The sequence below is a fragment of the Bacillus sp. OV166 genome, from assembly GCF_900177675.1.
Classification (GTDB): domain Bacteria; phylum Bacillota; class Bacilli; order Bacillales; family Cytobacillaceae; genus Neobacillus.
This window is the reverse complement of the sequence record NZ_FXWM01000001.1, coordinates 2350488-2408158: the sequence shown is the minus strand read 5'-3', so window position 1 is coordinate 2408158 and position 57671 is coordinate 2350488. Positions and strand designations below refer to the sequence as shown.

General features: G+C 38.7%; 46 protein-coding genes and 1 pseudogene (2 of these 47 cut by a window edge). 7 read left to right on the top strand and 40 right to left on the bottom strand.

From position 1 onward, the window contains the following. Window positions 1-880: the 3' portion of an MFS transporter gene (locus CCK98_RS11470; RefSeq protein ID WP_088086702.1), read on the top strand. Its footprint begins 410 nt before the window's first position; only the last 880 of its 1290 coding nucleotides appear in the window; its start codon lies beyond the left edge, outside the window; its stop codon occupies window positions 878-880. Window positions 881-1031: 151 nt separating this feature from the next. Here the strand turns inward: CCK98_RS11470 and CCK98_RS11465 are convergent, their stop codons facing one another. The 5 genes from CCK98_RS11465 to CCK98_RS11450 form a co-directional block, all read right to left on the bottom strand. Beyond that, entirely contained in the window at window positions 1032-2279 is a 1248-nt protein-coding gene (locus CCK98_RS11465; protein ID WP_088086701.1) for an NADP-dependent malic enzyme, read from the bottom strand. Window positions 2280-2404: 125 nt separating this feature from the next. Next, the gene (locus tag CCK98_RS35255; protein ID WP_179195767.1) at window positions 2405-2563 is read right to left on the bottom strand and encodes a hypothetical protein; all 159 of its coding nucleotides are present in this window, start codon (window positions 2561-2563) and stop codon (window positions 2405-2407) included. Window positions 2564-2605: 42 nt separating this feature from the next. Next, window positions 2606-3886, bottom strand: a complete 1281-nt coding sequence (locus CCK98_RS11460) for an MFS transporter (RefSeq protein WP_088086700.1) — start codon at window positions 3884-3886, stop codon at window positions 2606-2608. Window positions 3887-4348: 462 nt separating this feature from the next. Then, window positions 4349-5752: a threonine synthase gene (gene thrC / locus CCK98_RS11455; RefSeq protein ID WP_088086699.1), complete on the bottom strand. Its 1404-nt coding sequence runs from the start codon at window positions 5750-5752 to the stop codon at window positions 4349-4351. Between the two features lie 302 nt (window positions 5753-6054). Then, window positions 6055-6342: a putative quinol monooxygenase gene (locus CCK98_RS11450; RefSeq protein WP_088086698.1), complete on the bottom strand. Its 288-nt coding sequence runs from the start codon at window positions 6340-6342 to the stop codon at window positions 6055-6057. Between the two features lie 297 nt (window positions 6343-6639). Between CCK98_RS11450 and CCK98_RS11445 the strand changes: the two genes are divergently transcribed. Then, a complete protein-coding gene (locus CCK98_RS11445; RefSeq protein WP_088086697.1) occupies window positions 6640-7746 on the top strand; it encodes a GntR family transcriptional regulator in 1107 nt (368 codons plus the stop codon). Between the two features lie 190 nt (window positions 7747-7936). On the opposite strand, the gene ftsZ is transcribed toward CCK98_RS11445, so the two are convergent. Next, window positions 7937-9088: a cell division protein FtsZ gene (gene ftsZ / locus CCK98_RS11440; protein ID WP_088086696.1), complete on the bottom strand. Its 1152-nt coding sequence runs from the start codon at window positions 9086-9088 to the stop codon at window positions 7937-7939. 369 nt (window positions 9089-9457) lie between these two features. Next, window positions 9458-9628, bottom strand: coding sequence for a hypothetical protein (locus CCK98_RS35250; protein WP_179195766.1), 171 nt, complete (start codon window positions 9626-9628; stop codon window positions 9458-9460). 496 nt (window positions 9629-10124) lie between these two features. Between CCK98_RS35250 and CCK98_RS11435 the strand changes: the two genes are divergently transcribed. Further along, window positions 10125-10823 (top strand): hypothetical protein, encoded by a 699-nt coding sequence (locus CCK98_RS11435; RefSeq protein WP_088086695.1) that lies wholly within the window; start codon window positions 10125-10127, stop codon window positions 10821-10823. A 239-nt stretch (window positions 10824-11062) separates the two neighbouring features. Here the strand turns inward: CCK98_RS11435 and CCK98_RS11430 are convergent, their stop codons facing one another. Next, a complete protein-coding gene (locus CCK98_RS11430; protein ID WP_088086694.1) occupies window positions 11063-14146 on the bottom strand; it encodes an MMPL family transporter in 3084 nt (1027 codons plus the stop codon). A gap of 240 nt (window positions 14147-14386) precedes the next feature. Here CCK98_RS11430 and CCK98_RS11425 point away from each other — a divergent pair, with 240 nt between their 5' ends. Beyond that, the gene (locus tag CCK98_RS11425) at window positions 14387-14932 is read left to right on the top strand and encodes a TetR/AcrR family transcriptional regulator (RefSeq protein ID WP_088086693.1); all 546 of its coding nucleotides are present in this window, start codon (window positions 14387-14389) and stop codon (window positions 14930-14932) included. 272 nt (window positions 14933-15204) lie between these two features. Here CCK98_RS11425 and CCK98_RS11420 read toward each other — a convergent pair whose 3' ends face one another. The 9 genes from CCK98_RS11420 to CCK98_RS11380 form a co-directional block, all read right to left on the bottom strand. Continuing rightward, the gene (locus CCK98_RS11420) at window positions 15205-15855 is read right to left on the bottom strand and encodes a 3-oxoacid CoA-transferase subunit B (protein WP_088086692.1); all 651 of its coding nucleotides are present in this window, start codon (window positions 15853-15855) and stop codon (window positions 15205-15207) included. A 29-nt stretch (window positions 15856-15884) separates the two neighbouring features. Continuing rightward, window positions 15885-16571 carry a CoA transferase subunit A gene (locus CCK98_RS11415; protein WP_373408530.1) on the bottom strand — a complete coding sequence of 229 codons (687 nt, stop codon included), beginning with the start codon at window positions 16569-16571 and terminating at the stop codon, window positions 15885-15887. A gap of 72 nt (window positions 16572-16643) precedes the next feature. Further along, a complete protein-coding gene (locus CCK98_RS11410) occupies window positions 16644-18176 on the bottom strand; it encodes an acyl-CoA carboxylase subunit beta (RefSeq protein ID WP_179196014.1) in 1533 nt (510 codons plus the stop codon). Between the two features lie 40 nt (window positions 18177-18216). Next, complete coding sequence (locus CCK98_RS11405) at window positions 18217-18999, bottom strand: enoyl-CoA hydratase (RefSeq protein WP_088090369.1); 783 nt, start codon at window positions 18997-18999, stop codon at window positions 18217-18219. Window positions 19000-19012: 13 nt separating this feature from the next. Further along, window positions 19013-19939, bottom strand: a complete 927-nt coding sequence (locus tag CCK98_RS11400; protein ID WP_088086690.1) for a hydroxymethylglutaryl-CoA lyase — start codon at window positions 19937-19939, stop codon at window positions 19013-19015. 32 nt (window positions 19940-19971) lie between these two features. Then, on the bottom strand, window positions 19972-20184 hold the full coding sequence (locus tag CCK98_RS11395) for an acetyl-CoA carboxylase biotin carboxyl carrier protein subunit (protein WP_088086689.1): 213 nt from the start codon (window positions 20182-20184) through the stop codon (window positions 19972-19974). Between the two features lie 11 nt (window positions 20185-20195). Further along, the gene (gene accC / locus CCK98_RS11390; RefSeq protein WP_088086688.1) at window positions 20196-21557 is read right to left on the bottom strand and encodes an acetyl-CoA carboxylase biotin carboxylase subunit; all 1362 of its coding nucleotides are present in this window, start codon (window positions 21555-21557) and stop codon (window positions 20196-20198) included. Window positions 21558-21767: 210 nt separating this feature from the next. After that, window positions 21768-23735: an acetate--CoA ligase gene (locus CCK98_RS11385; protein WP_088086687.1), complete on the bottom strand. Its 1968-nt coding sequence runs from the start codon at window positions 23733-23735 to the stop codon at window positions 21768-21770. 232 nt (window positions 23736-23967) lie between these two features. Then, on the bottom strand, window positions 23968-25107 hold the full coding sequence (locus CCK98_RS11380) for an acyl-CoA dehydrogenase (RefSeq protein WP_088086686.1): 1140 nt from the start codon (window positions 25105-25107) through the stop codon (window positions 23968-23970). Between the two features lie 244 nt (window positions 25108-25351). Between CCK98_RS11380 and CCK98_RS11375 the strand changes: the two genes are divergently transcribed. Continuing rightward, window positions 25352-27172 carry a helix-turn-helix domain-containing protein gene (locus tag CCK98_RS11375; protein WP_088086685.1) on the top strand — a complete coding sequence of 607 codons (1821 nt, stop codon included), beginning with the start codon at window positions 25352-25354 and terminating at the stop codon, window positions 27170-27172. Between the two features lie 182 nt (window positions 27173-27354). Here the strand turns inward: CCK98_RS11375 and CCK98_RS11370 are convergent, their stop codons facing one another. The 3 genes from CCK98_RS11370 to CCK98_RS11360 form a co-directional block, all read right to left on the bottom strand. Next, window positions 27355-27537 (bottom strand): 4-oxalocrotonate tautomerase, encoded by a 183-nt coding sequence (locus CCK98_RS11370; RefSeq protein ID WP_088086684.1) that lies wholly within the window; start codon window positions 27535-27537, stop codon window positions 27355-27357. Window positions 27538-27730: 193 nt separating this feature from the next. Then, window positions 27731-28000, bottom strand: coding sequence for a hypothetical protein (locus tag CCK98_RS11365; protein WP_088086683.1), 270 nt, complete (start codon window positions 27998-28000; stop codon window positions 27731-27733). Between the two features lie 254 nt (window positions 28001-28254). Further along, on the bottom strand, window positions 28255-29685 hold the full coding sequence (locus CCK98_RS11360) for a PLP-dependent aminotransferase family protein (protein ID WP_088086682.1): 1431 nt from the start codon (window positions 29683-29685) through the stop codon (window positions 28255-28257). 292 nt (window positions 29686-29977) lie between these two features. Between CCK98_RS11360 and CCK98_RS11355 the strand changes: the two genes are divergently transcribed. Beyond that, on the top strand, window positions 29978-30316 hold the full coding sequence (locus CCK98_RS11355) for a replicative helicase loader/inhibitor (RefSeq protein ID WP_179195765.1): 339 nt from the start codon (window positions 29978-29980) through the stop codon (window positions 30314-30316). A gap of 9 nt (window positions 30317-30325) precedes the next feature. After that, window positions 30326-30523: a DnaB-like helicase N-terminal domain-containing protein gene (locus CCK98_RS11350; protein ID WP_088086680.1), complete on the top strand. Its 198-nt coding sequence runs from the start codon at window positions 30326-30328 to the stop codon at window positions 30521-30523. On the opposite strand, the gene CCK98_RS11345 is transcribed toward CCK98_RS11350, so the two are convergent. From CCK98_RS11345 to CCK98_RS11250, 20 genes and pseudogenes are all read right to left on the bottom strand, one after another. After that, window positions 30517-34980 carry a hypothetical protein gene (locus tag CCK98_RS11345; protein ID WP_088086679.1) on the bottom strand — a complete coding sequence of 1488 codons (4464 nt, stop codon included), beginning with the start codon at window positions 34978-34980 and terminating at the stop codon, window positions 30517-30519. The two genes, CCK98_RS11350 and CCK98_RS11345, sit on opposite strands and share 7 nt — an antisense overlap. Then, window positions 34958-35704: a DUF6063 family protein gene (locus CCK98_RS11340; RefSeq protein ID WP_088086678.1), complete on the bottom strand. Its 747-nt coding sequence runs from the start codon at window positions 35702-35704 to the stop codon at window positions 34958-34960. Before CCK98_RS11340 ends, CCK98_RS11345 begins: the two co-directional genes overlap by 23 nt. Then, a complete protein-coding gene (locus CCK98_RS11335; protein ID WP_256942320.1) occupies window positions 35701-37212 on the bottom strand; it encodes a hypothetical protein in 1512 nt (503 codons plus the stop codon). Before CCK98_RS11335 ends, CCK98_RS11340 begins: the two co-directional genes overlap by 4 nt. Further along, window positions 37203-38273, bottom strand: a complete 1071-nt coding sequence (locus tag CCK98_RS11330) for a Wadjet anti-phage system protein JetD domain-containing protein (RefSeq protein WP_088086676.1) — start codon at window positions 38271-38273, stop codon at window positions 37203-37205. The genes CCK98_RS11335 and CCK98_RS11330 overlap by 10 nt, the downstream gene beginning before the upstream one ends. 521 nt (window positions 38274-38794) lie before the next feature. Beyond that, window positions 38795-39637 (bottom strand): sugar phosphate isomerase/epimerase, encoded by an 843-nt coding sequence (locus CCK98_RS11325; RefSeq protein ID WP_218780182.1) that lies wholly within the window; start codon window positions 39635-39637, stop codon window positions 38795-38797. 81 nt (window positions 39638-39718) lie between these two features. Then, window positions 39719-40501 carry a 2-dehydro-3-deoxy-D-gluconate 5-dehydrogenase KduD gene (gene kduD / locus CCK98_RS11320; RefSeq protein WP_088086674.1) on the bottom strand — a complete coding sequence of 261 codons (783 nt, stop codon included), beginning with the start codon at window positions 40499-40501 and terminating at the stop codon, window positions 39719-39721. 57 nt (window positions 40502-40558) lie between these two features. Continuing rightward, a complete protein-coding gene (gene kduI, locus CCK98_RS11315) occupies window positions 40559-41389 on the bottom strand; it encodes a 5-dehydro-4-deoxy-D-glucuronate isomerase (protein ID WP_088086673.1) in 831 nt (276 codons plus the stop codon). A gap of 38 nt (window positions 41390-41427) precedes the next feature. Further along, a complete protein-coding gene (locus tag CCK98_RS11310) occupies window positions 41428-42444 on the bottom strand; it encodes a sugar kinase (RefSeq protein WP_306298933.1) in 1017 nt (338 codons plus the stop codon). Further along, window positions 42441-43091, bottom strand: a complete 651-nt coding sequence (locus CCK98_RS11305; protein WP_088086671.1) for a bifunctional 4-hydroxy-2-oxoglutarate aldolase/2-dehydro-3-deoxy-phosphogluconate aldolase — start codon at window positions 43089-43091, stop codon at window positions 42441-42443. Before CCK98_RS11305 ends, CCK98_RS11310 begins: the two co-directional genes overlap by 4 nt. Window positions 43092-43171: 80 nt before the next feature. Further along, window positions 43172-44665, bottom strand: coding sequence for a UxaA family hydrolase (locus CCK98_RS11300; RefSeq protein ID WP_088086670.1), 1494 nt, complete (start codon window positions 44663-44665; stop codon window positions 43172-43174). 15 nt (window positions 44666-44680) lie between these two features. After that, window positions 44681-46150: a tagaturonate reductase gene (locus CCK98_RS11295; RefSeq protein ID WP_088086669.1), complete on the bottom strand. Its 1470-nt coding sequence runs from the start codon at window positions 46148-46150 to the stop codon at window positions 44681-44683. 87 nt (window positions 46151-46237) lie between these two features. Then, complete coding sequence (locus tag CCK98_RS11290) at window positions 46238-47236, bottom strand: LacI family DNA-binding transcriptional regulator (protein ID WP_088086668.1); 999 nt, start codon at window positions 47234-47236, stop codon at window positions 46238-46240. A gap of 50 nt (window positions 47237-47286) precedes the next feature. Next, window positions 47287-48717: a glucuronate isomerase gene (gene uxaC, locus CCK98_RS11285; protein WP_088086667.1), complete on the bottom strand. Its 1431-nt coding sequence runs from the start codon at window positions 48715-48717 to the stop codon at window positions 47287-47289. Between the two features lie 120 nt (window positions 48718-48837). Beyond that, window positions 48838-50154: a multi antimicrobial extrusion protein MatE gene (locus CCK98_RS11280; RefSeq protein WP_088086666.1), complete on the bottom strand. Its 1317-nt coding sequence runs from the start codon at window positions 50152-50154 to the stop codon at window positions 48838-48840. 83 nt (window positions 50155-50237) lie between these two features. Further along, window positions 50238-51818 carry a response regulator gene (locus CCK98_RS11275; RefSeq protein WP_088086665.1) on the bottom strand — a complete coding sequence of 527 codons (1581 nt, stop codon included), beginning with the start codon at window positions 51816-51818 and terminating at the stop codon, window positions 50238-50240. Further along, entirely contained in the window at window positions 51818-53635 is a 1818-nt protein-coding gene (locus tag CCK98_RS11270; protein ID WP_088086664.1) for a sensor histidine kinase, read from the bottom strand. The genes CCK98_RS11275 and CCK98_RS11270 overlap by 1 nt, the downstream gene beginning before the upstream one ends. Before the next feature lie 153 nt (window positions 53636-53788). Next, a pseudogene (locus tag CCK98_RS11265) lies at window positions 53789-55098 on the bottom strand (polysaccharide lyase family 1 protein). Between the two features lie 21 nt (window positions 55099-55119). Further along, the gene (locus CCK98_RS11260; protein ID WP_088086663.1) at window positions 55120-56235 is read right to left on the bottom strand and encodes a glycoside hydrolase family 105 protein; all 1116 of its coding nucleotides are present in this window, start codon (window positions 56233-56235) and stop codon (window positions 55120-55122) included. Between the two features lie 24 nt (window positions 56236-56259). Then, entirely contained in the window at window positions 56260-56427 is a 168-nt protein-coding gene (locus CCK98_RS37035) for a cupin domain-containing protein (protein ID WP_373408529.1), read from the bottom strand. A gap of 70 nt (window positions 56428-56497) precedes the next feature. Further along, a protein-coding gene (locus tag CCK98_RS11250) for a sugar ABC transporter substrate-binding protein (RefSeq protein WP_088086661.1) crosses the window boundary here: on the bottom strand, window positions 56498-57671 show its 3' portion. It continues 170 nt past the right edge of the window; only the last 1174 of its 1344 coding nucleotides appear in the window; its start codon lies off the right edge, out of view; it ends in the stop codon at window positions 56498-56500.

Here is a 57671-nt window from a genome sequence, read left to right as displayed (position 1 = left end):
AATAGGACGTGCTCAGGCATCTGGGCTTACTGGAAACTATTTAGGACCGGCGATCGGAGCCGTTGTTTTGACTCTCATTATTTCATCACTCCACTGGCAGTCAGCTTTCTTTATTCTAGCGGCGCTTAACTTATTTATTAATATCCCAATGTTTATCTTCCTGACAAGAAATAAACCAGAAGAGCACCCGCATGTTAGTAAAGAAGAACTGGCTTTTATCCGTCATTTGGATGATGATGAAAAAGAGGGAATCACGTCTGAGAATAAGAGTTTTGCTCAGGATTACCGTTTCTGGATTGTCTGGTTTGGTATGCTCGTATGTTCTTTCCTTTTCTTCGGAATCAGTATTTGGCTCCCAACATATCTTTTGGAAGCAAAAGGCTTCGAACAAAAAGGGATGTCAAGCATCACTTCCCTCTCCTGGTTATTTGCGCTTGGATTTGTCCTGTCATGCGGTTTTCTTGCCGATAAGACAAGACGGCCAGGTTTAATGGCATCGATTTTATTTTTAATGACAACCATCTTTTTGACAGTGGCAGTTTTTATCCCAACTCCAATTATAGCGGGGATTTGTATGGGTCTTGCAATGGGATGCCAGGGCGGTGTGTTCCATCTGAGTAATATGCTTATGGTAAAATACTCAACACCAGAAACAGCCGGTCGGGCAGCAGGCTTGATGGGATTCACAAATATTATGGGCGGCTTTTCAAGCTATATTATGGGCTGGCTTCGTGACATATCAAACGGGGACTTCAGTACATCCATTGCTATGTTAATTTTTGCATCTATTTTAGGTTTGAGCGCTTATGTATTTACGGTTAAAAAAGAGGCAGCTGAACTTCATTCAGCTCCTCTCCCTACGCAAAATAGGCACGCCTAATAGAATGCGTTTTTCGAAAATATGTATTGAATCAAAAATAAAAAAAACGTAAAATTACAAATTGATAAATCCCCTGCCATTAGACCGACCAAAGTTAAATCTTTGAAGTCTTCTGGCAGGGGATTTTTAGATAGACATAGTTGCCCTGGATTTATACAAAAGCAGGTAGTTTTTCTTCTTCAAGTGTTAATAGACGCTCTTTGATCTCTTCTACATTTACAATTTTTCGTGAAACACCTGTTTCCATCGCAACTTTAGCCACTGCCGATGCTACATGGGCAGCAACCCGGCGGTCAAATGGATTGGGGATCACATAGTCAGTATGGAGGTCTTCCTCTGAAATCAATCCAGCAATGGCATAAACAGCTGCCAGTTTCATTTCTTCATTGATTTCTTTTGCGTGAACGTCTAAAGCACCGCGGAAGATGCCTGGGAATGCAAGTACATTATTCACCTGATTCGGGTAATCAGAGCGGCCCGTCCCAACTACGAGTGCTCCCGCTTCTTTTGCATCCTCCGGCATAATTTCCGGTACCGGATTGGCCATCGCAAAAATGATTGGATTTTGATTCATGGAACGAACCATCTCTTTCGTGACAGCACCTGCTGCTGATACTCCGACAAACACATCTGCTCCCTCCAGTGCATCCGCTAATGACCCTTGTTGTTGTTCTTTATTAGTCATACGGGCCATTTCTTCTTTAAATGAATTCATTCCCTCAGGACGGCCTTTATAGATGATTCCATTTGTATCACATAAAATAACATCTTTTACACCCATATGAAGCAACAGCTTAATAATCGCCACTCCTGCGGCACCCGCACCGTTTGCGACTACGCGAATATCTTCAATTTTCTTGTCAGCCAATTTAAGAGCGTTGATTAATCCGGCAGCTGTTACGATTGCAGTACCGTGTTGATCATCATGGAAAATGGGAATATTGCAGACTTTTCGTAAGCGATCTTCAATTTCAAAACATTGAGGTGCAGAAATGTCTTCTAAGTTAATCCCGCCAAATGTAGGCTCAAGCAATTTGACAACCTCGATAATTTTGTCACAATCAGTTGTATCTAAGCAAAGAGGGAATGCATCTACATCGGCAAATGATTTGAATAACAATGCTTTTCCCTCCATAACCGGCATGGCAGCTTTTGGGCCAATATTTCCAAGTCCGAGTACAGCTGTACCGTTTGAAACAACGGCAACTAGGTTACCCTTCATGGTATAGTCATATACCTTGCTCTCATTCTCATGAATGTCTAGGCAGGGTTCTGCAACGCCTGGTGAATAAGCAAGACTTAAATCGTTTGCATTGCGTACTGCGACTTTTGAGTAAACACCAAGCTTTCCTCGATTTTCTTTGTGCATCTTTAATGCTTCTTCACGTAAAGTTGACATACAATGTCTCTCCCTTTGTTTAATATGTTATGGTTATAGGAAAATCTAGAGAAAAGGGCTATGTGAAAAGGATACAAAACTTTGGGCTTCAGCCCATTTTATTCTTAGTTATCATGGTAAAGATATTAAACAGCAACTAAATCAACACCATAATCATTATAATAAGCAATCTCGGAAAGAATCTTACAGCCTTCAATGTTTTCGAAAGCTTCTTTTGCTTCTTCCGCTGTGTCATACTCAAACATTTTTATATTTGAATTTGAATAGAGCGTGATGACCCACATTAACATTTCCCCCAATTAAATTTGACTTCATTTCAATTCCATTTATACAATTACTTTATTTCCTGATGTATTGCTTAGATGATTTCCAGCAGCCTCTTTTTTAATCATAAACAGGTACGCCACAAATCCAATAATAGCTGCCACAATCAACATGATAATGGATGGACCAAAATCTCCGCCGGACGAATCGCGTGCCCACCCCATAATATAGCTCGAAAAACCACCCATAATATTCGTGAACCCCATTAAACCGGCTGCGCGGCCCGCTGTTTTAGGTGTTGAAAATTTGATGATGAATAAATTGGTTAGATGAAACATTCCTCCCTGAGATCCCATTGCGAGTCCCATTGAAACGCCTGCCACGATAGGATTTGGTGCAATAACTGCAATTGTCAAAAAGGAAGCTGTAAGTATGAAAAGAATCGCCGCCTGTATACTCGGGCGTTTCGTTTTGTCTGCTAGGAATCCACCAACCAGTACAAATCCAAGTGCGAATAGCCACGATAATGAAGTAATCCCCGTCATTGCTTCTCTTTCAAAGCCTTTGGCTTCAACGAGATATGTAGGCAGCCAAATACTGATTCCAAAGAAAAGAAAGGACGACATCAAATTGCCAAACCAGACAATCCAATAACGAAAATCCTTAGCGAAGAATTGCTTCGTCTCTGCATCAACTGCTTCGTCTTTTTGGCGAATATAGGAGACCTCTTCTTTACTGAGACGTGGATGTTCTTCTGGCGTATTACGTGTCAGAAAAAGGAACATTGGAATATTAATAAATAAGTTAAAGCCGGCGAGAACAAAGAATGCGGCCTGCCAATGAAAAGTGGAAATAACTAATATGAGGATAACCGCACCCACTGCTGGACCAAGATAGTTGCCAATAATCCAGGATGATTGTGCACGGCCAAGTTCTCGTTTATTAAACCAATTCGAAATAAATTTACCCGATATTGGAATCATCATACCTTCCCCGATTCCAAGGATGATTCTACTAATTAGAAACATTTCATATGAAGTAGACAGCCCTCCAATTACCATGGTCGCTGTCCATACCAGTAGACCCAAAACAGCTGTTTTCCTTGCCCCTAACTTGTCGATAATAATTCCCCAAAAAACGTTGGAACACGAGTATGAAATCATGAATATAAAGGAGATTAAGCCAATTTTGGCATTTTTATCTGGACCAGTTAAACCAAGATCACTTAAAAATCCCGGATCTGTTTGGATAACCGAAATGCCTACTTTATCAATCTGACCGAAAAACCAAAAGAAAAAAATTGGAACGGCAATATACAACCATCTTTTTTGACCTTGTAACATGTTAGTATCCCCCTTCAATATAGTCCTACACGAATACGCTTTCATAATTTGCGATAAAAATAATATCACTCACACTATTAAACACCATCAACTCCCCTTTAATAATTAATAGAGTAAACCATTTGTTTTATATATAAAACAATGTTACTATTAATTATAATATTATATTGTATTTTAATAATAGTCAATAATATTCAGACAATTTGTTTCGATAAAGTAAAATAGTTTTATATACAAAACAAAAAAAGTATTGTTTCATTGAAGTTAACAATGAAACAATACTTTTTTCTTTTTCATCAATACTTTTCCCTGTATATCCCATAAAACCGGATAAAGAATCTGAAATTTCACGTGCCTTCATTCAGCCTGATTAAAAATCCCTTTTCTGCATTTTTTTCATCTTTGTGGACTAATAATCTAAACTATAGTTCTAGATTCTATACCATGAACCTATTTTATGATTTACTTAGCAGAAAAACTAAAAAGCTTTTCTAATTTCCGTACAATTTCATCTTTATCCGCCTCAACAACTTCTAGATGCTGCGGTTTATTAAACAGTTGACTTATTTGTTCAGGGAATGTCTGCTTAATATCACAACGTTCAATGGATTCATTAAATTTTGCTGGGTGAGCTGTTGCAAGTGTGACACAAACCTCACTAGGCTTATTACAACTTTCGTATGCAGCGACCCCACAAGCCGTGTGTGGATCTAATAAATAACTAGTTTCAGCATGGTACTTCGTAATTGTTTGTAAGCATTCTTCCCCTTCAACTCCATGTGCTGCAAAATCCTCTTTTACCTTTCGGAGCAGTTCCTCGTTCACAACAATTTTTCCTTCTGACTTGAATTTCTCCATTAAGGCAGATACTTCGTTTGGATTTTCACCAAGCAAGTAGTACAAATAACGCTCAAAATTGCTAGCTACTTGAATATCCATAGAAGGGCTATACGTACTGCGGAACTCACCAGGCATGTACACCCCATCAGAGATAAAATCTTCTAAAATGTTATTCTCGTTGGTCGCAACGATGAGTTTACCAACCGGCAGTCCCATTTTCTTTGCAAGATAACCAGCAAAAATATCTCCAAAATTTCCAGTCGGCACACTGAAGTTAACGCTCTGTGAACCTTTCTCTTTTGTTACTTGGAAATACGCATAGAAATAATAAACTGTTTGAGCCATTATACGAACAAAGTTAATGGAATTGATCGCACGCATATGGTATTTGTTTTTAAAATCCACATCTGCGAACAATTCTTTGATGATTCTTTGACCATCATCAAACGTCCCTTTGATGGCTAAATTCAAAACACTTTTATCATCAACAGTTGTCATTTGTAATTCTTGTACCTTACTTACTTTGCCATGTGGGTGCAAAATGCAAATGCGAATACCTTCTTTTCCTCTGACACCCTCAATCGCTGAGGCACCCGTATCCCCTGAAGTAGCGCCGAGAATATGAATTGATTCACCTGTTTTCTTTGATACATAGGAATATAAATTCCCTAAGAATTGCAGAGCAATATCTTTAAAAGCAAAGGTCGGACCATGGAACAGTTCTAGCACATACATGTTTTCCTTCAGCTTTTGAACAGGTGTTACTTCTGGGTGGCGAAAGGTTGCATAGCTTTTCTCGATTAAAGCCTTTAGCTCATTGTCTGGAATTTCACCATCAACATAATAGGAAAAGATTTCGTATGCTAGTTCCTGATAAGTTAACTGGGACATTGCTTCTAACTTATCTGCAGGAATTTGTGGGATTTTCTCAGGGACTAAAAGTCCCCCATCATTAGCTAATCCCATTAAGACTGTATCAATAAAACCAATTTTATTTACATTTCCGCGTGTACTAACAAAGTTCATAGCATCCTCCAAGGTTATATTAAAAGTTTTTACTATCCGATAAAATTTGCTAACGAGGGTTTCCTATATTATTTTCGTTTAGCTATAATATATAAAATTCATTTTAATACATAATTTAGCGAATAGTCTATAAATTGTCGTTTAAGAAAGCATATTTTTTCTCAATTTCTAAATCAGGCACCATCCTCATGGGAGGAAGATGCCCGGGACAAGAAGAATATGTAAGTACTTTCCTTTTTAACCTCTCCTAAGTGGAGATTCAGGATTCCTCTCCATAAACTTGATTCAATTTCCATCGGGGGTTATTTTACTTCTCTATAAAGGTTGATTTCTGTACTTTCTCGAAGTTTTCTAAGCTCTGGAACAATTTTCATAACATGTTCACTTTTATTATGTTGATTTAAAGCCTCTTCATCCACCCATTCTTCGAGCATAGTAAGGATGGTCGGATCATTGATATCTTGATGAAGTGTGTACGTTATACAGCCTTTTTCTTTTCTGGTTTCTGACACAACTTCTCTTGCCAAAATAAAATATTCTTCTACCTTTACACCTGGTTTTAGTTTTGCTTTACATACAACTTTAATCATTTTATTAACTCCTTCTCTTTTTTATTATTGCCTTATTACGGAACATAGCTCAACTTTATAATAACATGATTTTCGATATAGCTTTACACTGTGCACTCTATGATTACATATTCAAAAGCTTGATCTATACAAATTCCAAAAGCATCACAAATAATAGGTCAGCCGCAACTTATACGTATAATGCTAGTAAATTATCTCATGGTCAATCTCTTGTTTTTTTGTTAATATTATTTTATTAAACATGTTGTACGCACAAGTAAATAAACTTGCTTCCAAGTTGAAAGTGGTGTAATCCAATTGGCTCAACAAACTAAATATAATATGGTAAAAGAAAAGATAACAGAATGGATAACTAGCGGTCAGGTAAAACCTGGGGATAAGATTTATTCTGAAAATGAACTTGTCAAAATGTTTGGTGTAAGCAGACATACGATTCGTCAAGCTATCGGGGATTTGGTTCATGAGGGATGGCTATACAGAGAACAAGGTGCTGGTACCTTTTGTTCCAATAAGTTATGGAATGAAAAGCCTCAAATCCAGCATCAATCGAGTAATGGAAAAAATATCGGAGTTATAACCACCTACATTTCTGACTATATTTTCCCTTCCATTATCAAAGGAATTGAATCATATTTAACAGCTGAGGGATATTCTTTAACCTTTGCATGTACGGATAATGATGTTGAGAAAGAAAAACAATGTTTACAAACGATGTTAAGCAGGAACATTGACGGTCTTATTGTTGAGCCTACTAAAAGCAGCAATTACAATCCTAACATTCATTACTATCTGGAATTAGAACAGAACCATATCCCATACTTAATGATTAACCAATTCTATCCCCAGCTTATGCCTCCTCATATCGTTGTGAATGATGAACACGGCGGATTTGCGGCTACTGAACATTTAATTAAATTAGGACATGAAAAGATAGTTGGACTTTTTAAAACGGATGACCTCCAAGGGGTAAATCGTATGCAGGGCTTTATCCGCGCTTTCAGAGAGCATGGCATCACATTTTTCCCGGAGATGGTGATTACCTTTACCACCGAAGAAAAAGATAGCAGATTATTAGAACGATTAGAAAAATTTTTCAATGCAGATTCAATCCCTTCAGCAATTGTTTGTTACAATGACCAACTGGCCTTACAAATATTAAATATGTTAAGAGAACTTGGATTAAGTATTCCTGATGATGTTTCAATTGTTGGCTATGATGACTCCTTTTTAGCAGAGGCATCAGATGTAAAACTAACATCAGTAACCCACCCAAAAATGCAAATGGGGATTGATGCTGCAAAATGGATTGTTGCTGCGGTCGAAAAAAAGGACAACATTCCTCCATCCATCGTATACGAGCCTGAGCTTGTAATTAGAAGTTCAACCACTGTATTGAAAAAATAACAAGTGAAGAAATTATTTTAAAGTTAACTCGAAGACGCTTTCGTAATGTATTTTTCAACACATTACGAAAGCGTCCTTTATTTAATTTAAAGAGATATATTAATTCCAGAATCTTTCATGAGGACATGTTCTATTAGATTCTACAAGTTTTGTCAGCATGACCCTTACATATGAAATTCAGATGTTATATTTATAAAAATCGTTTTTTTCGATTGCGCAAGAACGCTGGTATATTCAGAGATTCTTCTGACTGTTCTGAGTGTCTTTCATAATCTTGAACTGGTTCGCCTCGGTTTATTGGTTCACGCTGTTTACGTTGTTCCCTTTGATATGGATTAGACATTTCTTCCATTAATGGCTGGGAAAGCGGTTGTGCTAATATCTCCTCTTGCTCAGTGAATCCAGTGGCAATAACAGTTACGATAATTTCTTCTTCTAAGTTTTCGTTAATGACCGAACCAAAAATCATATTTAATTCCTCATGAGAAGCAGAAGCAACTATATCGGCTGCCTCCTGTACTTCAAAAAGACTTAAATTATTTCCACCAGTTATGTTCATGATCACACCATGAGCTCCATTGATGGAAGTTTCAAGTAAGGGACTATTTAAGGCTTTCTGCGCAGCCTCAACAGCACGATCTTTACCTTTTGCAATACCAATTCCCATTAAGGCAGTTCCCTTATGGGACATGACCGTTTTCACGTCAGCAAAATCAAGGTTGATTAGCCCTGGCACAGCAATTAAATCGGAAATCCCTTGAACACCCTGGCGTAGTACATTATCCGCTTCACGGAAAGCTTCAATCATGGGTGTTTTTTTATCTACAATCTCTAATAATCGATCGTTGGGAATAATAATTAAGGTATCTACTGCTGCCCTCATTTCGTTAATTCCACTTTCTGCGTTAGATGCACGCTTTTTGCCTTCAAACTTAAACGGACGTGTTACAACACCAATAGTCAGTGCACCAAGATTGCGGGCAATTTCTGCTATGGCAGGCGCTGCCCCTGTGCCTGTACCACCGCCCATACCGGCTGTAACGAAAACCATGTCTGCGCCTGCTAACACTTCTTTTATTTGCTGTTTGCTTTCTTCCACAGCTCTTCTACCTATTTCCGGGTTTGCCCCTGCTCCCAAACCTCTTGTCAATGCAGTACCGATTTGCATCGTGACCGCTGCTTTTGATTGATTAAGAGCTTGTGCATCTGTATTAACGGCAATAAATTCTACACCCTCAACTCCTTCGTCGATCATTCGATTCACGGCGTTGTTTCCCCCGCCCCCAACACCGATAACTTTTATCTTGGCGAGTTGGTCCATATTTGTATCAAATTCTAACATTTTCATTCCTCCGCTATAGTAGATTAGGTGACAGGAAATTTTACTATTGCTTTCTAATTATTTCAGAGCAAAACCTTAATCCTTATAAAATCCTGAAGGAAAAAGATATTGGACAGGTTAGGTTCTTCCCCTCTAATTAAAGTTGCTTGTATGACCTCTTATGATAATAAAGGTATTTATTATGAACTAGTTTTTAGTCTACTTAACCTAAATTTTCTTGTCCAGTTAAGATTAACCTATTTATAAGTTTAATAAATGGGAAAAAACCACCCTTAAATAAGAAAAGGATGAGGAATTTTTCTTATTTATTTTTGCTTTTAATCAAAAAAAAGGAAACCAGTGCGTATTCACATTGGTTTCCACTTTGATTCATGCCTTTAATCGATTATTAAAATGAACAAGCCGGTCTAAATCTGCAACCATTCTAAGACAATTAATATAATCCTTTTTACGGCGTTTTTCGACTCTCATTCTCACTGTATGATGTCTTCTGTAATCTTCATAACCTACACCATGTGCACTATACATCGCTTTTTCCATTTCGCTCGTATAACTTAATTGTAAATGATTGATAACAAATCATTCCTTTCAGTTCTTTTCCCCTGGGCGAATTGTTCTTTTACGTAGGTTTCATCTTATCATTGAATTCTAAGTCACACAAAGTCAAAAAACCGGTGTATTTTGCTGTATATAGGATTGTCATTCAAACTCGAGAATATATCACTGACATCCTTACTTTTTTAGCCATATCCTTCCATATAGTGCACAACCTAAAAAAAATTCCAGAAAAAAGAATCTAACAGGATTTATAAAATATACTCAATAATAGGCTGTAATTTGTCGTTTTAGAAAGCAGAATTTTATCATTTACATGTTTCGATAGTAGATTTACTCATAATTTAGGAGGATCCATCGCATTTCATAGGAAAGTGACGATGAAAACTCTTTCTAATCATACAGGAATGTGAAGAACGATATTGAATTATACACCTACAAGGAAAATAATCTTGTAACAAATCGGAAAGGTTGTGAGTTTATGAGACTCTCGAATGTGCAGCCTAAGAAAAACTTCAGTTACATCTTCGTTCAATTTCCAGGGATGAAAATGAATGTCCCTATGCTTTCTGACGAAGAAGGAACGGTGATGAAAGAAGATGTTGCTTTATGTGTTCAATTAAACAGTAAAGAGAAGGTAAATCAATTATTCTTTGTACGCACCCAGAGTATAAAACCTTTTGATTTTACAGATGAAGGAATTGGAGCAAAAGCATATTATCGAGTCATTAAGCAAAAAGAAAACTCTCAAGACTCACACACGAAAGAACCCGAAGAATTCGTCACGTTTATCACAGATGAAGTAAACATTTTACAAAAGAAAACTGAAACAGGATATAACTTCATCTTGGTTGTAAACAAACATGAAATCGGAATAGTCGCTTCGATTGAAGAAGAAGTTTTCCAAACCGAGAAAGGACTATTAGTACTTAGTGAGAAAGTGAAAGAGCGTGTCACTGTTAACACAGATAGCAAGAAAAATATGAATGCCATCGTAAGGAGGAAGAAAAAGAGGATAATCATGGGAGGTAATGTCTTTCAGAATCATGTAGTTCTTGAGCCGATCCGAATTGCTTTGGAGGACGTTAAAAGAAAAGTTAAAGTATTTTCTCCTGCCGCATTAGATTTCATCGGTCCAGGTGATCAGAACCCATCCAATTTAATGTCGAGGAGGTGTTGATTAGGATTGTCCTTTCGGAAAAAACTTCATACTAGTAAAATCGAAACAAAAGGATTAAATGGATAATCCTTTTCGATAAATAAACTTTAGGAAAGGAATGAATTATTGGCTTAAGCCTAATAATTACTAAGGAAAACTAACGAATCCATTTTATTATAGGGACTTAACCAACGAGTTAAGTCCTTTTTACTGTTCAGACAATTACATACTCAGAATTTTGATGCCGTGAAACATAGTAATTATAGTACTTTTTCTTCCAAACTTAAGTCATCTGCCTTTTTTCTTGAAAATAAATTGGCAAGAGCATCTGGCATGGCAATCATCGCCGGCAAAAAGACAGGAAGTAGTACAAAACAAAGCACTACGAGGCCTGTAATGACAGCGATCGCCAATTCAAACAAAAGCAGGATTCCGGAAGGCATTAGTGTAGCAAAAGTACCGCCAAGTATGATGACTGCGGATATGATTACCCCACCAGTCTGCCTGGAAGCCAACACGATTGCCTCTTTTGGCGACAATTGTGGATATTCCTTAAAGCGCATCATCAGGAATATACTATAGTCCACTCCCAAGGCAACAATGATAATGAATGAGAAAAATGGAACGAACGAAGATATACCTTCAAATCGCAATAAATCTATGAAAATATAATTTATCATGAACATGGCTGAATAGTATGCTCCAATAAGAGACCCAGTTATGAAAACCGGTATCCAGAAAGATCTTATCACAAAGAACAGCACAAGTAATACTCCAATAATTACTATAGCTGTTGTTTTATTCAGATCCCTGCTCAATATTTTATTCATATCATTTGTAGTGGCACTTGGTCCTGAGACACCAAACTTTGCCTGTGAAAGGACTGTGCCTTTAAGTCCATCAGAAACAGTTGAATTTATTTTATTAATCGTACTTAAAGCTTCTTTTGAATAAGGATCAGCTTTTAAAACAATAATCATCTTAGTAATTTTTCGATCATTGGACATAAACGCGTCTAATGATTTTTTGAAGCTCTTGTCCGTCAAGGCTTCCTTTGGAATAAAGAATGTTTTATTTGTTTTAAATTGCGTTAAGAAACCATTCGTTTGTCCTAATCCGTCAGAAATTTGCTCCAATCCGCCGTTAACATCGGACAGCTTTTGACCAAAAGTACTGAATCCATTAAGGCCGTCTACAAGTTGCTGCTGACCTGATTTCATCTGCCCCAGCCCATCGGTTACACTGTTCATATTTGTAACGATTGTGCCTATTCCTGAAGATGCTTTCCCAAGGCCGCTTTCGAGTTTTTTCAAACCATCGGCCATTTGGGAGAGACCGCTGCTTATTCTTACAAGATTTTTATTTGCTGTACCAAAACCAGAAGTTACTGCATTATAATTTTCATTTAATGCTCTAATTCCTTCTGGTGTAATTTGGTTTAAAGATGAAGATAACTGATCTATTGTTTGCTTTAATGCTTGGTAATTAGCATCATTCTCTGAATCTGAATAACTATTTCCTAGAGCAGCCACCATTAGTTGCATTTGAGAAAGTGCACCTTTTACACCAAGAAGAGCCCTTGCCGCATCTTGGTAGTGAGTTCCCATCTCTTTGTAACCAGACTGCATTTCCCCATAATTATCAGCTAATACAGCTACTCCATTACTCATCTTTGAGAGATTCGTTTCTATGGCCGCTATACCATTGCTTATCGTTTGTGAATTACTTGCCCCATCATCGATACCAGCCTGGATTTGCTTTAATCCATTGGTTAAGGCAGCCACACCATCTTGAAGCTTTGCCGTACCATCCACCATTTGGCTAACCTTTGAAAAGTCTGCTGATCCAAGTTTTTCTTGAGCCAGCTTTAATCCATCATTTATTTGATCCACACCATTTTGAGTTTTTGAAATACCATCCGTAACGGACCCCATTTGACTATCGATGTAAAAATCCTCAATTTGCTTTCCCTGAGGTTGTGTTACCGAAGAAACCTGATCCACACCATTAATACTCTTCAGTCTTTCGGTAATGTTATCAATTACGACAAGAGATTCATTAGTATCAAGGGCTTCACTATGTTCAATAGCAACAGTAGCAGGCATGGCCTGGCCTTTACCAAAATGCTCTGCAATTAAATTAAAGCCTTTAGTGGAAGGATATTTATTTCCAAGTTCTCCAATGGTATCAAAGTTAAGCTTTTCCTCATGTAAATACACCATCGGTCCGATGATTAAAAGAATTAAGACCACTGGTAGAAGAGGATGCTTTGTTGCATAGGAGGATGTTTTACCCCAGAATTTGTTTTCCTTATGTCCACCAACATTTTTGGAAGGCCAGAAAAGTTTTTGACCTAATACTTTCATGATGAAAGGTGTTAGTGTCAAAATTTCCAACAATAGAATCGTTACACCGATTACCACCACAACACCGGATTTATAAATAGGCGATTCAGCAAAAACGAGAGCAAGGAAAGCAATAAAAACAGTGAGAATACTATAAGCAATTGTTTTCCCAGCCGTTTTATAGGTATTTACGATGGATTCATCGATCGAGTGGCCTAGGGATAGCTCCTCCCTAAATCGATTAAAAAGTAGTATGTTGTAATCTGTACCTATCCCAAAGAGAATCAGTACTAGGAGCATTTGCGTAAGACTTGTAATCGGAAATCCTGCTTTATCAATTAATTGAGCTGCAATTCCCATGGAACAAAGATAGGAAAAGGCTACAGCCACTAAGGATATCAAAGGAGTAACTACTGATCTAAACGCAATGACAAGTACGACTAAAATAAAGATAACTGTCAATGCAGCACTTTTCTCTACACCACCTTGAGATGCCTTCAGATAATCATTATTGATAAAGTCTTCACCACTTAGGTAATATTCCACAGGTACTTGATTGAGTTTGCTATCCAGTTCTTTTTTTATATCATCTACTTCCCTTGATTTCTTATCAAGCTTAAAGCTGACCATAAGAGTGGTGCCATCCTTAGAAACTAACGAGCTTTTGGCATCCGGCATACTAAAAGGATCAATCATATCTGTAATCCCTAGCACTGTGCTGCTATCGCTAATGTCCTTGACAGCATCACCGATTTTGTCCATTTCTTCATCTGAAATTTTATCTTTATCATAAAAAACGATAAGATCGTTGGTACCCTTAGCCGTATCGATCTTCTTTAGAATATTATCTGCGACCACTGAGGGGCTATTACTATTTGCACCTTGCTGCCCTTGTTGTCTTAATATTGCATTGATGCCTGGCTGAATAACTGTAAGCACGATCGTCGCGATTAGCCATATAGAGAAAATAGCCCAACGGCCTTTTATAATCTTTCTCACCTTATACCCTCCCAGATAAATTCGTTTAAAATATTTATTTTTCATACAACACATTAAAACAACTAGTTATTATTTAAACACTCCGTTGATTTAATGGCATGAAAAAAGTATATTAAATCTAATGGAAGGTAACAATAAGCAATTTGAAAACATGTGTTATTAAACCGACAAATCTTTTGTATTTTGTTCAATAAAATACCTATTGAAAAAGATTTGGTTTTTAAAGAGGAGGAGTATTATATGGTTGGCGTAAAAGGAAACCGGCGAACATTGTATAGCAAAAAAGTAATTATTGATGCTTTTTTAATGCTGCTTCAAGAAAAAACCTTAAATAAAATTACAGTTACCGATATTTGCAAAGAAGCAGATATTAATCGTGGAACTTTTTATTCTTATTACAATGATCCGTTTGATTTAATGAGAAGTATCGAGGAAGAAATGATAGAGAAGTTGATGAGTACCATTAATATTTCTGGAGACGAATCTCTTCAAAATATGCTTAATGAAATATTTAATTTGATCCTTGAAAATAAAGAGCATTGTAAAATTATTTTTAATGAAAAAACTAGCTCTCATGTGCTAAGCACCATTTTGAATTCTGCTTATGAAAAAAAAATCGAAGATATAAAAAAACAGTTTCCAAATGCTAATGAGACTCAATTAGAATATTATTTCACCTATATAACTGGAGGAACAATTGAAATCATACGAAAATGGATTAATGATGATATGAAAATTCCTACTGGAGAAGTTATACGTATCTTAGAAAGTTTGTACGAGACCTAGTCTCAAAACTTTTTAAATGATTAAAAGATTGAATTTGCACAAACCTGAAACCATATTTTGAAGCTCAAAATACATAACTTATTTCTACCAAAACAACAATAAGGCCATCAATTAGTGACCTTTCATCGTTGTAAAACATAAGTTCTTGAAATAATATCAAAAAACCGCACGAGTGATAAAATCCAGTGCGGTTAATTTATAATAGTTTTTGATGGAACCGTGTGAGAAACCCCTAATAAAATTTATCCTATCACTGGGACCAGTCCAATCTTTTAATTAACTAGTAATTCGACACCAATTTTAAATGAAGCCTCCGTTTTTTCAATAACTTCCTCAACCGATACTCCGTCCTGGGTTTCCACGAGAACCATTCCTTCCGGAGTGAAATCAAATACAGCCAAATCTGTTATTAAACGGTGGACCACTTCTTTTCCAGTAAGGGGAAGTGAACACTCTTTTTTGACCTTTGATTCTCCGTGCTTATTAACATGTTCCATAATAACCACAACACGTTTTGCGCCGTTTACTAAGTCCATGGCTCCGCCCATTCCTTTGACCATCTTCCCTGGAATCATCCAATTAGCCAAATCTCCTGTTTCAGAAACTTCCATTCCCCCTAAGATAGCAAGGTCGATATGACCGCCGCGAATCATTGCAAATGATTCTGCACTGTCAAAAAAAGAAGCACCAGGTACAGCAGTTACCGTTTCTTTTCCCGCATTTATTAGGTCGGGGTCTTCTGTACCTTCAACAGGATAAGGTCCAATGCCCAATAAGCCATTTTCTGATTGAAGCAAGACGTTGTATTCGCTTGGAATTTCATTGGCAATAAGGGTAGGGATCCCAATCCCTAAATTTACGTTCATTCCATCTTCAATTTCTTGAACCGCACGTTTTACAATGGTTAACCGCGCATCCTTCAATCTACTCACTCCTTGTCTCTTTTAAACTATTAGGCTTGTACTACTGTACGTCTTTCTATCCGTTTTTCATAGTTTGTTCCGAGCAGCACACGTTGAACGTAGATTCCTGGCGTATGGATTTCTTCTGGATTTAAATCTCCTACCCCAACGATTTCCTCGACTTCTGCAATTGTAATTTTCCCGGCCATTGCAGCCAATGGATTAAAGTTGCGTGATGTTTTTCGGAAAACAAGGTTTCCAAGCGGGTCGGCCTTCCAGGCTTTCACCAGGGCAAAATCGCCGACAATTCCCTCTTCTAATAAATAGGTTCTTCCTTTAAACTCCTTGTGCTCTTTTCCTTCTGCAATTGGAGTTCCCACCCCAGTAGCCGTATAAAAACCAGGTATTCCGGCGCCGCCGGCACGAATTCGTTCAGCAAGCGTTCCTTGAGGGACTAGTTCGACCTCAAGCTCACCGCTTAAAAACTGCTTTTCAAAAATTTTATTTTCACCGACATACGATGAAACCATTTTCTTAATTTGCTTATTTGCAAGCAGCAGACCAAGCCCCCAATCATCAACACCACAATTATTGCTAACGATTGTTAAATCCTTCGTTCCTTGATCTCTTAAGGCAAGAATTGCTTTTTCCGGAATTCCGCACAGTCCGAAACCACCGACAATGATGGTATCGCCATCTGAAATATCTTGTATTGCTTCCACAAAGGAGTTTACAATTTTTCCATTCTTCACAGGATCCGCCTCCTTATTAAGATAAAGTCTCTTAAAATAGAAATTAACTGTTAAAAATTAGACCGGATATACAGAATGTTTTCGTTCTGAAAAAATGAGATATTTTGAAGAGTATGCCTCAAAACGATTAACAAGCTCTTTACGTAATGAGTTTGCTGGAATAATACCGTCGATCACCATTTCGGAAGCTAGATGGTAAATATCAATGTCCTCTTTATATTCCTCACGTTTTTGTTCTATGAATGCAGTTCGCTCCTCTTCAGGAAGCTCTGCAATTTTATTAGCATAAACGGCATTAACTGCTGCTTCTGGTCCCATAACCGCAATTTGAGCAGAAGGCAATGCAAGACAAGCATCCGGTTCAAATGCAGGGCCAGCCATTGCATAAAGACCAGCTCCATATGCTTTACGTACAATAACAGAGATTTTTGGAACACTTGCTTCAGCCATTGCTGAAATCATTTTCGCACCATGACGTATGATTCCTGCCCGTTCTACCTTTGTACCTATCATAAATCCAGGCACATCAACTAAAAACAAAAGGGGAATATGGTAGGCATCACAAAGATTAATAAATTTTGCGGCCTTATCTGCTGAATCGTGGAATAATACCCCGCCTTTAACACGCGGCTGATTGGCAATGATTCCGACAGGTTTCCCATCCATGCGGGCAAGTCCTGTAATAAGTTCGCCAGCAAAAAGTTTTTTGATCTCAAAGAAGGAGCCTTCATCAATAATCCCGTTTATTAGATCATGCATATTAAATGGTGCATTCTGATTAGCCGGAATCAGCTCTTCTAATGGTTTTTTCAATGGTTTAGGAGCCACAGACTCACGAACTGGCGGTTTCTCTGAAAAATTAGCAGGGAAATAAGAAAGATAGTTTCTTGCCATTGAAATGGCTTCTTCTTCATTTTTTGCAAGAACATCACCACAGCCTGAAACAGAACAGTGCATGCGCGCGCCGCCCATTTCCTCCAAGGTTACTTTTTCACCAATAACCATTTCGGCCATTCTCGGTGATCCCAGGTACATCGATGCATTTTTATCAACCATAATAACAATGTCACAAAAAGCTGGAATATAGGCTCCACCAGCAGCAGATGGTCCAAACAGAATACAGATCTGAGGAATTTTACCTGAAAGTTTTACTTGATTGTAAAAGATTCTTCCTGCCCCACGACGCCCAGGGAACATTTCCACCTGATCCGTTATCCGCGCTCCAGCAGAATCTACCAAGTATAATAATGGTACCCGAAGTTTTTCAGCTGTTTCTTGGATACGAATGATTTTCTCAACCGTCCGAGCTCCCCAAGAACCGGCTTTGATCGTTGAATCGTTAGCCATCACACAGACAAGCTGGCCATTAATCTTGCCCATCCCTGTCACAACACCATCTGCAGGAAGATCCCCCGCCATGCAGTTTGCAAATAGCGCATCCTCCAGTTCAAAGCCAGGATCGAATAATAATGATAAACGCTCGCGAACGAACAGTTTTCCCTGCTCTTGGTTTTTTTCGTGATATTTGGGAGCTCCGCCCTTTTTAATTTGTTCGACTCGATCATTCAGAGTTTGTTGTAAAGGTTTCATATCCACTGTCATTATTTTTCCTCCTATTAATCTAGTTTTCTTATTCACCATTGTAGATTGGGGTGCGTTTCTCCTTAAAAGCCTGTAATCCTTCTAAACGATCTTTTGTTGGCATCGTCACTTCATAGGCATTTTGCTCAATGGCAAGACCGGTGTTTATATCAACATCATAGCCTTTATCGATTGCGAACTTTGCTTGTGCAACGGCAATCGGGCCATTCCGAACAATTTGTCCTGCAATTTCTAATGCTTTATCAATTAAGCTTTCAGCAGGGACCTTATACTCTACTAATCCAATCTCAAGGGCTTCTTTTGCATCAATTCGTCTTGCAGTGAAAATCAGCTCTTTTGCACGTCCCTTTCCTACTAATCTTGGTAAACGCTGTGTTCCGCCTGCACCAGGAATAATTCCCAAAGATGTTTCCGTCAGTCCAAGTTTCGCAGTTTCAGAGGCAATACGGATATCACAAGCGAGCGCTAGTTCAGTTCCTCCGCCAAAAGCAACGCCGTTCACTGCCGCTATAACCGGTTGTGGTAATGATTCTAAAGAGTTGATAGTTTCACGGATCAAAGAAACCGTCTTCCTCACCTCAACTGGATCCATTCCAGCTCGTTCCTTTAAATCAGCTCCCGCACAAAAAGCTTTCTCCCCAGCCCCTGTAATGACGATACAGCGGACTAATCGATCATATTTACAGGTAAGAATGGCGCCCTTGAGCCCCTCTAACATCTGTAAGGATAAAGCATTAGCAGCTTCCGGCCTATTTAAAGTAATCATCACGATTCCGTTTTCCATCTTGTTAACTAATATGGTTTTACTCATGATCTCACCTTTCTCACAAAGCATTTCCAAGCTTTCCACTCAGCTTGGAACTCGCGGCTTGAAAACTTTTACTTGGTAAAGGTCTACCAAGTTTCTCCTGAATGAATTGGGATGCATGAAGCAGCTTTTGCTGATCAGCACCAGTGTAAATTCCCATCCCGTGAAGCATATAGAGTAAATCGTCTGTTGCCACGTTTCCGGATGCTCCAGGCGCATAAGGACAACCTCCTAGGCCGCCAAGCGAAGAATCAAAAATGGTAATTCCCATTTCTAACGATACTAAGATGTTGGCCAAAGCCGTTCCACGTGTATCATGAAAATGCATTGCTATTTTATCTGCTGGAAATCTTTTTAATAAAACTTCCAACACATTTTGAACTTGCCTTGGATTTGCCACACCGATTGTGTCCCCGAGAGACAACTCTGCAATACCCATTTCAAATAATGTTTCGGACACTCTTATGACCGCATCGATATCAACATCACCTTCATACGGACAGCCAAAAACAGTAGAAACATAACCTCTGCTTAATTTTCCTGCTGAAATGGTTTCTCTGACCAAATCCCGTAACACAGGGAAAGTCTCGCCAATCGTTTTATTGATATTTTTTAGGTTATGTGTTTCGCTTGCTGACATAAACACTGCTACTTCATCAATGTTCGCTTTAAATGCCCGTTCCAAACCTTGAAGGTTAGGAACGAGTGCTGTATAGGTGACACCAGGCACTTTGGTAATGCCAGTAGCAACGGCAACTGCATCTGAAAGTGCAGGAATCCATTTGGGATTAACAAAAGAGGTAATCTCAAGATGTTTTAGTCCACTATCTGACAATTGATTAATCCAAACAATTTTATCTTCTGTTGATATAAATGCCTTTTCGTTTTGCAATCCATCACGAGGACCAACCTCTTTAATCGTTACACCTTCCGGCCACTTCATTGTTTCATCTCCTTTCCACCTATATCCAGGCTTTATTCAACTACTACAATGACGTCGCCTTCATTAACAAAGTCGCCTTCGTTCACTTTCACTTCTTTCACCGTTCCATCGAATTCAGCTGCAATTGGAATTTCCATTTTCATCGATTCTAAAATCACTACATCTTGGCCCTCTTCTACCTGATCTCCAGCTTTAACTAATACCTTCCATACATTTCCTGCCATGACTGCAATTACTTCACTCATGATAATTCCTCCTATTTTACGTTATTTTTTTTTTTAGTTTTTAAATGCTTGTTAACAAAGTCTGTTGTCGTATCACCTGAATGGAATGCTGAGTGGGCAATAACCTCTTGCAGCATTGGGATATTTGTTTTAATACCTTCAATATGATAATCAGCTAATGCAGCTTGCAGACGATTTATTGCCTCTTCACGATTGCTGCCTTTGACGACAAGCTTAGCAATCATTGGATCATAAAAAGGTGTGACTGCGGATTGACCGTGAATGGCTAATTCATGTCGAACTCCAGGACCGTTCGGCAACTCTAATTTTGTTATTTTTCCAGGTGAAGGGAAAAATGTTTTGGGATCTTCCGCATAGATTCTAACCTCAATGGCATGACCCTCACGTTTTACGTCTTCTTGAGAAAATTTCAGAGCTTCACCTGCAGCAATTTGTAATTGTTCTTCAACTAAATCCAAACCTGTAATTTCTTCCGTAACAGGATGCTCTACTTGTAAACGGGTATTCATTTCAAGAAAGTAGAAGTTTTGCTCTTCATCAACTAAGAACTCGATTGTTCCTGCATTTTTATACCCAATTGATTGGGCCGCTTTTACTGCAGCCTCCCCCATCTTGGTACGAGTTTTTTCAGTAATAAACGATGATGGGGCTTCCTCTACGACTTTTTGATGACGGCGTTGGATCGAACATTCACGTTCCCAAAGGTAAACGGTATTTCCAAAACTGTCTGCCAAGATTTGAATCTCAATATGCCTTGGATTTTCAACAAATTTTTCAATATACATTGCTCCATCGCCAAAGAAATCAGTAGCCCGCTTTTGGTTCCCCGCAAATGCTTTTCGGATTTCATCCCCGTTATGGACCACTTGCATTCCAATTCCGCCACCGCCTGCGGAGGCTTTTAGCATAACGGGATAACCGATACGTCCCGCCGCTTCGACCGCTTCCTCTTCATCTGCCAATGGGTAGGTAATCCCTGGAACGACAGGTACACCTGCTCCCTCCATCGCTTTGCGTGATTCAATCTTACTTCCCATTTTAGAAATAACCTCTGGAGAAGGCCCGATGAATACAAGTCCTGCTTCCTCACAGCGGCGGGCAAAGTCCGTATTTTCAGACAGCAAGCCATATCCCGGGTGAATAGCCTCCGCTCCTGAAACCTGAGCGACCTCTAGAATTTTATTGATATTTAAATAGCTTTCTGCTACACGGGAACCTCCGATTAAATAGGCCTCATCTGCCATTTTTACATGGGGAGCATCCGCATCAGCCTCTGAGTATACTCCAATTGTGGTAATCCCTAAGGCTTTGCATGTACGGATTACACGGACAGCAATTTCGCCACGATTAGCAATTAAAACTTTTTTGAACATGCCTTTCCACCCTTTCTATCTTCTATTTAAGAAGGTTCAAAACTCGTCAGCATTACAAATGCTTAAACTGTGATGATTAAGGAGATATGTAAAAATCTAACAATTCATTTTGCAACATTCTTTACGTTTATCTTTTACTCTTAATCTAGTAATATGGAACCAGTCATTTGCCGGTTATTTTCCTGACAAATGACTGTCTCTAATTAATAATTATTTAACTGATGACTTTTCAGCAACTATTTTTTGGATTTGTGCAACCGTCGTCGGGTCTTCTAGTCCTGTAATGTCGCCGGAAACCTTTCCAGATACAACAATTTCCTTTAATAAGCGGCGCATGATTTTTCCGCTGACTGTTTTCGGCAACATATCTGTAAAAATAATTGATTTTGGGGTTGCAATCTTACCAATTTGTTGAATGATGTGATTATTTATTTGTTGTTTTAATTCCTCTGTTCCTTCATAGCCATCGGCCAAACGGACAAATGCGAGCGGAACTTCTCCTTTAATTTCATCTGGGATTCCAATGATTGCGCTTTCAGAAACACCCTCACATTCAAGTACAGCACTCTCCATCTCCATTGTACTTAAGCGGTGTCCGGCTACATTAAATGCGTCATCTGAACGTCCAACTACCCATAAATATCCATCATCATCTATTAATGCTAGATCGCTAGCATAATAGCAGCCATCCACTTGGCTATAATAGGATGCGTAATATCGTTCTGGTTCTTTCCAAAGTGTCCGGCATAGCATAGGAAATGGTTTTCTAATAACCAGATTTCCTAAGACACCAGGTTTAACTGGATTGCCTTCTACATCAACGATATCCATAACCGCACCTAAAAATGCAGTACCTGAGGAACCTGGTTTCATCGGCGTCAGCCAAGCTGCTCCAGCTATAGGCGATCCCGCTGTTTCGGTTTGGCCCCAAGTATTATTGATATATACCTTCTTCTTTCCTAAAACTTCATATGTCCAATGCCAGGTTTCCGGATCGAAAGGTTCTCCAACAAGGGAAATGACATCGAGGCACGATAAATCAAATTTCTCTAATGCCTTTTCTCCCATACTTTTTAACATCCTTAATGCTGTTGGGGCAGTAAACAGTTTATTCACCCTGTATTTTTCAATGATTTGATAAAAACGATCTTTTGTTGGATAATCAACAGCCCCTTCAAAGACAACGGTTGTTACACCATTCGCTAAGGCGCCTGTAATTCCCCAAATATGCATGGTTAACCAGCCGATATCCGCGGTACACCAGAAAACATCGTCTTGATGGTGATCCATATGATACTTGGCATATGTGTAATTCTGTGTGACAAAAGCCATGCCGGAATGCACGACGCCTTTTGGTTTACCTGTCGTACCACTTGTATAAAACACAATGCCGCTCTCATTCGCTTCTATTCTCTCAGGTTCACAAACGATACTAGCCGCTTTTGTCTGCTCATGCCACCAGTAATCCCGGCCATCTTTCATTTGAACCTCAGAACCTAATCGGTCGACAACAATGACTGCTTCAATCGATGGAATAAATGGTACAACATGATCAACTTTTTCTTTTAAAGGAATGAATTTACCCCGACGTTCTGTTGCATCCGCAGTGATCAATACTTTTGGCTCAAAATTGATGAGACGGTCTGTCAATGATTTTTCCGAATATCCTGAGAAAATTGTATTGTAAATAGCACCAATTCGAAAACAAGCTAAAACGGAAATAAAGGCTTCGGCCAGATTGGGAAGAAAAATAGCAACACAATCACCTTTTTTTACACCAAATGATTTAAGAACATTCGCAAAACGATTTACTTCAGCAAGAAGCATATTATACGTGTAAAATTTGGTGTCCCCGTTTTCACCCTCCCAAATGAGAGCGGTCCGGTTTCCTGCGCCATTTTCTACATGCCGATCAAGTAAATTTACACTTGGGTTACTAATGCCGCCGGCAAAAAAGCGAAAATCGGGAAGCTGTCCACTAATGGTTTCATTCCATGGTTCATACCAAACAAGTTCGCGGGCTGCACGATCCCAAAATTTAGCAGGATCTTCTTGTGATTGTTTAAGAAGTTCTTGAAATGCTTCACTGCTCCCAATGGAGGTTGAACAGACTTTTTCTTCTTCTGGATAAATGAGTTTACTATTTGATACTACTTGTAAAATTCCACTGATATCCATGTAATGGCTCCTTTAACAATTTTTATTTAATCACTATGTCTCTACTAGACAGTTGATTTCCGCTCCAGGCGCTTCGCTTTCCGCGGGCGTGCCGGGGAGCCTCCTCGTCGCTTCGCTCCTGCGGGGTCTCCCCTGCCCCGTACTCCCGCAGGAGTCTTCGCGCCTTCCGCTCCAATCAACGTAGTCTTAAGATCAACCATCACCTTTAACACAGCCATCCTAAAATAATTCATTAACATCCAATTTGTTTGGCAATAACCATTCGTTGAACTTCAGATGTTCCTTCACCAATTTCCAAGAGTTTCGCATCACGGAAGAATCGTTCCACTTGATATTCCTTCATATATCCATATCCGCCATGAATTTGAACGGCTTGATCACATGCTCGCATGCATATTTCCGAAGCAAATAATTTCGCAAATGCCGCTTCCTTTTTAAAAGCTCTTCCTTGATCCTTTAACCAAGCTGCTTTAAAAACCATATTCCGGGCTAATTCAATATTCATTGCCATGTCAGCTAATTTAAATTGGATTGCCTGGAAGTTGGCTAAACTCTTTCCAAACTGTTTTCTTTCTTTTGCATATTGAAGAGCTTTTTCATAGGCTCCTTGAGCAATACCTACAGCCATGGCACCGATTCCAATTCTTCCGCCATCAAGCGTAGCTAAAAATTGCTTGTAACCGTTTCCATCTGTTCCCAGCAGATTTTCTTTTGGAACCCTTACATTCTCTAAGATAAGTTCTGTGGTATTTGAGGCATGCAGACCCATTTTTTCGTAGTTGTCGATTACAGTGAATCCTGGAGCATTTGTAGGAACAATAAATGCGCTGATTCCGTTGATTCCTTTTGAGCGGTCTGTTACCGCTGTCACTGCAAGGTGATTAGCATAGCTTGCATTTGTAATAAAACATTTTGAGCCGTTAATGACCCATTCATCTCCATCAAGAACTGCTGTTGTTTGGGTTCCCCCTGCATCGGAGCCTGCATTCGGCTCAGTTAATCCAAATGCTCCAAAAGACTCTCCCGTACAAATTGGTGTTAAGTATTTCTCTTTTTGCTCATGTGTACCAAATAAATTAAGAGGAGCTCCTCCTAATGATATATGTGCTGAATATGTAATTCCTGTTGATGCACAAACACGACTAAGTTCTTCAACGACAATTGCAAAGCTGATCGTGTCAGCCTCACCTCCACCGTATTGTTCAGGAAAAGGCAGACCCATGATCCCTAACTCTGCTAATTTTGCAAAAATTTCCTTAGGGAATTCCCCCGTTCGATCACGTTCATCCGCTCCAGGAGCAACTTCTGCATCAGCAAAATCTCGAACTAACTTGCGTATCATCTCTTGTTCTTTCGTTAAATCAAAATTCATTTATCTTCAACACCTTTCTAAATATTCCGATTGTTTCAAGCAAAAAAAATTAAGCCTCCACTACCTATCTTTACGCTGAACTCCTTTCATTAATTTCAAAACTTTCTTATAATAAGAATATAATCATTATGAATATTATGCTATGTACATTTTCATGAATATTAATATGAAAAATTTGTGTCTTTTACACAAAAACACGAAAATGGATGAAATGTAAAAAATCTTAGAGAAAGGATGATGACAGATGCAAGATACATTAACCCATCGGCAACTAAAGTCCTTAATCCATGTGTCCAACGTTATCAATTCCAAATTAGATATTGATACGATCTTTGATTCAATCATGAATGAAACGATATCTGTCGTTGAAGCGGCAGGAGGAGGCTCTATATGGATTTTTGACAAAAGCCAGAATCGACTCATCGCAAAATCAGCTCAAGGATTATTTTATCCACATATTTTTAGGCAAATTAAACTAGTTAGCGGTGAATCCATGACTGGGATGTCTTTTGCTGCCAAAAAATGTCTCATTTTTTGGAATGAGGTAGAAATTAAACAGGCGTTGTCAACATTAACGCCATTTAACAGAGATTTATTGGATCAGTCTATTCCGAGTAATTTTCATTTTACATCTGTCATTTCTTCACCTATTTTACAAAACGGAAAATGTATTGGCGTGATTACATTGGACTCTTTTGAACAATCTTTGCAGTTTAAGCAAGAGGATATTAATCTATTGGAAGCGATTGGCCACCAAGCAGCAGTTGCCTTGGAAAAATCCAGTCTTTATTATGAGAAGGAAAAAATGGTTCAGAAGCTTTCCCATTCAATCGAAATACATAGGAACCTGGCCAATCTCGTTGTAAATGGAGAAGGAATTCAATCGATTATGAATTTTATACATAAAACAATAGGACAACATATGTTTCTCTTTGATGAAATAGGTGAACTTAGGGCTTCTGCCTGCTATTCCTCCTTTTCAATTGAAATGACCGAGTATATGAAAGCGTATGCAAAACAAATTATCCTAACACTTGAAAACTCACATACCGTTTCCGAAATAACATTAAATGATGAAACGTATCAATTAGTTGTATTGCCACTTGGGTCCAAATTAAAGTCTCTAGGCGGACTAATCATCCTTTCAAAACATAAAATGAATGAAGTGGATATCGCTGCTCTTGAACATGCTTGTACAGTCATTTCACTTGAACTGGGAAAAGAGCAAGCCGTTTTTGAAACACAGCAGCGTTTAAGAGGGGAATTCGTGACCAAGCTTTTTTCAGGACAGATCGATGAAGCACTTATACAGAAAGCAAAAAATTTAAATTTTGACCCTAACCGAAACTATGTTACCATACTTATTAATTTTGAGGATAAGTTAAACGAGCAAAAGGTGATCGGCGATCACTTCATAAGGAATTTACTCCATATGGCCAATACATTACTTGGGAGGAACTCGCAAGTAATGGCAGTACGGGATGAAAATCAAATCGTTGCCCTTCTATCTTTGCATTCAAGAGTTTCTTCATCCAATATTATTGCTGAATTAAAAGAACTAGCAAAAATTTTACAGCATGAGATTAAAAATAAATATAGAGCGATAGACGTATCAATTGGGATTGGAAGAATTAAGCAGGGGCTTATCTTTGTCCACGAGTCATTTGTAGAAGCGACAAAGTGCATAAAGTTTCTCAAAAACTATCGTTTTGATCATAGAGTCCTTAGTTATACAGACCTTGGCGTTCAGAGGTTTATTTTACAAAATTCAAAGGAAGAATTGATTGATTTTATCCATGAAGTATTAGGTCCCCTCATTGAATATGAACAATCTAGAAAAGGCGAACTGTTAAGCACTCTGATTGTTTATTTAGACCAAAATCAAAACATAAAGAAAACGGCTGATTCTTTACATATTCACACAAATACCTTAAGCTATCGTTTAAAACGAATTGAGGAAATTCTATTAACGGATTTGAATGATAGTCAACCATTATTTAATATTCATTTAGCAATCAATATATATCAATATATAAAAGATAACACTAGTGTTGCCTTAATTTAATTTCAAACTAAAAGTTACTTACCGATAACGTAAAAAACCGATTTCCTAATGGAAGTCGGTTTTTTGTACTCTAATTATCTTTCTTATTTTCGAATACAAGCCATTTCCCCTCCCCCAGGAACCGCTTTCAGAATAGTATTAAACTTGAGCATGGCGGTGTTACCACCATGCTCAGTCATTTTCTATTTTTCAACCGGCTCCCCAGCTTTCCCCCAATGTGTTTTAGGAATCTCGGTTACGAGGACTCTTATATTCTCCTTCGGTGAATCCAATGTTTCGGATACGGTGGTCGTGACATTGCGAATTAATTCAGCCACTTTTTCTTTCGGTCTACCTTCCATCATTTGCACATGAATAATAGGCATTAAAATCCCTACTCTCTACAATTATTAATCTGTCACGGTAAAAGACACTTCGCCAAAACCATCAAATTTCCAGCTGACAACTGTTATATATGGCAGTGTGAAGGTAACTAAGATGATGGTTTTTTTTCATTTATACCCAACTACTCTCGTAACTCGAATACGAAGAAAGCGACTCCACAAAATGAAGTCGCCTTTAATAATTATTGAAATTTTTCAAGTAACTATTAAGAACTTTTCTATACCGCCATATATCTTTATTATCAACCGGAAGCTCATTTATATCCCAAAAAGCTTGATACTTCCTATGAGCAGTAAGCTTGCCATCAGGATATCGCATAAATGTAACAGTGCCGTTGTTTTGATCATCTTGTAGGGCAATGTAGTGCTTCGAACCATCCCAGATGGCCAAATCACCAAACCTCTCACAAAAGAACTCAACATCGGCTTTACTTCGAATAACCATTTAATTCACTCCTTGATAAAATTATTTGATTACCGCTCTTATACCGTTGTTTCTTGTGAGGAAGTGACTATAAGCTGCTAGGGTATTAATTGAACAGTGAATTTCAAAATATCTTTGCTAGAAATATATTATGAAAAAAATTAAAATTCGAGCGCTTATCATTGATTTGATAGTATTATAACATAACTGAAATGGATTTGCCGAAATGAATGTTATAGTAATCCTATGAACATGATCCTTTCTAATTTTAAGTATTAAATAGACCCAAGTGCTTCCGCAAACCTTTTAATTCCTTCATGTATTAATTCTTCATTTTCCCTAGCAAATGTAAAACGAACAAAACCTTTTTTGGACCCCATCGTGTAACCTGGGACATAAATAACTCCTCTTCTGATTGATTCCTCCAGTAATTGCATTTCATTCACCTCTTTTTTTATCCTGCACCAAATATGAATTCCTCCCTGAGGGATGGAGAAATCAACTTTATCCTTTAAATAAAATATAAGACTAGTAATAATTTGATTTCTTCTCTTTTCTAATTGTTTGTTTAAATTTTCAATATGAGATTGGAAATTTTCCGATTCTAAAAAATCATTTGCGATCCACTGAGTAAAACTAGCATGACCAAAATCAATTTGCTGCTTCGCATCGGATAATCTCTCAATAACAGGTGTGGGGCCAATAATCCAACCAATTCTTAATCCAGAAGCAACGATCTTTGTTAAAGAGCTAATATATAAGACATTTCCGTTAATATCCATTGATTTTAGAGTAGAAATATTTTCCCCTGTAAACGAGGTTAAACTATAAGGATCATCCTCAACCACAGGTATACCATGTTCTGAAGATATTTCTAAGATCGCTTTCCGTTGCTTTTCCTGAAGTAAGGCTCCTGTTGGATTTTGAAAAGCAGGGTTCAAAAATATCATTCGGATTCGATGCTTTTTATGTAATGAAAGTAAGTCATCCGGGTTAATTCCATCTTGGTTTACAGGTATGAAATAAGGTCTCAATCCTGCTGATTTAAAAATCGGAAGATTATAGTTATAAGAGGGATCTTCCAATGCAACTGCATCTCCTTGTTTTAATAGGCATTGAACCACCAAGTGCAATGCTTGTTGTGCCCCAGATGTAATTAATATGGATGAAGGATTTGTTTCAATTTTTCTATATAGCTTAACATGCTTTGCAATCGTTTCTCTTAATATTGCGTTTCCTTGCGGGTGATCATAACCTAAGCTTCCTATAAACGATCTAGAAGAAGTAATCTCACTTAGGTATTTCAACGGAAAAAGATCCTCTGACAGTTCTCCGCTAGCTAGATTGATTAACTTTTGTTCTACTGCTTCCTTCCTTATCCTCTGTGTTATAGGCAAGTTTGGTAAAAACGATCCTGCTTCAATATACCTGTTCCAGTTCGGTATACGTTTCTTGGTAATTCCCCATATATCTTTACTTATGGTCGTCCCGCTTCCTCTATTCCTTTGTATTAGACCATTTGACTCCAATTCATCATATGCTGCAACTACTGTACTTCTATTTATGTTAAGGTCCTTAGCTAAATTTCTTTCAGAAGGTAATGGTTTATCTGGAGGAAAAGTACCATCTGCAATTCCATTTTCGATATAATCAGCAAGTTGTTTATAGATAGCTTTTTTGGCTTGGCGATCTGGTTTCCAATCCATATATTTCAGTCCTTATTATGTAATGTAGTCTAACTATTATGTTTCTTTATTAATATTATTAATCGTTTGTTATGAACTTTTAAAAAAAACTATTGTTCATAATAATTAATTACCATCCGATTTTATTATAACTTACAGCGCGTTGTATTGCGAAAAGGCCATCCAGTCAATACTAGAAGACTAGAAGCAGAGAAAAACGGGAAACAGCCTAAAAAGTCAAAAAAGGAATCCATGTCTGACGGGTGGAATGGCTGATTCATGAAGAGAAAATTATGTTAGAGGAGGAATCGCATTGACCAAGGAAGAGGTAGTCAAACTTTTAATACTTATTGAATCGGTTTATCCCGACTGCATTTTTAAGGACGAAACGGTCCAGCAATGGTTCCAATTTTGTTCTGAAATGGATTATGAAAAGGTAATGGCGAAGGTGAAAAACCACATTCGAAAAAGTCCTTTTCCACCTGCGATTGCTGATATTGCTGTATTCCCTTTTGAAGAAAATAATTTTCCAGAAACATTACAAAAATGGATGAGGAAAGGACCGGAGAGAATTGAACACGAAGGCGAACCTAACCAACGAAGTACATTACCTGATTGGCTTGCCGAATATTCAGCAAGAAAATCTGTTTGAAGCAGAAGCATCCTATTAGGCGCGGTCTTTCTCTCTCCTGAACTGATTCATGAAATCACATTAGAGCCATGCCATTTTTCGCAGAAACGAAATCAGCACTTGTTTCAAGCGTTGAAGGAATTGCAAAATAAAAATCCCACCTTCCATATCGAAAGTGAGATTTTTTACGTTTATATCCTTGACTATATGATTGTATTACCTTATTGAACGACTACTTCTCCCTGATAAATCCGAAAGGCTGGAACAATCGTGTCCGAAACAATTTCTTTTCCTTTTTCACGAATGAAGTCCAATTTATAATAGGAATCAAATCTTTGGCTGATTTCCGTTTTCACCAGTTCAGGCGGTGTGACGACGATGAATTGGAACTTCAGTTTTTCGGCTACGGCGAAGATCGGGTCAAGGACATGTGCCGAAGCTGCTTGTCCGAACGGATTATCACAGACTAAAGGAACCCAGCTTTGATCGGTTTCGCTTTTAACTGATAATAACATCATCATCATCACCATTCGAGCGGATAGCTTTTGTCCGCCGCTGCCATCGGATTTCGTCCTAGAACCTTGATTAATAGTCTGCCAGGTTGAATAATGCTCTCTTTGCGGTTTCCCGTACATAAAGGCATTATCCGTTCGCATATTATAGACGAGCAGCTCAGGATATCGATTTCGGAGTGATACAAATAAAATTTGCTCATCACTTATCAGTTGTTTTATTTCTTCATCTAAGGCGCGATTATGATCATCAATCAAATCAAATTGTTTAGTGATTTTGTTAATAGCAGCTACAAAATGCTGCTTCAGCAGTGGTTCAATATCTTCCGCCTTTTTAGGTAAGATGTCTTCTTTGAGCTGAACGAGCGGAAAGGATCCTCGTTCATTTTTCAGCTTCATTTTCGCAATCATAGAACGAATCGCCTCTGCAATGCTCATCACTTTCATGCTGGCACGGCTTGCCCAGAAGTTTTGAGCCTTTTCTGCCCTTTCTTTGTCGCGTTCTAATTGTTCCAACCCACTTTGTGAAAAACGCTTCATGTTTTTAACGATACTTTGGATATGTGTATAATGCCTTGTATCCATATGGTCTAGTGTGGTTAATACTTCATTTTTAAAGCGAATCTCCCAATCTTTTCCTTCAATCGTGAGCTTTAAATTCCTTAATGATTGATCGATTTTCGCATGCTTCTCCTTACCTTCTTCCTGAATCACTTGATGTCCTTCACACCAGGATAAGATACATGCTTTCCCTTGACTCTTAATTTTTTCTAAATCATGATTCGTAAAGGCTGCCGCTTCCTCCTTTAGGATAACGGATAAGGTTAACAAATCCCCTTCGAAACCCGCAATATTCGTTTCTGTTTCTTTTTGGCGTTTCTCAGCCTGCTTTACTTCCTCTTTTGTTAATTTCGTTTGGTCTTTAATTTCTAAAGCCTTTACTTCTAAGTCAAGGTCTGCCCATTCTTCCGGCTGTTTTTCATGCTTTTCAACTTTCTTTCCTGACTTGTCACGCTGTTCGGTCGCATGCTTTAAGGACGTTTCTGCTACTGTTACAGCCGTTCCTTGTTCCCGTTCTTCTTTTTCCGCTGTCTTCGCTTCCTTCTGTGCGGTTTGCAGCATATTTTCTAATATACTGATAGGTTCATCTGGTTCTGGAGCTTTATTCCAATCCTCATCATGAGCATTGAGTTTTTTCTCTAATTTCTTTTGCTGCTTTTGTTCGGTTTCTTTTTTTGCTAGAATAACGAGTAATTCTCTAGCCTGTTCTTCCTTTGATTTCTGGAGCTGTTTTAGCTCTCCAATACTTCCGTTTATCTTTTCTAATAAATGTGATGAAAGATGAGGGACCTCATCACATGGGTCTGCTTTTTCATCAGTAGGAAAAACCGCTTCTTCCATAAAGAACCTGATCTCCTTTATAGTTTGTTCAGTTGTCAGCTTCCATTCTACATACGTTTGATTCCACTGGTTTTGCAGTTCAACTGTATTTTGGAGCTCTTTTCCTATTTCTTGCTGCTGAGAACCTAAGGCTTCCTTTTGCTTTTCTTTCTCTAATTTCACTCGTTTATTTTCTTGATGAAGAATTTTTTCTTGATCAAAACCCTCTAATGTTTCCACATCTTTTGTAATCTTTTCTATTTTACCTTTTGTATTCTCCAGCTGTTCTTTTAGCTGAAGCTGTAATTCTTTTTCTTTTTCTTCTTGTGCTTTGATTTCCTGTAAATTTGTTTTCTTAGAAAGAAGCGCGTTTTGTTCCTGATTGAGAGCTTTTTCGATATCAATAGAAAGATCGATCGATAAAAATCGATCGATTTCCTTTAAAACACGACGTAAGGAGGTTTCTGTTTTTTCAATTTCAAGGAGTGTATCTTTCTTTTCTTCTATTTGTTTAGCAATCTTTATTTTCCAGTTGGTGAATTGGTTTTTATCCGTTAATAGCTCTTGCTCGGTTCCATTAATGATCACAAAGGAAGTTGGATGATATTCGCTGTTCATTTCCTCCCGCAAGAAAATCGGAACAGGACTTTTGAACATTCTTCCGGAAAGAACCTGCTGATTTATTTTTTGCCATTGCTGCCCGTTTACGACCAATCCGTATGGAAGGAGTGGATACTTCATAAGGTTATTCGCTAGGTCCTCTGCACGTAAGGATTGGAGAAATTGGGTTCCATAAAACACATCAATGCCAGTCTTCTCATCGATCCATTCCTTTAATTCTTTTACATCTTTATTTGCAACCCAAAAGGGCTCATCGTTTAAGGAATGGTCGAGTTGTGTTTCCCAAAGTTCTTTTTTTATTTGTTCAGCTTGTTGTCGGTTATTGCTTAGTATTTCTTCTATTTGTATAGAATACTTCGATAAGAGCGAGTGAGTAAACGGCGCTGTGGCATCATCTAATAAACCATGAAGTTTATCTAATAATTTTGCTTCTCTTTGCATTTGCTCTTCATTTACTAGGTTTAATTCTTCACATTTTTCTTCTGAAAACTGAATCGATTGGACGAGGGTACCATGTGAAGTGGCAAGTTGGTTTTGCCGTTCACTAGACTCTTTATCTTTTACTTGCAACTCTACTAATCTAGCCTTTTTGTCTTCAATTTGTTTAAACAGACTTTCGATCAATCCCTTTAAGTCATAGCTTAAGCGGTCGCCAAATGCTTGGATTAGTGCCGCTTCCTTGGACTCAAAGGCATGCATCTGCGTGTAAAGAAAATCAATTTCAGTACTAAGCTGAGCAATCTTTTTTGTCTTTTGTTTATCCTGTTGCGACAACTCCGTTCCTTTTTTCTTTAAGAACTTTTGATATCCCACATACTTCTTAATCGCTTCTTGTATGGATAAATAGGACTGCTCCCATTGCTTTTTAGCTTCTTGTTTGATTTCTTCCATTCTTTGATTCACTTGCTCTAAGCCGCTATTTTGTTCCAATGTAGCTATCTGCTGGGAAAGAGAGCGAATGGTTTGTTCGTTTTCACTCCACTCTTTCAATAAAGCCTGAAATACTAACGCTTCTTTTCGCTCCTGTTTCTCTAGAACGATGGCTTGTAAGGAAGTATGCTTTTTCCTTTCTTCCACTAATTTCTTTTCCCAATCCATAACTTCTCTGTGAGCTTTTGCATACTCTAAATTGTCTTTTTGATAGCGGAGTTCTGCTTGCCTTATGATTAATTTCTCCATGTCTTTTTCTAAAGTAAGCCGTGTTTCCTCTTCCGTTTGCTTCAAATGCTGTAGCGCACCCAGCAGTTGTCTTCCTGCCTGTATACTTGCTTGTACAATTTCTTTATGTTCTACACCTTTAGCTAGATGCTCTTCAAATGGGACAATATCTTCTAAAAACTCTTTATGGGCTTGCTCTCTTTTTAAGAGAACAGGCAGGTCCTTAGCGATACTTGCCTGACTCTTGAAAATCTCCACAAGATCGTTCTTTTGATGTTCCGTCCTGTGCAAGACTTGACTAACAGTGGGAACAATTCGTTTTTGGAACAGGGAATGATCATCCTCCGCTCCCTCAAAGTATTTCCCAACGCCGCCTTCATCCTTGTTAATATCTTTCATAATATCCCAGTCTTTACGGTTAATTCCGTATGTATCCAGGATGCGATAGTGCTTCTTCGTATCTCGGTAAACGTCATATCCATTCCATTTTAAATAGTCCTTTAAACTTTCGATTTCAGCAACCTCATCATTATCGTAGAGTGGAATATGCTCAAGCGCTGCCTCTTCTTTCCGTTCAAATTCTCTCGTATAAAAGGTAATCGTAGGGAGGATTTTTGCTTCCTGTTCCAATGTTTTACTTTCATTTCCACTTTCTTCACTCATCGAGATCCGTTGTTCGGCTGAGAACATTCCTCCAGTTATCAGATACCGACGGTCAGCACCATCCAATTCCCATTGAATGAGAACATGAAAGGTATAGGGAATAAATTGTTCTTTATTATTAAAGAAAAACTGTTGATAATAACGATTGTTTTGTTTCCCCCACGAAGTCCCAGGTTTGAGTATTTGGAAGATCGTTTGAAGGAACACACCTTTCCCGCCCCCATTCATCATTGCTATAAGGCCATTGGTTGATGTCTCTTCATTATGGAAATTAAAAGTGGTATCTTTATATTGCTTTTGCATGCCATCATATTTCAGGTTAACAATTCTAATTCGGTGGATTTTCGGCATGCTCATCCTCCTCTGTTGTCATTAATTTTTTCAAAACTTCATAACGGTCATAATCGTGATACAGGTATTCAATTCGCTCAAAAAGCTCTTGTTTTGGTATCACCTTAGCTATATCGTCCCGATCAAGAATGACGATCAGCCCCTCCGTCTCTAATAAACGCATAGCTCCGGCAATTAAACCGATTCTTGTTCGTCTATTGCCTTTTTTTACTCCATAATCGTCCGTGTCAACCTCCATGTATTTCCAGGTGGTTACAACTTCCTTCATATCAATTCGTTCGTTTTCCCCGAAGGTCGGTTTAGCTTTAAGAATGCTATCCCATTGAATCATTAGGTCGTTGACTTGCCGTTCTAATGCGTAATAGCTAATCCCTTCGCGCTTCGTGCGAATTTTTGCAGCCTGGTTGCGATCGATGGCCGCTAAAAATGACATAATGACAACACTGATAAGATGAAAATGTTTCTTATTTTCGACTTGTCGATGCTTTTCTTTCATGTGGGTAAAATTGGTAGCAAAGACGGATCCAGTAGGCTGGACAACTAATTGGATGCGTTTTGGCGATTCAATGATATATGTACCAGATTCGTCTGCTAATAAAAGAACTGTCTGTCTTACTTCTGGATCAAAATAAGTCTGGAAGTGTTCACTATTCTCGTCGATTACTTTATCTTTTAATAAAGTAAAATAGACAGCGGATGCTCTTTTGATCGTTTCTGCATTCATCCTTTCTCCTCCTGTACACATAGTTTAAAAGGGGTCATTTTCGTTTGATACCATAAAAAAGGCTCCGCTTTATGATCAAACTCGGTAAAGATTTTTGTGCCCTCAAAGGTTTGAAATTGAGGATATTCCTTCATTAGTTTATAAAGAAGAATTTCCCTCTCATCGCTTAATGTTTCTTCCTTTCGATACAGCACTTGAACCTTCAGCGGCTTTTTATCGAACATCATCCATAAATCAATCGTTTCAGATTCTTCAAACCATAAATCCTGCACTTCTAATGGCAATGTCGCTAAATCAGCTAACGAAAACTCTCCGCTGGTTTGTAAAAATTGAAAAACATAACTCCATGCCTTAATGACAGATTCCCAGTTCGTCACTCGCAGACGAGTAATACTTTCTTCTGCCTCCTCTTCAATGACGGCATCGGTTAGTTGTTTTTCATCGAATTCTTGCTCACCCCAAATCCAATCGAGCGGCAAAATAAATTCATTCTTCGGTGAAAATAAAGGAGAAAGCACCGTTTCGATTTCCGTAAAAGTTTGAATTCCATTCTTCATGAACCAATTTTCATAAATATGCTCTCGAAAGGAGACCAAACTGTTTTCCCAAAACAAGGAAGGGTTTTCCACTTTTAATTTCATTTCATAGGAAATATTTTGAATAACCAGCTTAGCAAAACGATCGTGCAATTGCCTTGTATGGCCAATTTTTTCTTGGAGAAGAATCAATTCTTTCTGAATATAATCATTTTCTTCATTTCTTTTCGTTTTATCGATCATACTAGTGATGGTACGGAAGTGGTTTTTTTCTTCTTCAAATTGCTTTTCAATTTCCACACGATTGTCAGCCCTTTGCCATTCCTCTTCCATCAATAAGATTTTGGGATTGTGGATCATTTCCTTTTGAAAGGAGAATTCCTTTGCCATTAAGCGGTTTACTCGTGAAATGAGGTGATCGAGGTTTCGAGTAGCTTTTCTAAAATTTCCGTTTTTAATCAGCTGCATACTGTAGAGTTGTTCAATCGTGATCGAGAATTCCTCAGCCATTTCCCTGCTCATAAAAATCATTTCCTGAGCAACATCCGTGAGTTTATAAACAATGGATCCTCCCATCTCTAAATTCGTATATAATTCATCCATTGTGACATATCGGAAGACCTGAGTCTCCCAGGATTGTCTTATTTCATCGTAATATAAGGCTTCAAACGGTTTACTATACTCTTCTTTCCCCTGATACAGGAGCCCGCTTGTCATCCGTTCAATTTGCTTATCGTCTGCTAAAAGCTTCATTTGTTTAATGGAATCTTCCACCATATACTTGATATCTGACTTGCGTCTATGATCATCATCATTTAATTCTCTATAAAAGATGGTCAGGAGCACTTGCATGAGTATGGTTTGGATATGAGGTTTAAGCTCACCCACTTCCATTCCCCTCCCAAGCTCAAACAGTGGATTTAATCGTTGCATTCTCTGCGCGAATCCTTCCCATGATTCGTTCACATCCATCGCCTCCATGTTTCTATGTTTAAGACTTCTTGTGGGATCCGCTTATTTTCTTGCCATAATTGCATTAATAAGGCTTGCTCCTCTTCCGAAAACCATTGAAAGAATGCATCACGGTATTTGCTGTTTTGTGTTTGCCCTTGTTTTTGGTCATTCCTTTGTTCTAGACATTGTATCATTTTGCGATAAATTTTTAAGGCAGGCTGAATACAGCAATCCGAGTATTTTTCGATAAGCCGAATGAGGATCCCGTATCCCGCGGCATCAAGGTCTCCTGCGTAATAGAAAAGATAGGGTTTGGGCGGAAACATTCTAAAGAAAAAGGAAAAGCTCCGTTCGATTTTAGTCCCTTCACCATAAATGATTAGTTCAGGTTCATAATCAAGTTGAACGGCTTCCAATAACTTAATGGAAGTATGAAAGAATGATAGATTTTCGACGATCAGAACCCGCTGAATATCTTTTATTTCTTTCCCTTGTTTCATCCAAAATACAAAAGGCTCCCCGTAATTCACCATTTTAAGTTGCTCTTCAGATACTCCAATTCTAGCTAAAAACCCATTTCCATCCGGAAAGCTATCATTGTCTAGTAAGAATTTTTCATGACCAAAGAGCTCCAAACTTCTTTCTTCGACTGACACGTTTTCCCGTTCCTGACTGGATTGGAGAAAAGTATAAACATGTTGGATTCGATTCCATTCGTCTTTCGTTTGCCATTCGGGATGCCGTTCATAAAAGGAAAAATCAAACTGATCACCTAATTTCATCATTTCGAGACGATCCCATTTGAGTGTCTGAACTTTTGTATTAACCCAGTAATATAAGGCAAGCGCTGGGCTTCTTCCATTATATTGATTATTTGGAATAGGAATCAGGTGTCCTTCCGCTTGCAATGTTTCAATGGCACGATAAAACAACGAATAGCCGTCCATTTCAAAATAATCATCCAAAAGCCTACGCAACTGAAGTTCTAAATCGTTAATATTTATTCTCTTTTTTTGATTAGGGTGTTGAATATCAGCTATAAAACCTCTCACCCGTGTTTCAATGACATCGATTATCATTCACCTACTTAAATCTTCTTAGTTTCATAGGAGAGGACTCCTACTATCCAATTTGTACATCCTTTTATTATAAACTAGTTGTGTGATTGTGGGTAAATGGTTTTTTAATCAGCGCCAATAGCCTTGCATCTTTCTGATTCGTTAAATGAACCCCTTCGATTTTACTTACACTCTCAAAGACAACTTTTTGGGGATTCCATATCTTTATCCAAATTTAAGGAAGTGCAGCATAAGTTTTTGAAAAATATCAAAAAACCGCACGAGTGAAAAAATCACCGTGCGGTTAAAGTGTAGAAATAGCAACTTTTTATTTTGAGCGGAAATAGGCTAAAAACAAAAATAAAAAATAGATATATATAGGAAAAAGCCTCATGGGTGAAATAAAGCCTAATAGTGAATTAATTTAACCTCTTTTTCATAATTATTTTTATATTTATTTTAACAAATAGCTTTGAATGTAAATAATAGTTAATATTTAGTCAGCTTCTTTTCCCTAAATATATATCTAATCCATAATTAATTTACAACTTTTCGTATTTCCGTCTCAAATAGACAATGCTTTCATCAATGAACGGTTCCTTTGTTCCTTCTATCAAAATATTGATAAATGGTTTTTTGTGCTTGATTAAGTCAAATAACTTATCGTAATTTAACAAACCTTGCCCTACTGGAACTTGTATTAATGATCTGCCCTCAATAATAAAGTCTTTGGCATGGAAAATAACCATTCTGTCTCCCAATAATTCAAACGCCTCTTCAAAAATTTCTTCCTGATTAATATAGTTATCAATGCTCAAAAGATTAACCGGATCAAAAATAACTTGGAGATTATGAGAGTCAATTATATCTAAAAGACGCTTCATTGTTTGGACAGAATAGATAGGATGATTAACTCCCGCTTCTACTCCTACAATGACACCAAATTTTTCTGCCTCTTTTACAAGTTCTGAAACACTTTCAACTACCTCCATAAAAGGCTTTTCTCTAAAGTTTTCTTCTGTGTAAACAATCTCCGCATTGACGTTTCCTGTTTCTGTCCCAACAATGCTACAGCCAAAATCTCTTGCAAATCTTAGATGCTCTTTGAAACGATCCATCCCTTTTCTTCTCTCTACTTGGTCTGGATGAATCATATTAAAATAACAGCCCAAAACGGCAATCTGAAGCCCTGTGTGAGAAAAGGCGTTCCCAATATGGCGGGCAAGACCTGGAGATAGACTTCCTAATCCTGGATAAAGTGTCGGCAATGACTTACCTAAAGCAAGTTGAACACTGGTCAATCCTTTATCAGCTATATCATTTACCAACTTTTCTAACAAATTGGTTTCGATATCATGGGCTCTAATCCCTAAATTCATACGAATACACCTCTTTCGTTCTATAAAGAAGCCGTACCAAAAAAGTCTGGTACGGCTTTTTGATTTTTTATTTTGGCCCTTTCCGAGTTATCTGGCCAGCCACCCTCCATCAACTGTTAACACATGTCCGTTCATATAATTAGATGCCTCACTAGCCAGGAACACCACAACACCCATTAGGTCTGCCGGATTTGCCCAGCGTCCAGCCGGTATCCGAGAAAGAATTTCCGCATTGCGTTTTTCGTCCGCACGAATGGGTGCAGTATTATCCGTAGCAATATATCCTGGTGCTATGGCATTGATTTGAATATTATACTCAGCCAATTCATTAGCAAACGCCTTGGTAAGGCCGGCTACAGCATGCTTGCTGGCCGTATAAGGAGGAACAAATTTACCTCCCTGGAATGAAAGCATGGAAGCAATATTGATGATCTTTCCCGATTTTTGTTCGGCCATAACCTTTGCTGCCTCCTGGCTGAGGAGGTACAAAGAATTAAGATTGATTTCCAGGACGTCATCCCAATCTTCCTCTTTGTATTCCAGCAGCGGCGCCCTGCGGATGGTTCCCGCATTATTCACCAGGATATCAATTCTTCCATATTCCTTAAGACATTCTGATACTACCTGTTTTACTTTTGTCCTGTCACTTAAGTCCGCTTGAAAAAATACAGCGCGTTGGCCGGTCTCTTCAATCAGTTCCTTTGTTTCCTGCCAGTCCCCGCTCCGTGCAACTACAAAAAGATCAGCCCCTGCCTTGGCCAGTGCAGCAGCGTACGCTTGCCCAAGACCTTTATTGCCCCCAGTCACGATCGCAACTTTTCCTTTAAGGCTGAAATAATCCAGTGAAAAAGCTTTAAGCACATTAGACATTCCGATAACCTCCGCTCTTTAAATCCTTCAAATTATGTTTCCATGAAGGCAAAACGCTTATCTCAAATCTTCCATTTTTACAAAATCCATGTCCGTATAAGTGATGTTCTCTCCGCACATTCCCCAAATGAACGTGTAGTTGCTTGTAGCTGTCCCCGTATGTATAGACCAGCTTGGCGAGATGACCGCTTGTTCGTTTTTAAGGATTAAATGCCTTGTTTCTTCCGGTTTACCCATAAAGTGAAATACACGTGTTTCTGGTTCCATATCGAAATATAGGTATACTTCCATACGGCGTTCATGTGTATGGCACGGCATGGTATTCCAAACACTGCCTGGGGACAACATCGTCAAACCCATTTGAAGCTGGCAGCTTTCACATACATTTGGATGAACATATTGATAAATTTTGCGCTCGTTCAAAGTACCAGGCTCACCGGTTTCTAGAGGTACAATTTCATTAATATCGATTTTAACTGTAGGATACGAATGATGAGCCGGGGTAGAATTAATATAGAATTTAGCCGGATTGCTGGCATCCTTTGAGCGGAACAGTACTTCTCTGGTTCCCTTTCCAACGTACAATCCATCTCGAGCCTTCATGTCATATTCTTCCCCATCAAGGATGACAAACCCATCCCCTCCGATGTTAATGATTCCTAGTTCACGGCGCTCAAGGAAATATTCAACACCCAATTCTTTATCCAGTTTAATAGTCAATTCGCCTTCTGCCGGTGTAACCCCGCCGAAAATCATGCGGTCATTGTGAGTATAGGTTAAGTGAACCTGCCCCGGCTCAAAAAGGGTTTCTACTAAAAATTCTCTTCTTAACTCTTCAGTTGTATATTTTTTCATATCTTCCGGATGAATCGCGTAACGTGTTTCCATCTTCCATTTCTCCTTTACCATCAATTTATTAAGAAAAACTACCGAACAATTTTTCCAGGGGCACTGTCAGCAAAGCGAAATACTTCCTCTTTTGTGAATATATTACAGTCACCGTGAATAGTGTGTTTCAGTGCCGAGGCTGCTGTAGCAAAAGAAACGGTCTGTTGCTGGCCAAATTCTTCAAGGATTCCTGTTAAAATACCGGATGCAAAGGCGTCCCCTCCGCCAACCCGGTCGACAATAGGATCAATATGATGAACTTTGGACTGATATAGTTCGCCTTGTGCAAACAGATTGCCTTGCAGTTGGTTGTTGGATGATGAAATGACCGTTCTGAACGTGGAGCTGATAAACTGAATGTTCGGATACATTTCAGTGATTTTAGAATAATAATGTATTAGTCTTTCAGTCTGTGAGAGGGACTCATCTGCTTCAGCGAGACCTAATAAATAGATGGCATCCAGTTCTCCGAACGAACAAATATCTATAAAGGGAAGCAGCGGAAATATGGCTTTCCCAGCTTCCTGCTGGTTCCAAAGCTTAGCCCGGTAATTGAAATCAAAACTCGTTTTGACACCCAATTCCTTTGCCTTTTTTACCGCCAGTAGGACTGTTTCCCTGAGCTCGGGTGACAGCGCCAATGTAATCCCTGAAACATGGAATAATGAAGCATCCATAAAAATTTCAACCCAATTAATTTCATCCGCTTCCAGCATAGAAAAGGCAGAATATTTTCTATCATAGGTAACTTGTGCGCTTCTTTCCCCAATCCCCGCCTCAAGGTAATAGGTGCCAAGACGTTCCCCTCCCTTTAACAGGTAGTCAGTTCGAACACCGTGGGACCTTAAATGCCTATCAACGGCTTGACCTAAAGCGTTATCAGGAACTTTACTTACAAAGAAGGCATCATATCCAAAATGAGACAAGGAAACCGCCACATTGGCTTCAGCTCCTCCATAATTCACGGTCAGCTGGCCAGTTTGTGACAGCCGTTCCCCGGCAGCAGTCGAAAATCTGAGCATGATTTCTCCAAGTGTGACAACCTTCTTCATCATAAGCCCTCTCTTGCTTCCTGTACTTTTTTAACATATTGGCTTGCATATTCCGTAATTTTTTCGTATTCTCCTGTTTTTGCTGAAGCAACAAGATTTCCTCCTACTCCAATTGCCACACATCCGTTTTTAATCCACTGGTCCGCATTCTCCAGACTTACACCGCCTGTTGGCATAATATTGACCTGCGGAAGCGGGGCCTTCACTGCTTTGATAAAATCCGGTCCGAAAGCATTCCCCGGGAACAACTTAATAACGTCAGACCCATATTCCAGAGCTGTTTTCATTTCCATAATGGTCATGCAGCCGGGCATGTACGGTATCTGATATAGATTGCAGAGCTTGGCAGTCTGTTTATCAAAGCCTGGACTTACGATAAACTGGGCACCAGCTAAAATAGCAATTCTGGCTGTCGCAGCATCGAGTACGGTTCCTGCGCCGATGACGACCTCAGAGTTGTCACCGAAATAGGAGGCAAGTTCTTTAATAACCGTTTCTGCCTCATTAATGGTAAAGGTAACTTCAATTCCCATAATCCCGCCCTTTACACAGGCCTCAGAAATTTGTATTGCTTCTTCTTTCGAATCTGCCCTGACAACGGCAACAACACCACAATCCGTAAGCTTGGTTAAAATTCCTAGTTTTTTCATGTCTGCCTCCTTAGAAAGTACACTTACTATGACAATTATTTTTTGCAAGAATTCAGTTAGTAGAGATGAACAACACAGATTTATAATGTCACGCCGCTTTTAAAAATAGAGATTTCACGAAAGTCATTCTTTTCGTTATTCGCCATTTCACCACTTGCCACATTGACGATATAATCAACAAAATTATTCAGGACTTGGTCTGCCGAGATATGGTCTTCCAATAAAGTGCCGGCATTAAAATCGATCCAATGAGGTTTTGTTTCATAAATCTGGGTGTTTGTAGAAATCTTAACGGTCGGAACAAAGGTTCCGAACGGTGTTCCCCTTCCTGTAGTGAACAGAACCATATGACATCCTGCGGCAGCAAGCGCTGTCGAAGCAATTAAATCATTTCCAGGTGCACTAAGAAGGTTTAGTCCTTTTGTTTTCAGAACCTCCCCGTACTTCAGGACATCAACAACTGTTGACGTGCCAGCCTTCTGTGTGCAGCCAAGTGATTTATCCTCAAGGGTTGTGATCCCGCCAGCCTTATTTCCGGGCGATGGGTTCTCATAAACTGGCTGATTATGTTGAAGGAAATATTCTTTAAAATCATTAATTAAACCGACTACTTTGTGAAATACCTCTTCATTTGCTGCACGTTCCATTAGAATTTTTTCCGCACCAAACATTTCCGGAACTTCGGTAAGAACCGTTGTGCCACCTTGGGCAATGAGATAATCAGAAAATCTGCCAAGGAGCGGATTCGCCGTTATGCCAGAGAAACCATCAGAACCACCGCATTTTAAACCTATTCTTAATTCTGACAGTGGGATATTCTCCCTTTTATCCTGTTTTACTTCTTCATAGAGTTCCATGACTAATTTAAAGCCTTCTTCAATTTCATCGGTAACCGCCTGTGAGATCAGAAATTTAACTCTACTTTCATTCACTGTACCAAGAGCTTTTTTAAATGCAGGGAGTTCATTGTTTTCACAGCCAAGCCCTAATACAAGGACTCCGCCTGCATTCGGATGGTTGACAGCATTCACCAAAATCCGTTTTGTATTTTCATGGTCATCCCCCAGCTGGGAACATCCATAACTATGCTTTAAAACTAGGACATTATCAAAGGGGTTATTGTCTCCCACATATTTTTCGAATCGTTTAATAATTTTTTCTGCAATTCCATTCACGCAGCCTACTGTCGGAACAATCCAAAGTTCATTTCGAATCCCTACTGACCCATTTTCACGTCGATAGCCCCTAAAGGTCCGCTTTTCTTCTTTAAATGTATTTGTGGTTTGAACTGGAAGGTATTGGTATTCCTCGGTACCGGATAAATTTGTTTTCGTATTATGGGTATGGACAAGTTCGCCGGGTGCAATCCCTGTCAAGGCGTGGCCAATCGGGTACCCAAATTTGATGATATCTTCATTTTTCCGGATTTCTTTGATGGCCACCTTATGTCCTCGGTAGGTCGCTTCTTTTAATTGAATCATTGCCCCGTCAACATTCAGCTGTTCATCCTTCTTTAAATCTTTTAAAGCTAGAATGACATTATCGTTTTCATGAATTTTAAGGTAATCTCTCATCAATCCCAGCCCTCCTTATTTATTAATCAATGTTTTAGATAATTCTTTTAGTGCACTCCTTACTCCCAGTTGTTCGATATCACTGAGGTGTTTCGTTACCGTGCTTGATAGATTTGAAATCTCATCAAGGTCCATATCCCAGAGAATCTTTTCACTTAGTACACTTTCGACTAGCTCGTTTAACTCAATTTCCTGATTTTCATACATGTTCCAAGTAGATTGAAAGAATTGCAGTGTTTCAGGTCGATCCTGCAAACTGATGCTTTCTTCCCCCCGTTTACCTCGGTAAAAGAAGATAAGGCAGCTCAAAGCAAAAACCATTCTCATCGGAAGAACGTTAGTCTTCTCTATGTAATCAATAAGCGAAGGCAAATTTCTCGTAATAAACTTAGAAATCGAATTTAAGGATATACTCATTAAATAATGCTTAATATATGGGTTCGCAAACCGGCTTAGGACTTCCTCTTCGTAGACTCCGAGTTCCGCTGCATCCCCTTCCAGGGTAGGTACGATTTCCTCGGTTATCAGTTCGCTGATAAATAATCCTATTTCATTGTCATTTACTGCTTCTTCAACCGTTTCTAATCCAGATAAATAAGCTAGAGGTGTCATCGCTGTGTGAGCCCCGTTTAGAATCCTGACTTTACGAGTTCGGAATGGAGTTAAATCCTTTACAACCATCGTATTTAATCCGGTACCTTCTACTGGAAGCTCGTGTTTGATAAATTCAGGTCCTTCTATTACCCACAGATGGTACTGTTCACCCACCACCATTAATTCATCCTGATAGCCAAGCTCCTCCGTTTTTTCATGGATGGTGTCTGAAGGAAATCCAGGGACAATTCGATCAACCAGACTCGAGCAAAACGTATTTGCATTCTCGATCCAATTGATAAACCCACTGCCAAGATTCCAGTCTTGGGCATATTTTAGAACAATCTCCTTCAGGACCTTCGCGTTATTTTCAATCAGTTCACAGGGAATAATGATACAGCCTCGTTGTTGGTCTCCGGAAAAAGCTTTGAATCGATGATATAGGAAGGCAGTCAATTTTCCGGGAAAACTCTTCTGAGGCTGTTCCTCCAATTTATCCTCAGGGTCATAAGCAATGCCGGCCTCTGTAGTATTGCTTATGATAAAGCGTAGTTCCTCTTTTGCAGCCAGCTCGATAAACGCCTGATAATCCATAAAAAGGTTAATTCCACGGCTGATCGAATCAATTACCATATGTTCGTTAACAGGGCGGCCATCCTTGATACCCTGTAAATATAGTGTAAACAATCCATCTTGACGGTTAAGCCTCTCGATCTTCTCAGATCCTCTTGGCTGAACTACAACAACACTGCCATTAAAATCGGTTTTCTGGTTAAGGACCTGAACTTGCCAGTCAACAAACCCTCTTAGAAAGTTCCCCTCACCAAATTGAAGGATTTTTTCCGGACAAATTTCGTATTCCTTATAATTCCTTCGATTTAATCTTTGCATAGCCCACAACCCCTTATTAACAAAAATATAAAATGCACACGTGAACATTTTTAGGCACACCGCTACGGATAAACCCATAGCAATAAGTTAATTAATTTTCTTAACCGAATCCCTAATAATCAGTTCTGTTTTTAAGAAAATCTTTTCGTAACCCTTCTCACTACCGAGCATAATCGATAGTATTTTCTTGGCACCTAGGATGCTAATTTGTTCCAAAGGTCGTTTCACTGTAGTTAATCTTGGTGTTGTATATTGGGAAAAACCGATATCATCAAAGCCAAAGATAGAAATGTCATCAGGTACCTTTAATCCTTTAGCAAATACCGAATGAATGGCCCCAATGGCCATATCATCGTTCGAGCAGAATACAGCGGTTGGAGGTTCCTTCAGGGACAACAGCCTTTCCATTGCTTGGTATCCGCTTTCCATATCATAATTTCCCTGTACGGAGTATTCTTTTTTAATAGGGATTCCATAATCAATTAATGCTTTCAAGTAGCCCTCTTTGCGCATTTGTGATGATTTAAAGCTTGGAGTTCCTTCGATAATGGCGATATCCCGGTGGCCATTCTCTATCAGGTACTCCACTGCCTGGCGAGATCCCTCAGTATCATTGCTTAATATATTAATAAGATCATCCTCTTCTATCTCCCTATTAAGTACAACCAGCGGAATGCCTTTTTGACGAACATGATAGATAAACGAGTTGTCCCGGACGCTTTGGCTCATTAGGATAATTCCATCAAACCTTTGCCGATTAATACTGGAATAGTCTTGATAGTCATCAATCCCGCGAATGAACAGGTTATAATCTTGAGTTATGATGCTATTGACACCCTTTATGGTATCAGCAAGAAAACTTGCTGATGTCCCGTTGCTGATGCTGGTTAAAAATAATCCAATTGTATAGGATTTCTGCATCACTAGGCTTTTCGCATTAAAATTTGGTGTGTAGTTCAGCTGAGAGGCAATCTCAAGGATTTTTCTTTTTGTCGGCTCTTTGATTAATGGGCTGTTGTTAAGTGCCCTTGAAACCGTTGTATGTGATACGTTGGCTAATTTAGCAATATCCTTTATGGTAACCATCTTTGTAAGCTCCTTTTTCTGCCTCTACAGCATGAAATCATCTTAATAATTTAGTTTAGGGTGCCAGCTGGCTCTGCGATTTTAAAATTAAAGTAGTCTTTGGCATTGTTGTAACAGATGCCTTGGACGATTCTGCCCAGCAGCTCCATATCATTTGGGACTTCGCCGTTATCGACCCATTCTCCGATTAAGTTGCATACCAGCCTGCGGAAATATTCATGTCTAGTATAAGATAAAAAGCTTCTCGAGTCTGTAAGCATACCAATGAACCTGCTGAAGAGACCTACATTAGACAATGCCTTCATCTGATCCATCATTCCATCTTTCGTATCATTGAACCACCATGCCGTGCCAAATTGTATTTTTCCAGGCGTGGTTCCGTCTTGAAAACTATTGATAATGCTCGCAATCACAAAGTTATCGGTTGGATTCAACGAATAAAGGATGGTTTTTGGAAGCTTGTTTTCTTGTTCTAAGGAATCAAGAATCCTTACCAATGGTTTGGCAATTTGATCATCATTGATTGAATCGTAACCGGTATCAGGACCTAGTTTGTGAAACATTCTCTTGTTGTTATTCCGATGAGCATTGATATGGAATTGCATCGCCCAGCCTAGGTCTGCATACAGCTTACCAAGGAAGATAAGTGTGTAAGTCTTAAATTTCCTTTCGGCTTCTAGTGGAATCACGCTGCCTGATAACCTTTGTTCAAAAATTTGAGCAACCTCTTCAAAGGCAGCTTCTTTATAAACCATGGAATCTAATGCATGATCGGAAACAGTGCCTCCGGCTTCATTAAAGAACTGAACTCGTGCTTCTAATGCTGCAAGATAGTCTTCAAACGTGTTAATTTCAATGTTAGAGGCTTCCTCCAGTTTTTCCACCCAATCAAGAAAACCTTCACGGTTTATTTCAAGTCCCTTATCAGGTCTGAATCCCGGTACAACACTAACTGGGAAATCCTTTTCATCCTTTAACAGCGTATGATATTCCAAACTGTCAACCGGGTCATCTGTTGTACAGATTACTCGCACATTAGACTTCACGATTAGTTCACGGACAGAAAAGCCTTCTCCATTTAGTAAAGCATTTACTTTTTCCCAAATTTCAGGTGCACTCTGTTCGTTCAGGATATCATAGATACCAAAAAATCGTTGTAACTCTAAATGTGTCCAGTTATATAATGGGTTGCCAATTGTCATCGGAATAGTTCTTGCCCAGGCTAAAAATTTCTCATAGTCGCTGGCGTTGCCGGTTATATATTCCTCGGGTATCCCATTAGCTCTCATTGCACGCCATTTATAGTGATCACCATAAAGCCATGCTTCTGTAATATTTTTAAATTTCTTATTTTCATAGATTTCTTTTGGGCTTAAGTGGCAATGATAATCAATAATTGGCATTTCCTTCGCAACATCATGATATAAAGAGACAGCGGTTTCATTTTTCAATAAAAAATTTGGACCCATGAATTTTTCCACTTCGAGCACCTTCCTATGTATATTTTGTTAACGTTAACAATTTTCTATAAATTCAGTCTAACAAATGATAGAAAATATGTAAACAAAAAATGTTAACGTTAACACTTCTCTTTAAAAAAACTAAACAGTTTTCTGTTCTGCCACCTGAGTGATTTTTTGCCTTCGGGTTACAACGAAGTAAACAGCCAGCAGGCCGATTAATTCACCTGTTGAAGCGGCAATAGCACCTGCCTTACCATTTAGCGCCGGATTCCAATACACTAATGGAATAATGACCAGGACCACAGCAATCATATTAAAAATTTGCGGTTTTAACAGAGATTTTGTACTTTTTTGAAGCATGAGTATGCCGCCAAAGTAATCCACCCAAGGGAAGACCATGGTTTTAATGATAAAAAATTTTAATACATGCAGACTTTCAGCTGCCAATGCCATGTCAGCACCTAACACTGTTCTCATAAACCAAGGGCCGACAGCTGTAGAGCTAAGAATTGCCAGAAAGACAGATGGAACGATACTGAAAACCATCACGCATTTCAAAACCGTTTGTTTGTTTTTTTCATAGAATTGCAGGACAATCTGATGAGTGTACATAAAAAAGCTGAGTATCAGATTCGTAATGCTAAAAGCCAATGCGAATGAAGCAATCCCTAAATGAACATCTTGAATTTTGCCAAGAAACGCGTAAATCACGGGGATTATGATGGTCTGAAACGACAAATAAAAAACTAACGGAAAATAAAAAGTAGAAATTTCTTTTTGTCGCAAAGGTGTTTCCGTTTCCTTATCGTTTTCTCTAACAATCAAATTCCCGCGCCAGACACTAATGAAGCATTCGATTCCCATTCCAGTTAAAAAGATCATCGCACCTGGAGCACTACTATTTGCATGATGAGACAAGTTCAAATAAGCAGCGACAGCAAACATGCCTGCTAACCGTATAACGACGCCAATTGTTAACCATTTTGTTTCCAATTTATTAATAATCATTCCCTGATATAAGCAGCGGAGACCGGAAAATAAAATGACGCCTGAAAGAACAAGAAAGGTTAACTTCAAGGAAGCCATAGAATCAGCTTCCGCATTAAAACCATACTTAAACACCAAATCCCCGAGCCGAGTAAGACCAATTAATACACAAAGGGCTGTTATTACAAGCGAAACCTTGATAAAAAAAGCGGCAATTTTGTTGAAGGAAGCTTTCCCTTTTGCCAAGGCTGAGCTCGTTTGCCTAAAAACCAAGACTGGCCGTTCAAGGATTCCAAATAAAGAGAAGGCAATCGCGTAATTGGCAATAATGACTTCAGCATGGTCGGCCCGGCTCAATGTTCCATTAATAATAACATGAGAAATGGATGTTAGACTTGCAGATACAGCCAATGGAATAAAAAAGATCAGTATCCTTGTAAAACTGGAATCCTTAAAAATCTTTGGCAATTTAATTTATCCACCCCTTTTCCTTTACACTCCGTTTTTTTACAGGGTCATTTATTTTTATCCCGAGTGCCGAAATAATATGCCTATTTCAGCTTTTTAAATTCGATCGGAGTATAACCCGTAAATTTTTTAAAACAGCTGCTGAAATATTGAGGATTAGAGTACCCTATCCTTTCAGCGACCTCATAGGTCTTCAAATCCGTTTTCTGAAAAAGCTCCATAGCCTTCTTCATCCTCGTTTCAAGGAGAAAATCCCCAAAGTTAAAACCCTTCTCTACTTTAAAGAGATTACTAAGATAAGCTGAGCTCACATGAACTACTTCTGCCACTGTTTGAAGGCTTAAATTGGCCACATGGTAATTTTCACGAATGAAGTCAATTGCCTTATCAACAAGTGTGTGCTTTTGATTCCCATTTAATTTTTTTATAAACTCAGCCAAATCGACAGCAATTATTTTTATTTCTGAAAAGATCTCATCCATGGTCTGCAATATTACTACCCTGCTCTCGACATTTTCAAATTTGGTATAGTCCCAGTTTTTTGCCATTTTAGATGATTCATAAAATAGTAAACTAATGACTCTAACAGCAAACAAAACCATTTCCTGCAAGGATACTCTTTTATTTGTCAGAAGTTCTATTTTTGCATTCTCTAGCAGCTCAGTTACTTTTTCCGGAAGTCCCAGTGTAATATATCGGAATAAATCTTCTTCAATTTTTAGTTGTTCAGCCACTTCCTCACACTCGGAAGCTTCAATTTCTTCTATAGAATAAGCTTGATTGATTCCTATTAGATGACGGAAGTTCATAGCTTTTACAGCTTCTCGATAGGAGCAGCTAACGTCATCAAGTTCATGATAGATTCTCCCGCTTGTAATAGTAATCGTCGTATGAAGATTTTCTTGTATCGTTGAAAGGAATTCACGTGTAACATTCGTAATAGCACCAGTAAAATCATCTGCCAGTAAATCTGAACCAAATAGAAAGACAGCAAAATGCTCGGTTTCAGCGTTTACAACGCAACCATCCATCTTAAAAAGGTCAAGGATCTTTCTGCAATGCTCCATGATACAGTCTTTCACGGTTTCCATGTTTGTCTGTGAGCCAAAATCTGTTTGGTCCATTTTGACATACAGTGCCGCTGTATGAGTCCCCTTAGGATCCATACCTACTTTACTTAACTCTTTATATATTTCTTCATTCGTCACGTCGTTAAGACTTAACCTTTTAAGAAACTGCTGCTGGATATAATAATGACTCTCGTTGATATGATTTTCTTTCCGCAGCTCAAGCTCTAATTCTAACGAAGCTTGTTTAAGCTTTTCAATCAATTCACTAGTTTCTACTGGTTTAAGCAGATAATCATAAGCTTTTAATTTAATTGCCTCATGGGCATATTTAAAATCCTCATATCCCGTTAACAAAATTACTTTTGTTTTAGGATTATGTTCTTTGATCTCCTTAGTCATTTCCAATCCATCCATAAAGGGCATTTGAATATCGGAGATGACAATATGAGGATCATGTTCTTTAATAATTTCCAGACCTTGTTCACCATCCGCACCTACACCAACCAATTCAAAGCCATGTTCCGTCCAGGGTATAACACTCGATAACCCTTTGCGGATAATTCGATCGTCATCCACTATTGCTACCTTATACATTAGTTAAGTCCTCCCCATGTTTTTGGGATCCTTACTAGGGTCTTTGTTCCTGCCCCTGCGTCACTTTCAATGGATAACCCATAGGCCTCCCCAAAATGAAGCTTGATTCTTTCATGGACACTCCTTAGACCAATTCCAATGGTCGGGGAATTGCTCCTTTTGCTCTGAAGTTCTTCCTTTATGACACTTAGTTTTTCGCTGTCGATTCCAGAGCCATTGTCGATTACTTCGAGGCATACCATATCGCTGATTTCATATCCCTTTATAATGATCTTCCCCTTGCCCCTTTTTTGCTTAACTCCGTGATAGATGGCATTTTCTATCAGAGGCTGCAGTGTCAGTTTTACAATTCTGCAGGTTAATAGATTGGGATCGATATTAATTTCATAGGAAAAATCATCTCCATATCTCATTTCCTGGATGATAAGATAATTTTGGATATGAGCAATTTCTTCCTCTAAAGTGATAATTTCTCTCCCTCTGCTGATACTAATACGAAAAAAATTGGACAGTGCTGTAATCATACTGCTGGCTTCTTTATTCATCCCCATATCGGATAAGCCCTTTATGGAATAAAGGGTATTATATAGAAAATGAGGATTGATTTGTGCATGCATTATGGAGAACTCTAGCTGCCGCTTTTCATCCTGTTCAAGCCTTATTTGCTCCAAGAGCGTGTTAATTCTAACCAATAAATCGTCCAATGCTGTTTTCAAAATTCCAATTTCTCTAGGGCCTTTATGAGAGAAAGTAATATTTAAATTGTTTTCATTGATTTGCTTCGTTTGAGAAACTAGAGCAGAGACTGGATTGGTAATGTATTTAGCCAAAAAGTTAGCAATTAAAATAGCTATCGCTGTTAACATTAAAATAACCATAACCGTTACAATTTTAATATAATTGACTTTCTTTAAAATCTCATCCGTTGGGAAAACAGCAGCCACTTTCCACTTATTTACACCGATTGTATCGTAAATAATCGTCATGTTCTTTCCAACTGCATTTTGAAACTCATAACGCCCTTTTTCATCTTGTAATGACTGCAGATAGCTTAGTTCCTTTGAATTCAAACGGTATTCGTTTGCCACTGGTTTTGAATTAAAGGTACCGTCCCGGCTGACAAGGGTAAGATAGCCATGTTCCCCAATCAATGATTTATTTAGAACATTTTCAAAAAAACTCTTCCTTAAATTAAAGAGCAATATACCATTTGCTTTGGAGCGGTCGTTGCCTATCAACTTAAAAACGCTTACCACTTCTGATTTACTGGCAAAAATATCATCAAGATGCTCATTATGCCAATAAAAGCCTTGCTTGCTGCCACGATATTGTTCTGCATATTCCTTATAAGGAAATTGATTGAAATTCATCCGGAAATCACTGCGATATAAAGTAAATTTCCCATTATGCATATCAACTAGAATAGATTCGATAATCGAGTTGTAGTTTAAATGAATCACTTTCAATGAATTGCTCATTTCAATGTAATCATTAGGGTCCGCTTCAGAAAATTCAGAATCAATCAGTTCCAATGTCTTCAGGTCATTAGAGAAAGTAACCAGCTGTTCGAACACATCATATAGTCTGTTTTCTAAAGAGGACTTAGTCTGGAATACCGTATCATTGACACTTTTATAAGCATTTTCCTCCAGCTGGGTTACAGCTAGCTGATAGGAAATCCAGCCCGTAAATGCGATAAAAAATAGCATGACCGGCAGAAATAACGAAATGATTGTGGATCGTAGAGAAAATAGAAAATACTTTTTAATGAATACGACTAGTTTATTTCTCATAGGCAATATAGGAAGCGTTTCCAAATCAACAACTTCCTCTCCATTCCTTTTCTACTATAATCTTAATATTAAAAATACATTATTTTTCTAGACTGGTAAATGGGTTTTCTCTCGTATCCTAAAACTTCCATGACTAAACAGCTAGAACCCATAATAATTTTATGGGTTTTTTACCGCCTATTTTAGTTTGCCTGTACCCGCCTTTGCTTTTACCAGCGCTGGGACTGCCTGTGTCGGATCAATTCTTGTAAACAAGGATGGTTCCCAGCCAACATTTTCATTTAGCTGGACTGTATGTGATTGATTAAAGGCAACTACTAAATCGACTTCCTTCGCGGAGCTTTTTCCATTTACAAAAGATCCACTTTCATAAATCGAAGTGCCCTTCCAATCTTTGATAATTTCTCCAGGATCAATATCATAATCAAAATCAAAATAATTGTTCTCTGCATAAATTTTTGAGTTTACGCCAACGCCTAGAGCATAATCAAACTCATAATCTGACTCTTTATTAAACTCATAGTAATTGTTGTAAACATGTACTTGACCATAACGGACCCTTGGCAGACGCTGTGTTAGGTTTTTGTAATAGTTATGGTGAATCGTGACCTTTAAGTGTCCCTCGTCGCTCTTTTTACTATCACTGGAGCCGATAAGTGAGGTCTTGTCATGGTCCTCTAACACATTGTAAGAAATGGTTACATAATCAGCGCCATTAGTCACATCAAGCAAGCCGTCATGCTTCTGGTAGGTTCTTCCAAAAACTTCCCCAAAATCCTCATCATGATGTTCTCCATCAGTAAACTTGTTATGGTCAATCCATACATGATGAGTGCTATTTGTTACCGTTACATTGTCATATTCGGAATTCCATTCACCAAAATCGCCGTCTGTCGGATCCCATTGAGGGAAGAAATCAACAGGTGCTTCAAATTCGATATTGCGGATAATGATATTTTCCACTCCGCTCATAATAAAGCTGCCGCCGATTATTTTGGCATCATCGCTCACTCCAATAATCGATGTGTTTGAGCCAATATTAACAACTATCTGCTGTTTTTGGTTCTGAGCGGAGCGTGCACGTGCATCCTCGAGCGGACCGAACACTTCTTTGTCGTGTCCCCATACATCAGGATTATAGGCTTCAAGGTAGGCATTATAATCATACGCTGGATCTGCATAATACTCAGGTCCGATTGGCTTATTATTCGAATCTACATTAAAGTCAATCGTCCCTTTAACATAAATAATTTTAGGAGTGTTATCATTGCCGCCGCCAAGAGACTTAAGAAGCTCGGCTTTATTTGTTACGGTAAAAACATGGCTGGCATCCGCGTTTGCCCCGCCAGTGGTTACCTTGTCATATGCGGCCCAGCCATCCTTAGGTGCAAGGACTTCACTGCCCAATTCGGACGAAGATGCTGAAACCGAGGAAATACCATTGCCAACAAAGAGACCGCTAAAAGACTGCTAAATGTTTTTTTCATCCAGAACACTCCTTTAATTTATTATTTAATGATATTTACTAGTGCCATGCTGGCTAAAATAAAGGCACCAACACCATGAAGGTCATTTTCGGACACTGGACGAGAAACGTAGTAGTCATACACATCTGCGGAAGTTCCGATACAGATTCCTTTCATCGTCAATGAATCACCATCGACTTCAATCATCTCATTTAATAACCCCTGGTATCCCTTTATTGCAGCTTCAAGGTATTCTTTACCCACGTACCCCTGCTCAACCGCCCTGGCAATGGTATAAATGAATAAGCTGGAGCAGGATGATTCTAGCCAGTTATCCTCAAAGTTTCCTTTGTCCACAATTTGATACCATAACCCGGTTTTTTCGTCCTGATAGTATACAAGACTTTTAATAAAACTTTGTAAGGACGAAATTAATTCTCCTCTTCCGCTATGATCGTCTGAAAGAAGGTCGAGGATATCAATTAGGGCTGTGCCATACCAGCCAACCGAGCGTCCCCAGAATTCCGGTGAGCACCCTGTCACAGGATTTGCCCAAGGCATCTTTCTGCTTTCATCGTAGGCATGGTAAAGAAGTCCAGAATTTTCATCCTTCATATTTTTCCGCATGAGCTTTTCCTGATATAAAACCATGTCGTCTAACCCTTGTTCGTTAAAGGCATTCTGGTACATCAAAGCAAAAGGTCCAGCCATAAACAAACCATCCAGCCACATTTGATAGGGGTATTTGTCTTTATGCCAGAAACCGCCTTCTTTTGTCTTGTTCAAGGTATGGAATAAATGTCTTAGTTTATCGGCAGCATTCTTATAACGTTGGTCCTTAGTCTCCTTAAACAAAGGATATAACAAAATCCCTACTTGAATAGAGTCCAGCTGGTCGCGCTCGAACAGGAAATTGCCTTCTTCATCTACGAGATTATCAATATAGCTTTTAAGATAATCAAAATACTCTTGACTTTGAGTTTTCTCCCAAACACGCTGCATCCCGTAAAGGTAAACCCCTTGATGATAGTGCCACACATTTGCCGGCGGCAGTTCTTCCGGTGTAAAAGTTCTCATCAATGTTCTTGATGCTTTTTCAGCCATCGCTAATGCAATCTCTGCAGTTACATTTGTTGTTTTGGTTTCTGAATAACTCATGATTGTACCTCCTGTTATTTCCGATTATTTAAGAAAATCGTCTCGCTGTGGTGTAAAGATATCTAAAATAATAGATTCGGCCTCCAGGGCCTTCACACCGTGAAAGGTGTTGGAAGGTATATAGATACTATCCCCTTTGTCAACGCGTTGTACTTTCCCATCCAAAGTAAAATCAAAACTGCCTTGAACAATATAACTAATTTGTTATAGAAGAGATAAAGCCGTCTCGAAAGTAGTTTCTAGACGGCTTTATTTTTAATGTTTATTTTTTGAAATGCTCATCGTATTTCTTTTGAGCGTCTTCAATTGCTTTTGCCCACTGATCAAGGAATTCTTCTACCGTCATTTTTCCGCTCATTACAGCCTGTGTTCCTGGATCAACTACTGTATCAAGAATGGATCGGTATTCAGGCAAATAGAATGGCGGCTTGTAAAGAATGGTATTTGGATCATCATAAACTTTGAATGCTGTTTGAATATGTGGAGAATCCTTTACCCATTGTTCACTTAATACATCAGAGTTCGTAGGAATCTGCCCAACCTGCTGGTTCCAGTAAGATTGGCTGTCCTTTGAATTTAGGAATGCTGACAATTTCCATGCTGCTTCCGGGTGTTTTGTCGTTTTAAATACACTGATTCCGATGGTGTTTCCGCCTTCTGCCTCATATTTGCCATCAGCCGTTTTTGGAAGTGGAATTGCTTGGAACTGATCTGGCTGTAGTGCCTCTTTATGTTCGCCAAAAGAACCAATGTTATGCTGAACCATAGCAACTGCACCTGTATCGAATCCAGCAATCATTTCTTTGTAACCATTTGTGATATCACTTTGCGGAGTATATTTTTTATATAAGTCAAAATACTTCTTCAGAAACTCAACATGCTTTTTGTTGTTGATTGTACTTTTACCATTTTTAATGTAGTCCTCTTCACCCGAGTATGCATACATTAAACGTTGTAATTGGAACGATCCGCCATCTCCGCCGCGGATGGTATAACCGTAGCGGTTGTTTGCTTTGTCTGATTGCTGTTTAATGGCAGTGAAGAACTCATCCCATGTCTCAGGAACTTTTGTCCCTTTTTCCTTGAACCAGTCAGGACGAACCCAAAGGATATCAAGGTTTTGTGTATATGGAATGCCATATAACTTGTTGTCAAAAACAATTTCCTTGTTAAACTCGATTGCGCCTTTATTAATCTTTTCTTTATCTTCCCATTTTTTGAAATAGGAATCTAATGGCAGCAATGCCTCTCTCAGCGCAAATTCTGGAAGCCAGCTCGTCTGCACACTGCCCACGTCAGGGGTATCCTCTGCAGCGATGGATGCATCGTACTTCGCTTTTGCAGAGTCCTTTGGCAGCCCGACATATTCAACGTCAATGTTAGGGTTTTTCTCTTCAAATCGTTTGATTAATTCTTCCCAGATTGGTGTACGCTGA

What these genes read in the sequence shown, in the direction of transcription:
- CCK98_RS11465 (WP_088086701.1), bottom strand. Translation starts at nt 2,279, where the DNA reads ATGTCAACTTTACGTGAAGAAGCATTAAAGATGCACAAAGAAAATCGA.
- CCK98_RS35255 (WP_179195767.1), bottom strand. Translation starts at nt 2,563, where the DNA reads ATGTGGGTCATCACGCTCTATTCAAATTCAAATATAAAAATGTTTGAG.
- CCK98_RS11460 (WP_088086700.1), bottom strand. Translation starts at nt 3,886, where the DNA reads ATGTTACAAGGTCAAAAAAGATGGTTGTATATTGCCGTTCCAATTTTT.
- thrC (WP_088086699.1), bottom strand. Translation starts at nt 5,752, where the DNA reads ATGAACTTTGTTAGTACACGCGGAAATGTAAATAAAATTGGTTTTATT.
- CCK98_RS11450 (WP_088086698.1), bottom strand. Translation starts at nt 6,342, where the DNA reads ATGATTAAAGTTGTATGTAAAGCAAAACTAAAACCAGGTGTAAAGGTA.
- ftsZ (WP_088086696.1), bottom strand. Translation starts at nt 9,088, where the DNA reads ATGTTAGAATTTGATACAAATATGGACCAACTCGCCAAGATAAAAGTT.
- CCK98_RS35250 (WP_179195766.1), bottom strand. Translation starts at nt 9,628, where the DNA reads ATGGAAAAAGCGATGTATAGTGCACATGGTGTAGGTTATGAAGATTAC.
- CCK98_RS11435 (WP_088086695.1), top strand. Translation starts at nt 10,125, where the DNA reads ATGAGACTCTCGAATGTGCAGCCTAAGAAAAACTTCAGTTACATCTTC.
- CCK98_RS11425 (WP_088086693.1), top strand. Translation starts at nt 14,387, where the DNA reads ATGGTTGGCGTAAAAGGAAACCGGCGAACATTGTATAGCAAAAAAGTA.
- CCK98_RS11410 (WP_179196014.1), bottom strand. Translation starts at nt 18,176, where the DNA reads ATGAAACCTTTACAACAAACTCTGAATGATCGAGTCGAACAAATTAAA.
- CCK98_RS11405 (WP_088090369.1), bottom strand. Translation starts at nt 18,999, where the DNA reads ATGAGTAAAACCATATTAGTTAACAAGATGGAAAACGGAATCGTGATG.
- CCK98_RS11400 (WP_088086690.1), bottom strand. Translation starts at nt 19,939, where the DNA reads ATGAAGTGGCCGGAAGGTGTAACGATTAAAGAGGTTGGTCCTCGTGAT.
- CCK98_RS11395 (WP_088086689.1), bottom strand. Translation starts at nt 20,184, where the DNA reads ATGAGTGAAGTAATTGCAGTCATGGCAGGAAATGTATGGAAGGTATTA.
- accC (WP_088086688.1), bottom strand. Translation starts at nt 21,557, where the DNA reads ATGTTCAAAAAAGTTTTAATTGCTAATCGTGGCGAAATTGCTGTCCGT.
- CCK98_RS11385 (WP_088086687.1), bottom strand. Translation starts at nt 23,735, where the DNA reads ATGGATATCAGTGGAATTTTACAAGTAGTATCAAATAGTAAACTCATT.
- CCK98_RS11380 (WP_088086686.1), bottom strand. Translation starts at nt 25,107, where the DNA reads ATGAATTTTGATTTAACGAAAGAACAAGAGATGATACGCAAGTTAGTT.
- CCK98_RS11375 (WP_088086685.1), top strand. Translation starts at nt 25,352, where the DNA reads ATGCAAGATACATTAACCCATCGGCAACTAAAGTCCTTAATCCATGTG.
- CCK98_RS11370 (WP_088086684.1), bottom strand. Translation starts at nt 27,537, where the DNA reads ATGCCTATTATTCATGTGCAAATGATGGAAGGTAGACCGAAAGAAAAA.
- CCK98_RS11365 (WP_088086683.1), bottom strand. Translation starts at nt 28,000, where the DNA reads ATGGTTATTCGAAGTAAAGCCGATGTTGAGTTCTTTTGTGAGAGGTTT.
- CCK98_RS11360 (WP_088086682.1), bottom strand. Translation starts at nt 29,685, where the DNA reads ATGGATTGGAAACCAGATCGCCAAGCCAAAAAAGCTATCTATAAACAA.
- CCK98_RS11345 (WP_088086679.1), bottom strand. Translation starts at nt 34,980, where the DNA reads ATGCCGAAAATCCACCGAATTAGAATTGTTAACCTGAAATATGATGGC.
- CCK98_RS11340 (WP_088086678.1), bottom strand. Translation starts at nt 35,704, where the DNA reads ATGAATGCAGAAACGATCAAAAGAGCATCCGCTGTCTATTTTACTTTA.
- CCK98_RS11335 (WP_256942320.1), bottom strand. Translation starts at nt 37,212, where the DNA reads ATGGATGTGAACGAATCATGGGAAGGATTCGCGCAGAGAATGCAACGA.
- CCK98_RS11330 (WP_088086676.1), bottom strand. Translation starts at nt 38,273, where the DNA reads ATGATAATCGATGTCATTGAAACACGGGTGAGAGGTTTTATAGCTGAT.
- kduD (WP_088086674.1), bottom strand. Translation starts at nt 40,501, where the DNA reads ATGTCTAATGTGCTTAAAGCTTTTTCACTGGATTATTTCAGCCTTAAA.
- kduI (WP_088086673.1), bottom strand. Translation starts at nt 41,389, where the DNA reads ATGGAAACACGTTACGCGATTCATCCGGAAGATATGAAAAAATATACA.
- CCK98_RS11310 (WP_306298933.1), bottom strand. Translation starts at nt 42,444, where the DNA reads ATGATGAAGAAGGTTGTCACACTTGGAGAAATCATGCTCAGATTTTCG.
- CCK98_RS11305 (WP_088086671.1), bottom strand. Translation starts at nt 43,091, where the DNA reads ATGAAAAAACTAGGAATTTTAACCAAGCTTACGGATTGTGGTGTTGTT.
- CCK98_RS11300 (WP_088086670.1), bottom strand. Translation starts at nt 44,665, where the DNA reads ATGAGAGATTACCTTAAAATTCATGAAAACGATAATGTCATTCTAGCT.
- CCK98_RS11295 (WP_088086669.1), bottom strand. Translation starts at nt 46,150, where the DNA reads ATGCAAAGATTAAATCGAAGGAATTATAAGGAATACGAAATTTGTCCG.
- CCK98_RS11290 (WP_088086668.1), bottom strand. Translation starts at nt 47,236, where the DNA reads ATGGTTACCATAAAGGATATTGCTAAATTAGCCAACGTATCACATACA.
- CCK98_RS11275 (WP_088086665.1), bottom strand. Translation starts at nt 51,818, where the DNA reads ATGTATAAGGTAGCAATAGTGGATGACGATCGAATTATCCGCAAAGGG.
- CCK98_RS11260 (WP_088086663.1), bottom strand. Translation starts at nt 56,235, where the DNA reads ATGAGTTATTCAGAAACCAAAACAACAAATGTAACTGCAGAGATTGCA.